The sequence below is a fragment of the Cupriavidus pauculus genome, from assembly GCF_008693385.1.
GTDB classification, from domain to species: Bacteria; Pseudomonadota; Gammaproteobacteria; order Burkholderiales; family Burkholderiaceae; genus Cupriavidus; species Cupriavidus pauculus_D.
In genome coordinates, this window is the sequence record NZ_CP044065.1 from 1,768,222 (window position 1) to 1,823,614 (window position 55,393).

Annotated in this window: 58 protein-coding genes and 1 tRNA gene; 25 read left to right on the forward strand and 34 right to left on the reverse strand. The window is 65.1% G+C overall.

The features are described 5' to 3' along the window. Window positions 1-65: 65 nt before the first annotated feature. From crcB to FOB72_RS08060, 7 genes are all read right to left on the reverse strand, one after another. Window positions 66-446 (reverse strand): fluoride efflux transporter CrcB, encoded by a 381-nt coding sequence (gene crcB, locus FOB72_RS08030; protein ID WP_150372042.1) that lies wholly within the window; start codon window positions 444-446, stop codon window positions 66-68. Window positions 447-455: 9 nt separating this feature from the next. Further along, a complete protein-coding gene (gene moaE, locus FOB72_RS08035) occupies window positions 456-932 on the reverse strand; it encodes a molybdopterin synthase catalytic subunit MoaE (protein ID WP_150372043.1) in 477 nt (158 codons plus the stop codon). 2 nt (window positions 933-934) lie between these two features. Continuing rightward, window positions 935-1,192, reverse strand: a complete 258-nt coding sequence (moaD, locus tag FOB72_RS08040) for a molybdopterin converting factor subunit 1 (protein WP_150372044.1) — start codon at window positions 1,190-1,192, stop codon at window positions 935-937. 5 nt (window positions 1,193-1,197) lie between these two features. Beyond that, on the reverse strand, window positions 1,198-2,391 hold the full coding sequence (glp, locus tag FOB72_RS08045; RefSeq protein ID WP_191002233.1) for a gephyrin-like molybdotransferase Glp: 1,194 nt from the start codon (window positions 2,389-2,391) through the stop codon (window positions 1,198-1,200). Between the two features lie 83 nt (window positions 2,392-2,474). Further along, entirely contained in the window at window positions 2,475-3,920 is a 1,446-nt protein-coding gene (gene thrC / locus FOB72_RS08050; protein WP_150372046.1) for a threonine synthase, read from the reverse strand. Window positions 3,921-3,940: 20 nt separating this feature from the next. Then, window positions 3,941-5,251, reverse strand: coding sequence for a homoserine dehydrogenase (locus tag FOB72_RS08055; RefSeq protein WP_150372047.1), 1,311 nt, complete (start codon window positions 5,249-5,251; stop codon window positions 3,941-3,943). Window positions 5,252-5,318: 67 nt separating this feature from the next. Further along, the gene (locus FOB72_RS08060; RefSeq protein ID WP_150372048.1) at window positions 5,319-6,548 is read right to left on the reverse strand and encodes a pyridoxal phosphate-dependent aminotransferase; all 1,230 of its coding nucleotides are present in this window, start codon (window positions 6,546-6,548) and stop codon (window positions 5,319-5,321) included. Between the two features lie 171 nt (window positions 6,549-6,719). Here FOB72_RS08060 and FOB72_RS08065 point away from each other — a divergent pair, with 171 nt between their 5' ends. The 5 genes from FOB72_RS08065 (at window position 6,720) to FOB72_RS08085 (ending at window position 11,075) form a co-directional block, all read left to right on the forward strand. Beyond that, window positions 6,720-7,103, forward strand: coding sequence for an Mth938-like domain-containing protein (locus FOB72_RS08065; protein WP_150372049.1), 384 nt, complete (start codon window positions 6,720-6,722; stop codon window positions 7,101-7,103). Between the two features lie 136 nt (window positions 7,104-7,239). Next, entirely contained in the window at window positions 7,240-7,701 is a 462-nt protein-coding gene (locus tag FOB72_RS08070; protein ID WP_150372050.1) for a peroxiredoxin, read from the forward strand. A gap of 310 nt (window positions 7,702-8,011) precedes the next feature. Then, window positions 8,012-9,742, forward strand: a complete 1,731-nt coding sequence (locus FOB72_RS08075; protein ID WP_150372051.1) for a PhoH family protein — start codon at window positions 8,012-8,014, stop codon at window positions 9,740-9,742. Between the two features lie 105 nt (window positions 9,743-9,847). Continuing rightward, on the forward strand, window positions 9,848-10,330 hold the full coding sequence (locus tag FOB72_RS08080; RefSeq protein ID WP_150372052.1) for a hypothetical protein: 483 nt from the start codon (window positions 9,848-9,850) through the stop codon (window positions 10,328-10,330). 130 nt (window positions 10,331-10,460) lie between these two features. Beyond that, on the forward strand, window positions 10,461-11,075 hold the full coding sequence (locus FOB72_RS08085) for a C40 family peptidase (RefSeq protein ID WP_342050017.1): 615 nt from the start codon (window positions 10,461-10,463) through the stop codon (window positions 11,073-11,075). A gap of 66 nt (window positions 11,076-11,141) precedes the next feature. Here FOB72_RS08085 and FOB72_RS08090 read toward each other — a convergent pair whose 3' ends face one another. From FOB72_RS08090 to FOB72_RS08125, 8 genes are all read right to left on the reverse strand, one after another. Beyond that, on the reverse strand, window positions 11,142-12,152 hold the full coding sequence (locus tag FOB72_RS08090) for an inorganic phosphate transporter (protein WP_150372054.1): 1,011 nt from the start codon (window positions 12,150-12,152) through the stop codon (window positions 11,142-11,144). A gap of 13 nt (window positions 12,153-12,165) precedes the next feature. Continuing rightward, a complete protein-coding gene (locus tag FOB72_RS08095) occupies window positions 12,166-12,792 on the reverse strand; it encodes a DUF47 domain-containing protein (protein WP_150372055.1) in 627 nt (208 codons plus the stop codon). A 95-nt stretch (window positions 12,793-12,887) separates the two neighbouring features. After that, window positions 12,888-14,279: a replicative DNA helicase gene (locus FOB72_RS08100; protein WP_150372056.1), complete on the reverse strand. Its 1,392-nt coding sequence runs from the start codon at window positions 14,277-14,279 to the stop codon at window positions 12,888-12,890. 126 nt (window positions 14,280-14,405) lie between these two features. After that, entirely contained in the window at window positions 14,406-14,858 is a 453-nt protein-coding gene (rplI, locus tag FOB72_RS08105) for a 50S ribosomal protein L9 (RefSeq protein WP_150372057.1), read from the reverse strand. Window positions 14,859-14,889: 31 nt separating this feature from the next. Continuing rightward, entirely contained in the window at window positions 14,890-15,168 is a 279-nt protein-coding gene (gene rpsR, locus FOB72_RS08110; protein WP_006163606.1) for a 30S ribosomal protein S18, read from the reverse strand. Between the two features lie 3 nt (window positions 15,169-15,171). Then, window positions 15,172-15,486, reverse strand: coding sequence for a primosomal replication protein N (gene priB, locus FOB72_RS08115; protein ID WP_150372058.1), 315 nt, complete (start codon window positions 15,484-15,486; stop codon window positions 15,172-15,174). Between the two features lie 35 nt (window positions 15,487-15,521). Then, window positions 15,522-15,896, reverse strand: a complete 375-nt coding sequence (gene rpsF / locus FOB72_RS08120; RefSeq protein WP_150372059.1) for a 30S ribosomal protein S6 — start codon at window positions 15,894-15,896, stop codon at window positions 15,522-15,524. Window positions 15,897-15,999: 103 nt separating this feature from the next. Continuing rightward, window positions 16,000-16,998: an asparaginase gene (locus FOB72_RS08125; protein ID WP_150372060.1), complete on the reverse strand. Its 999-nt coding sequence runs from the start codon at window positions 16,996-16,998 to the stop codon at window positions 16,000-16,002. A 196-nt stretch (window positions 16,999-17,194) separates the two neighbouring features. Between FOB72_RS08125 and lexA the strand changes: the two genes are divergently transcribed. Both lexA and FOB72_RS32155 read left to right on the forward strand, forming a co-directional pair. Further along, window positions 17,195-17,851: a transcriptional repressor LexA gene (lexA, locus tag FOB72_RS08130; protein WP_150372061.1), complete on the forward strand. Its 657-nt coding sequence runs from the start codon at window positions 17,195-17,197 to the stop codon at window positions 17,849-17,851. A gap of 117 nt (window positions 17,852-17,968) precedes the next feature. Then, complete coding sequence (locus tag FOB72_RS32155) at window positions 17,969-18,142, forward strand: hypothetical protein (RefSeq protein ID WP_191002218.1); 174 nt, start codon at window positions 17,969-17,971, stop codon at window positions 18,140-18,142. Window positions 18,143-18,398: 256 nt separating this feature from the next. On the opposite strand, the gene FOB72_RS08135 is transcribed toward FOB72_RS32155, so the two are convergent. Beyond that, the gene (locus FOB72_RS08135; RefSeq protein ID WP_223851463.1) at window positions 18,399-19,130 is read right to left on the reverse strand and encodes a hypothetical protein; all 732 of its coding nucleotides are present in this window, start codon (window positions 19,128-19,130) and stop codon (window positions 18,399-18,401) included. Window positions 19,131-19,348: 218 nt separating this feature from the next. Here FOB72_RS08135 and FOB72_RS08140 point away from each other — a divergent pair, with 218 nt between their 5' ends. Continuing rightward, on the forward strand, window positions 19,349-19,573 hold the full coding sequence (locus tag FOB72_RS08140) for a DUF2188 domain-containing protein (protein ID WP_150372062.1): 225 nt from the start codon (window positions 19,349-19,351) through the stop codon (window positions 19,571-19,573). Between the two features lie 103 nt (window positions 19,574-19,676). On the opposite strand, the gene FOB72_RS08145 is transcribed toward FOB72_RS08140, so the two are convergent. The 5 genes from FOB72_RS08145 to FOB72_RS08165 all read right to left on the reverse strand — a co-directional run bounded on the left by FOB72_RS08145 (window position 19,677) and on the right by FOB72_RS08165 (window position 23,889). Further along, a tRNA-His gene (locus tag FOB72_RS08145) sits at window positions 19,677-19,752 on the reverse strand. A gap of 120 nt (window positions 19,753-19,872) precedes the next feature. Next, complete coding sequence (locus FOB72_RS08150) at window positions 19,873-20,130, reverse strand: hypothetical protein (RefSeq protein ID WP_150372063.1); 258 nt, start codon at window positions 20,128-20,130, stop codon at window positions 19,873-19,875. A gap of 694 nt (window positions 20,131-20,824) precedes the next feature. After that, complete coding sequence (gene dusA, locus FOB72_RS08155; RefSeq protein WP_150372064.1) at window positions 20,825-21,829, reverse strand: tRNA dihydrouridine(20/20a) synthase DusA; 1,005 nt, start codon at window positions 21,827-21,829, stop codon at window positions 20,825-20,827. Between the two features lie 354 nt (window positions 21,830-22,183). Next, window positions 22,184-22,747, reverse strand: coding sequence for an NADPH-dependent FMN reductase (locus FOB72_RS08160; protein WP_150372065.1), 564 nt, complete (start codon window positions 22,745-22,747; stop codon window positions 22,184-22,186). Window positions 22,748-22,794: 47 nt separating this feature from the next. Then, the gene (locus FOB72_RS08165) at window positions 22,795-23,889 is read right to left on the reverse strand and encodes an enoyl-CoA hydratase/isomerase family protein (RefSeq protein ID WP_150372066.1); all 1,095 of its coding nucleotides are present in this window, start codon (window positions 23,887-23,889) and stop codon (window positions 22,795-22,797) included. A gap of 143 nt (window positions 23,890-24,032) precedes the next feature. Between FOB72_RS08165 and FOB72_RS08170 the strand changes: the two genes are divergently transcribed. The 4 genes from FOB72_RS08170 (at window position 24,033) to FOB72_RS08185 (ending at window position 31,010) form a co-directional block, all read left to right on the forward strand. Continuing rightward, entirely contained in the window at window positions 24,033-24,923 is an 891-nt protein-coding gene (locus tag FOB72_RS08170) for a sterol desaturase family protein (protein ID WP_150372067.1), read from the forward strand. A gap of 111 nt (window positions 24,924-25,034) precedes the next feature. Next, complete coding sequence (locus FOB72_RS08175; protein ID WP_150373803.1) at window positions 25,035-25,382, forward strand: hypothetical protein; 348 nt, start codon at window positions 25,035-25,037, stop codon at window positions 25,380-25,382. A 174-nt stretch (window positions 25,383-25,556) separates the two neighbouring features. Further along, the gene (locus FOB72_RS08180) at window positions 25,557-26,006 is read left to right on the forward strand and encodes a MarR family transcriptional regulator (RefSeq protein WP_150372068.1); all 450 of its coding nucleotides are present in this window, start codon (window positions 25,557-25,559) and stop codon (window positions 26,004-26,006) included. A 99-nt stretch (window positions 26,007-26,105) separates the two neighbouring features. Beyond that, window positions 26,106-31,010, forward strand: coding sequence for an NAD-glutamate dehydrogenase (locus FOB72_RS08185; RefSeq protein WP_150372069.1), 4,905 nt, complete (start codon window positions 26,106-26,108; stop codon window positions 31,008-31,010). Between the two features lie 25 nt (window positions 31,011-31,035). Here FOB72_RS08185 and FOB72_RS08190 read toward each other — a convergent pair whose 3' ends face one another. After that, on the reverse strand, window positions 31,036-31,419 hold the full coding sequence (locus FOB72_RS08190) for a hypothetical protein (protein WP_150372070.1): 384 nt from the start codon (window positions 31,417-31,419) through the stop codon (window positions 31,036-31,038). Window positions 31,420-31,498: 79 nt separating this feature from the next. Beyond that, on the reverse strand, window positions 31,499-31,717 hold the full coding sequence (locus tag FOB72_RS32450) for a hypothetical protein (RefSeq protein WP_150372071.1): 219 nt from the start codon (window positions 31,715-31,717) through the stop codon (window positions 31,499-31,501). Window positions 31,718-32,138: 421 nt separating this feature from the next. On the opposite strand from FOB72_RS32450, the gene FOB72_RS08205 reads away from it, so the two are divergent. Beyond that, window positions 32,139-32,633 carry a GAF domain-containing protein gene (locus tag FOB72_RS08205; RefSeq protein ID WP_150372072.1) on the forward strand — a complete coding sequence of 165 codons (495 nt, stop codon included), beginning with the start codon at window positions 32,139-32,141 and terminating at the stop codon, window positions 32,631-32,633. Here FOB72_RS08205 and FOB72_RS08210 read toward each other — a convergent pair. After that, window positions 32,622-33,563: a LysR family transcriptional regulator gene (locus FOB72_RS08210; protein ID WP_150372073.1), complete on the reverse strand. Its 942-nt coding sequence runs from the start codon at window positions 33,561-33,563 to the stop codon at window positions 32,622-32,624. The two genes, FOB72_RS08205 and FOB72_RS08210, sit on opposite strands and share 12 nt — an antisense overlap. A 46-nt stretch (window positions 33,564-33,609) precedes the next feature. Here FOB72_RS08210 and FOB72_RS08215 point away from each other — a divergent pair, with 46 nt between their 5' ends. Then, on the forward strand, window positions 33,610-35,238 hold the full coding sequence (locus tag FOB72_RS08215; protein ID WP_411859818.1) for an MFS transporter: 1,629 nt from the start codon (window positions 33,610-33,612) through the stop codon (window positions 35,236-35,238). 15 nt (window positions 35,239-35,253) lie between these two features. Here FOB72_RS08215 and FOB72_RS08220 read toward each other — a convergent pair whose 3' ends face one another. Genes FOB72_RS08220 through FOB72_RS08230 form a run of 3 tightly spaced genes read right to left on the reverse strand, consistent with a single transcriptional unit; the run spans window position 35,254 to window position 37,408 of the window. Next, window positions 35,254-36,036, reverse strand: a complete 783-nt coding sequence (locus FOB72_RS08220) for a class II aldolase/adducin family protein (RefSeq protein WP_150372075.1) — start codon at window positions 36,034-36,036, stop codon at window positions 35,254-35,256. A 23-nt stretch (window positions 36,037-36,059) separates the two neighbouring features. After that, window positions 36,060-36,428, reverse strand: a complete 369-nt coding sequence (locus FOB72_RS08225; protein ID WP_150372076.1) for a RidA family protein — start codon at window positions 36,426-36,428, stop codon at window positions 36,060-36,062. 14 nt (window positions 36,429-36,442) lie between these two features. Then, window positions 36,443-37,408 (reverse strand): NAD(P)-dependent oxidoreductase, encoded by a 966-nt coding sequence (locus tag FOB72_RS08230; RefSeq protein WP_150372077.1) that lies wholly within the window; start codon window positions 37,406-37,408, stop codon window positions 36,443-36,445. A 227-nt stretch (window positions 37,409-37,635) separates the two neighbouring features. On the opposite strand from FOB72_RS08230, the gene FOB72_RS08235 reads away from it, so the two are divergent. Together FOB72_RS08235 and FOB72_RS08240 are read left to right on the forward strand one after the other, a co-directional pair. Continuing rightward, entirely contained in the window at window positions 37,636-38,652 is a 1,017-nt protein-coding gene (locus FOB72_RS08235; RefSeq protein WP_223851465.1) for a Bug family tripartite tricarboxylate transporter substrate binding protein, read from the forward strand. Between the two features lie 103 nt (window positions 38,653-38,755). Continuing rightward, window positions 38,756-39,427, forward strand: a complete 672-nt coding sequence (locus FOB72_RS08240; RefSeq protein WP_150372078.1) for a GntR family transcriptional regulator — start codon at window positions 38,756-38,758, stop codon at window positions 39,425-39,427. 9 nt (window positions 39,428-39,436) lie between these two features. Here FOB72_RS08240 and FOB72_RS08245 read toward each other — a convergent pair whose 3' ends face one another. From FOB72_RS08245 to FOB72_RS08260, 4 genes are read right to left on the reverse strand one after another with little or no spacing between them, the layout of a single operon-like run. Further along, the gene (locus FOB72_RS08245; RefSeq protein ID WP_317889536.1) at window positions 39,437-41,437 is read right to left on the reverse strand and encodes an FUSC family protein; all 2,001 of its coding nucleotides are present in this window, start codon (window positions 41,435-41,437) and stop codon (window positions 39,437-39,439) included. 7 nt (window positions 41,438-41,444) lie between these two features. Further along, a complete protein-coding gene (locus FOB72_RS08250; RefSeq protein ID WP_150372079.1) occupies window positions 41,445-41,627 on the reverse strand; it encodes a DUF2474 domain-containing protein in 183 nt (60 codons plus the stop codon). Next, window positions 41,627-42,634, reverse strand: coding sequence for a cytochrome d ubiquinol oxidase subunit II (gene cydB / locus FOB72_RS08255; RefSeq protein WP_150372080.1), 1,008 nt, complete (start codon window positions 42,632-42,634; stop codon window positions 41,627-41,629). Before cydB ends, FOB72_RS08250 begins: the two co-directional genes overlap by 1 nt. 22 nt (window positions 42,635-42,656) lie before the next feature. Continuing rightward, complete coding sequence (locus tag FOB72_RS08260; RefSeq protein ID WP_150372081.1) at window positions 42,657-44,102, reverse strand: cytochrome ubiquinol oxidase subunit I; 1,446 nt, start codon at window positions 44,100-44,102, stop codon at window positions 42,657-42,659. Between the two features lie 349 nt (window positions 44,103-44,451). On the opposite strand from FOB72_RS08260, the gene FOB72_RS08265 reads away from it, so the two are divergent. Beyond that, window positions 44,452-44,787: a DUF4148 domain-containing protein gene (locus FOB72_RS08265; RefSeq protein ID WP_223851466.1), complete on the forward strand. Its 336-nt coding sequence runs from the start codon at window positions 44,452-44,454 to the stop codon at window positions 44,785-44,787. 147 nt (window positions 44,788-44,934) lie between these two features. On the opposite strand, the gene FOB72_RS08270 is transcribed toward FOB72_RS08265, so the two are convergent. Beyond that, on the reverse strand, window positions 44,935-46,347 hold the full coding sequence (locus FOB72_RS08270; protein WP_150372082.1) for a PLP-dependent aminotransferase family protein: 1,413 nt from the start codon (window positions 46,345-46,347) through the stop codon (window positions 44,935-44,937). A gap of 121 nt (window positions 46,348-46,468) precedes the next feature. Here FOB72_RS08270 and cyoA point away from each other — a divergent pair, with 121 nt between their 5' ends. The 5 genes from cyoA (at window position 46,469) to FOB72_RS08295 (ending at window position 52,194) form a co-directional block, all read left to right on the forward strand. After that, complete coding sequence (gene cyoA / locus FOB72_RS08275) at window positions 46,469-47,437, forward strand: ubiquinol oxidase subunit II (RefSeq protein ID WP_150372083.1); 969 nt, start codon at window positions 46,469-46,471, stop codon at window positions 47,435-47,437. A gap of 6 nt (window positions 47,438-47,443) precedes the next feature. Further along, window positions 47,444-49,420: a cytochrome o ubiquinol oxidase subunit I gene (cyoB, locus tag FOB72_RS08280; RefSeq protein WP_150372084.1), complete on the forward strand. Its 1,977-nt coding sequence runs from the start codon at window positions 47,444-47,446 to the stop codon at window positions 49,418-49,420. Window positions 49,421-49,422: 2 nt separating this feature from the next. Beyond that, a complete protein-coding gene (cyoC, locus tag FOB72_RS08285) occupies window positions 49,423-50,046 on the forward strand; it encodes a cytochrome o ubiquinol oxidase subunit III (RefSeq protein WP_150372085.1) in 624 nt (207 codons plus the stop codon). Next, window positions 50,043-50,411, forward strand: a complete 369-nt coding sequence (gene cyoD, locus FOB72_RS08290; protein WP_150372086.1) for a cytochrome o ubiquinol oxidase subunit IV — start codon at window positions 50,043-50,045, stop codon at window positions 50,409-50,411. Before cyoC ends, cyoD begins: the two co-directional genes overlap by 4 nt. A gap of 142 nt (window positions 50,412-50,553) precedes the next feature. Next, window positions 50,554-52,194, forward strand: a complete 1,641-nt coding sequence (locus FOB72_RS08295; RefSeq protein ID WP_150372087.1) for a methyl-accepting chemotaxis protein — start codon at window positions 50,554-50,556, stop codon at window positions 52,192-52,194. A gap of 24 nt (window positions 52,195-52,218) precedes the next feature. Here FOB72_RS08295 and FOB72_RS08300 read toward each other — a convergent pair whose 3' ends face one another. Next, entirely contained in the window at window positions 52,219-52,464 is a 246-nt protein-coding gene (locus FOB72_RS08300; RefSeq protein ID WP_150372088.1) for a hypothetical protein, read from the reverse strand. Window positions 52,465-52,483: 19 nt separating this feature from the next. Further along, window positions 52,484-52,624, reverse strand: coding sequence for a hypothetical protein (locus tag FOB72_RS32160; RefSeq protein ID WP_167468371.1), 141 nt, complete (start codon window positions 52,622-52,624; stop codon window positions 52,484-52,486). Between the two features lie 255 nt (window positions 52,625-52,879). Between FOB72_RS32160 and FOB72_RS08305 the strand changes: the two genes are divergently transcribed. From FOB72_RS08305 to FOB72_RS08315, 3 genes are all read left to right on the forward strand, one after another. Further along, window positions 52,880-53,425 (forward strand): hypothetical protein, encoded by a 546-nt coding sequence (locus tag FOB72_RS08305; protein WP_150372089.1) that lies wholly within the window; start codon window positions 52,880-52,882, stop codon window positions 53,423-53,425. Between the two features lie 160 nt (window positions 53,426-53,585). Then, on the forward strand, window positions 53,586-54,980 hold the full coding sequence (locus FOB72_RS08310; RefSeq protein ID WP_150372090.1) for a hypothetical protein: 1,395 nt from the start codon (window positions 53,586-53,588) through the stop codon (window positions 54,978-54,980). A 9-nt stretch (window positions 54,981-54,989) separates the two neighbouring features. Then, window positions 54,990-55,367: a hypothetical protein gene (locus FOB72_RS08315; RefSeq protein ID WP_150372091.1), complete on the forward strand. Its 378-nt coding sequence runs from the start codon at window positions 54,990-54,992 to the stop codon at window positions 55,365-55,367. The last annotated feature ends 26 nt before the right edge of the window (window positions 55,368-55,393 follow it).

The following is a 55,393-nucleotide window of genomic DNA, read 5'->3' on the forward strand; positions in this document are numbered from 1 at the left end:
GACGACACAAAAACACGCACAACACCAGATAGTAGGCGCTGGGAGCGCCGGAGCAGGATAGTGACTTACCCGAGCGCCCGGTAAGTCCAGATGCCGAGCGCGGTCAGCGCCAGCGAGCCACCGAGATGCAGCAGCAGATGGACGAGCGCCCAGCCATATTCCCCGGTGTTCAGATTGGAGACGACCTCGGCCGAGAACGTCGAAAACGTGGTCAGGCCGCCGAGAAAGCCCGTAATCGCAAACAGGCGCCATTCGGCCGGCAACGCCGCGTTCGCGTGGAAAAACGCCACGGCCACACCAATGAGGTAGCCGCCGACGAGATTCGAGGCGAGCGTGCCGTACGGCAGCGCGGGATTCAGCGCGTTCCACATGACGGAGAACCCCCAGCGCAGCCATGCGCCGAGCGCCGCGCCGAGACCCACGGCAAGGAAACCCAACGGTGTCATAGGCACCTGTCAGTCCGGATCCGCATTGAAGGATTCGATCCCCCAGCGCCGCAGTGCCGCGTCGTCGCTCACGCGCGCATCGACCCAGCGCGCACCCTCGGGCGTTGCCTCCTTCTTCCAGAACGGCGCCTCGGACTTCAGATAGTCCATGATGAATTCGCACGCGGCAAAGGATTCGCCGCGATGGGCCGAGGCCACCGCCACCAGCACGATCTGGTCGAGCGGCTGCAGCAGCCCCACGCGGTGGACGATCGTCACGCCGAGCAAGGCCCACCGCTCGCGCGCCGCCGCCTCGATGCGAGCCAGCGCCTTCTCGGTCATGCCCGGATAGTGCTCGAGCTCCATCGTGCTGACACTGCTGCCTTCGCTCACGTCGCGCACGGTGCCGATAAAGCTCGCGACCGCGCCCACGCCGGGATTGCCCGCACGCAGCGCCGCGACCTCCGCGCCGAGGTCGAAGTCCTCATGCTGGACACGCACGCTCATGGTCAGCCTCCGGTCACGGGGGGGAAGAACGCGACCTCGCAGCCGGCCGCCAGCGGCGTGTCGGCGCGTGCCACCGCATGATCGACGGCCATGCGCAACGCGCGGCCCTCGGCCAGCGCCTCTTCCCATTGACCGCCGCGCGTGCGCAGCCATGCGCGCAGCGCGCCGACCGTCGTGACCTCGGCGGGGACGCCCACGCGCTCCGCGCCGGTCCCGACCTGCTCTCTCACGCTCGCGAAGAATCGAAGCTCGATATCCATGATGTTCAGTCCAGCAGACCCTGGAAGGGAATGAACGGCACGACGTCGCCGCGCCGGATCGGATGGTCGGGCGGATTGTCGATCAGCCCTTCGCCCCATACCGTGGACGTCAGCACGCCCGAGCTCTGGTTCGGGAACAGCTCGAGTCCGCCCTCGGCATTGAGGCGCGCGCGCAGGAATTCGTTGCGGCGGTCGCCCTTCGGCAGGTCGAAGTCCGCGCGCAGCGGCAGGCGGCGCATGGCCACGTCCTGCACGCCCTGCATGCGCAGCAGGAACGGCCGCACGAACAGCAAGAACGTCACGAAGCTCGACACGGGGTTGCCCGGCAGCCCGAGGAAGAACGTCTCGCCCACGGCACCGAATGCCAGCGGCTTGCCCGGCTTGATCGCGATCTGCCAGAGGTCGAGGCGCCCTTCCGCCTGCACGGCCGGACGCACGTGGTCTTCGTCGCCGACCGACACGCCGCCGGACGTGATGATCACGTCGTGGCCGTCGGCCGCGCGGCGCAGCGTGTCGCGCGTGGCCGCGAGCGTATCGGGCACGATGCCGAAGTCGGTCACCTCGCACCCGAGGTTTTCGAGCAGGCCGCGCAGCGTGTAGCGGTTGGAGTTGTAGATCGCGCCGGGCTTCAGCGGCTCGCCCGGCATTGCGAGTTCGTCGCCGGTAAAGAACACCGCCACGCGCACGCGGCGCGTGACGTCGAGCGTCGCCTGCCCGACAGAGGCCGCCAGACCGACGGCCTGCGGCGTCAGCCGCGTGCCTGCCGGCAGGATCACGCTACCGGCCTCGATATCCTCGCCCGCGCGGCGCACCCATTCTCCCGCGCGCGGCACATGGCGAATCACGACGCCATCGCCGTCGGCCTCGCATTGCTCCTGCATGATGACGGCATCGGCGCCGGGCGGAATCAGTCCGCCGGTGAAGATACGCGCGGCGGTACCGGGTGCGAGTTCCGTACCCACGTGGCCCGCCGGAATGCGCTGCGACACGGGCAACCGGACACCGGCGGCGGTCACGTCGGCAGCGCGCACGGCGTAGCCATCCATCGCGGTATTGTCGGCCGGCGGCACACGCAGCGCGCTCGTCACGGGCGCCGCCAGCACACGGCCATTGGCCGTCAGCGTGTCGATGGTCTCGGTATCGGCAATCTGCCTCGCGCCGGCCATCAGCGCGTCGAGCGCCTGCACCAGCGTGAGCATCGGGGGACGGGGGGAAGCTTGAGTCATGGTTAGGTCTGCGAGAACGCGCGACATGCGTAGCAGACCTGATTGTAGCGACTTGCTTACAGCCCCGTATGTCCAGCGATATAAGCCTTCACCTTCGACGCATCGTTCGGCATCACCTCGAACCGCTGCGGCAGCGCCTCGATTCCCTCGAACGCGGGCGGGCGTTCCGGCTCGTGGCCCAGTGCCTCGCGGATCGTTTCCGCGAACTTGGCCGGCAGCGCCGTCTCCAGCACCACCATCGGCACCCCCGGCGCCAGATGCTCGCGCGCCACCTTCACGCCATCCGCCGTATGCGTATCGATCGTGATGCCATAGCGCTCGCTGACCCCGCGAATCGTCGCCAGACGGTCGTCGTGCGTGCTGCGCCCCGACACGAACCCGAACTCGCGAATCCGCGCGAACTCGGGCGTGCCCGACAGATCGAACCCACCCTTGGTATCCACGTCGCGGAACAGCGCCGCGAGCTTGCCCGCGTCCTGGCCGAGCAGATCGAACACGAAGCGCTCGAAGTTCGAAGCCTTCGAGATATCCATGCTCGGGCTCGACGTGTGATACGTCTCCGCCGACTTGCGCACGCGATACGTGCCCGTACGGAAGAATTCGTCCAGCACGTCGTTCTCGTTGGTCGCCACCACGAGCTTGTCGATCGGCAACCCCATCATGCGCGCGATATGCCCCGCGCATACATTGCCGAAGTTGCCCGACGGCACGGAGAACGAGACCTTCTGCCCCGGCCCCGTGGTCGCGAGCAGCCAGCCCTTGAAGTAATAGACCACCTGCGCCACGACCCGCGCCCAGTTGATCGAGTTGACCGTGCCGATACGCTGGCGCGCCTTGTAGTCGAGGTCGTTCGACACTGCCTTCACGATGTCCTGGCAATCGTCGAACACGCCTTCCACCGCGAGGTTGAAGATGTTCGGGTCCTGCAGGCTGAACATCTGCGCGGTCTGGAACGCGCTCATCTTGCGATGCGGGCTCAGCATGAACACGCGGATGCCGCGCTTGCCGCGCATCGCATACTCGGCCGCGCTGCCGGTATCGCCCGACGTCGCGCCGAGGATATTCAGTTCCTTGCCGGCCCGGCCGAGCGCGTACTCGAACAGGTTGCCCAGCAGCTGCATCGCCATGTCCTTGAACGCGAGCGTCGGCCCGTTGGACAGCCCCAGCAGCTGCAGCTTCGTGCCGCCTTCCTCGCCGAGCGTGCGCAGCGGCGTGATATCGGCGGTGTTGTCGCCCGCGCGCGCATTGCTGTACACGCTGGCGGTGTAGGTCTTGCGCGTCAGCGCGCGCAGGTCGTCTTCCGGAATGTCGTCGCAGAACTTGCGCAGCACCTCGTAGGCCAGATCGGCGTACGGCAGCTTGCGCCACGCTTCGAGTTCGTCGGCGGTGACCTGCGGATATTGCTTCGGCAGATAGAGCCCGCCGTCCGGCGCAAGGCCGCCCAGGAGGATCTCTGAGAACGTTTGCGGCACATCGTGGCCGCGCGTCGACTGATAGTTCATGTTTCGATACGGCTGGGGCGTCAGTTCAGTTCTTCCATGCGCAGGCGCGTCACCGGAGACAGCACGGTGGCCAGCGACTCGATGCGCGCGATGGCCGCATTGATCTGCTTCTCCCGCGTCAGGTGCGTAAGGATGATGATGTCGGTCTGCGGCTCGCCCACGCGCGATTCCTTCTGCAGCATGGCGTCGATCGAGATCCCCGCTTCCGCCAGGATACGCGTGATCTCGGCCAGCACGCCGGTCTCGTCGGACACGCGCATGCGCAGATAGTACGAGCTCGTGACTTCCTCGATCGGCAGCACGGGCACCGTCGACAGCTCGTCGGGCTGGAATGCGAGGTGCGGCACGCGATGATTCGGATCGGCCGTGTGCAGGCGCGTCACGTCCACGAGGTCGGCAATCACGGCCGAGGCGGTCGGCTCGGCGCCGGCACCCTTGCCGTAGTACAGCGTCGTGCCCACGGCATCGGCCTGCACGAGCACGGCGTTCATCGCGCCCTCCACGTTGGCGATCAGGCGCGAGGCCGGCACCAGCGTCGGATGCACGCGCAGCTCCACGCCCTCTTCGCGGCGGCGCGTGATACCGAGCAGCTTGATGCGGTAGCCGAGTTCCTCGGCATAGCGGATATCGACGGCCGACAGCTTCGTGATGCCTTCCACGTGCGCCTTGTCGAACTGCACGGGCATGCCGAACGCGATCGCGCTCATCAGCGTGACCTTGTGCGCGGCGTCCACGCCCTCGATGTCGAACGTCGGATCGGCTTCGGCATAGCCGAGCTGCTGCGCTTCCTTGAGCACGACGTCGAAGTCCAGGCCCTTCTCGCGCATTTCCGAGAGGATGAAGTTCGTGGTGCCGTTGATGATGCCGGCGATCCACTGGATGCGGTTGGCCGTCAGGCCCTCGCGCAGCGCCTTGATGATGGGGATACCGCCCGCCACCGCAGCCTCGAACGCAACGATCACACCCTTGCGGCGCGCGGCTTCGAAGATCTCGTTGCCATGCACGGCCAGCAGCGCCTTGTTGGCGGTGACCACGTGCTTGCCGTTCTCGATCGCCTTGAGCACGAGCTCGCGCGCGATGCCGTAACCGCCGATCAGCTCGACGACGATATCGATGTCCGGATGCGCGACCACGAGGTTCGCGTCGTTCACGACCTCCACTTCCCCACCGGTCAGCTCCTTCGCGCGCTCGGTGTTGAGGTCCGCCACCATCGCAATCTCGATGCCGCGGCCTGCGCGGCGACGAATTTCTTCCTGATTGCGCTTGAGCACGTTGAACGTGCCGCTACCGACGGTACCGATGCCGAGCAGGCCTACTTTGATGGGATTCATGGACGTCTGACTTTCGTTGCTTGATGCGGGAAATCGATGGCGCGACCGAATGCCGGAAAATTCGGACTCAGGCCGTGCCGTGGCGTTTGCGATAGTTCTCGAGGAAGCGGCCGACGCGGTTGATCGCCTCGCGCAGGTCTTCCTCGTGGGGCAGGAACACGATCCGGAAATGGTCCGGACGCTCCCAGTTGAAGCCCGTGCCCTGCACGAGCAGCACCTTGGATTCCTGCAGCAGTTCGTAGATGAACTCCTGATCGTCCTGGATCGGGTACATCTCCGGATCCAGCTTCGGGAACAGATACAGCGCGGCCTTCGGCTTGACGCAGGTCACGCCCGGAATGGCCGTGATCAGCGAATGCGCGAGATCGCGCTGCCGGCGCAGGCGGCCGCCTTCGGCCACCAGGTCGTTGATGCTCTGGTAGCCGCCGAGCGCGGTCTGGATCGCCCACTGCCCCGGCACGTTCGCGCACAGGCGCATGGACGACAGCATGTTGAGGCCCTCGATATAGTCGAGCGCCGGACGCTTGTCGCCGGACACCACCATCCAGCCGGCCCGATAGCCGCACGAGCGGTAGTTCTTCGACAGGCCGTTGAAGGTCACCGTCAGCACGTCGGTGGACAGCGAGCCGATCGACGTATGCGTCTGGCCGTCGTACAGCACCTTGTCGTAGATCTCGTCGGCGAAGATGATCAGCCCGTGCTCGCGCGCGATCACGACCACTTCCTCGAGCAATTCGTCCGAATACAGCGCGCCGGTCGGGTTGTTCGGGTTGATGATCACGATCGCCTTGGTGTTCGGCGTGATCTTGCGGCGGATGTCGTCGAGGTCAGGCATCCACTCGTTGGCCTCGTCGCACACATAGTGGACCGGCGTCCCGCCCGACAGGCTGACCGCGGCCGTCCACAACGGATAGTCGGGCGCGGGCACCAGCACCTCGTCGCCGCTGTTCAGCAGCGCGTTCATCGACATCACGATGAGTTCGGACGCGCCGTTGCCCACGTAAATGTCGTCCAGCCCCACGCCCTGGATCTTCTTTTCCTGCGTGTAGTGCATGATCGCCTTGCGCGCGGCGAAGATCCCCTTCGAATCCGAGTAGCCCGCCGAGTTCGGCAGGTTGCGCATCATGTCCTGCTGGATTTCTTCCGGCGCATCGAACCCGAACACGGCGAGGTTGCCGATGTTCAGCTTGATGATCTTGTGCCCTTCTTCTTCCATCTGCTTGGCCTTCTCGAGCACCGGACCACGGATGTCGTAGCAGACGTTCTGGAGCTTGTTCGATTTCTGGATGGGTTTCACGGCGGCGATGGGAATGTCGGCAGAGGCACCGCCGGGCGGACAGTGCGACGCGAACGTGGCAGACAGGTAGGCAAAAGCTATAATTTATCGGATTATGACAGACTTCTGTATGGATTCCTGCACTGCAACCGCCATATCGCGCGGTTGCGCGCACGATCCTGCCACGCGCCCTTGAAACTCCACGCCGACTCCCCCCAAAGCCTCAATACCGTGACCGCCTATGGCCCCGGCTATATCGAGATCAATGCGGTCCGCCACGAGCGGTCGCTGCTGGTCATGCCCGAAGGCGCGGTCGAGCCCTGGCCCGTCGATCGCTTCGAGGACCTTGCGCCCGAGCACTTCGAGGCCCTGCTCGACAAGGGCGCCGAAGTGGTGCTGCTGGGCACCGGCAACCGCCTGCGGTTTCCGCACCCGCGCCTGACCGCCGCCCTTGCGCGGCGCCGGATCGGGGTGGAAGCCATGGACATGCAGGCCGCATGCCGCACCTACAATATCCTCATGGCCGAGGGCCGCAAGGTCGCGGCAGTGCTGCTGCTGGATCCCGCTGGCGCCTGACCGCCACATTTTTTTGCCAAGTTGAGCCGGCGGCACGCTTGAAGTCCGGGGAGCCGCCCCAATCTGCACTCGCCATGGCGAGAGCCATCACCGACCTGGTGAACGCCAGACAAAGAGCCCAACAGGAGCCATCAGCATGACAGTGAGCCTCAACAAGGCCGTTCCCGACTTCCAGGCCCCCGCCACCGGCGGCGACTTCCGGCTGGCCGACCATCGCGGCAAGACCGTGGTGCTGTACTTCTACCCGAAGGACAATACGCCGGGATGCACCACGGAAGCGATGAACTTCCGCGACCAGTACGACGCCTTCGAGGCCGCCGGCGTATCCGTGTTCGGCATCTCCCGGGACAGCCTGAAGTCCCACGAGAACTTCAAGGCCAAGCTGGACCTGCCGTTCGAGCTGATCTCGGACAGCGACGAAGCCATCTGCAACACGTTCGACGTCATCAAGATGAAAAAGATGTATGGCAAGGACGTGCGCGGAATCGAGCGCAGCACTTTCATCGTCGACGGCAAGGGCGTCCTCCGCCACGAGATGCGCGGCATCAAGGTGCCGAACCACGTCGACGAGGTGCTCGACATCGTCAAGGGGATGTAAGCGCGGCACGCGCGCGACATCTCGACGATGTCATCGCGCGGGACGATTGCCAAACGGAAATCGTTCGGATACATTGGGCCGTAATGCGTTCCGATCACAGTTGCCACGCCGCTTCACCTGACTGGCCAAGGCGCCTAGCGCCAAGGGCCGGAGGCGGACCTGCCGTAACTATCCAGAGCACCATCGAAAGCATCATCACGCGTCGCCATCCGGGACACCTCGAAAGCCGCCCTACCTGTTATGCAGGCATGGCGGCTTTTTTGATGCCCTCATCATCCCCCGCCGTCGTCCCCTGAAAGGAAAGCCAAGCATGCCGCTGCCTACCATGCCCGCCAAGCCTGCCCAACTGCTGGACCCGAGCGAGTTCGCTCCGGTCACATTGCCCAAGGCCAAAGCCGCGACGCAGGGTAAAAAACCGGTGCCGGTGCTCGAGCGTGTGGCACTGCTCGAGACCGGCACAACGTCGAACGGCACTGACCCGGCAGCCGACACCGGGGCCCCCGCGACCCGTGGGCGCGCCGGCACGGCCACGCGCGCCCGCACGCCGGACGCACCGGTCGCGCCGCCCGCCACCATGGGTGCCGCACCGGTCAGCCTCGTCAAGCCGGCCGCCGGCCCGACGCGCCGCGCGCGCAAGCTGGAAGGCCCGAGCAAGCTGTTCGTGCTCGATACCAACGTGCTGATGCACGACCCCAGCTCGCTGTTCCGCTTCGAAGAGCACGACATCTATCTGCCGATGATGACGCTCGAGGAGCTGGACAACCACAAGAAGGGGATGAGCGAAGTCGCGCGTAACGCGCGGACCGTCAGCCGCACGCTCGACGCGCTGGTCGGCGGCACGGACGGCGTGCTCGACGAAGGGCTGCCGCTTGCCAAGCTTGGCAACCGCGACGCGCAGGGCAAGCTGTTCTTCCAGACCACGCTGAACGACATCAAGCTGCCCGAAGGCCTGCCGCAGGGCAAGGCCGACAACCAGATTCTCGGCGTGGTCAGCGCGCTGCAGCAGCAGCATCCCGAACGTCAGGTCGTGCTGGTGTCCAAGGACATCAACATGCGCATCAAGGCGCGTGCGCTCGGCCTGCCCGCGGAAGACTACTTCAACGACCAGGTCCTCGAAGACAAGGACCTGCTCTACGCGGGCGTCATGCAGCTGCCCAACGACTTCTGGGCGCGGCACGGCAAGGGCGTGGAGAGCTGGCAGGATCCGAAGTCGGGCGCGATGTTCTACCGCCTGACCGGCCCGCTGGTGCCGTCGTTCCTCGTCAACCAGTTCGTCTACCTCGAGCCGATGGACGGCAGCCTGCCGCTGTACGCGCAGGTCAAGGAGATCAACGGCAAGACCGCGCTGCTGCAGACCCTCAAGGACTACACGCACAACAAGAACAATGTGTGGAGCGTGACCGCGCGCAACCGCGAGCAGAACTTCGCGCTGAACCTGCTGATGAGCCCGGACATCGACTTCGTCACGCTGCTCGGCCAGGCCGGTACCGGCAAGACGCTGCTCGCGCTGGCCTCGGGCCTCGAGCAGGTGCTCGACCAGAAGCTGTACAACGAGATCATTGTCACGCGCGCGACCGTGCCCGTGGGCGAGGACATCGGCTTCCTGCCCGGCACGGAGGAAGAAAAGATGCAACCGTGGATGGGCGCGTTCGACGATAACCTCGAGGTCCTGCAGAAGAGCGACGACAGCGCCGGGGAATGGGGCCGCGCCGCCACGCAGGAACTCATCCGCTCGCGCATCAAGGTCAAGAGCATGAACTTCATGCGCGGCCGCACGTTCGTGAACAAGTTCGTGATCATCGACGAGGCGCAGAACCTGACGCCGAAGCAGATGAAGACGCTGGTCACGCGCGCGGGTCCCGGTACCAAGATCGTCTGCCTCGGCAATATCGCGCAGATCGATACCCCGTACCTGACGGAAGGGTCGTCCGGCCTGACCTACGTGGTGGATCGCTTCAAGGGATGGAGCCACAGCGGCCACGTCACGCTCGCGCGCGGCGAACGCTCGCGGCTGGCTGACCACGCGGCCGACGTGCTGTAACGCCGGGCTGTCCGGCAAACGGCGTAGGCCGTTTGCCGACAGCCAGACCGGTTCAATCCGGATAGGATGCCCAAGTGTAATCAGAAAGATTCCCGGGAGGCGTCGATGCACAAGCAAGAGCCGTTCAACCAGTATTTGCCTGGCAGCCGCACGCTGTTCTCGCGCAATGCGCGTTCGGCGCGGCGGCGCCGTATCGCCGTCGCGGCGGTGTTCGGCACCGTTGTGATATGCGCCCTGACCTGGCGTCCGGCCCGCGCGGCCGACGAAATGGTGATCCGCACGATGGGTCCGGTCAGCTACGTCTGCGGCGGCGTCGCCGAGGACGAACGCGCGAAACTGGCCGCTCAGGAGAAGAACTTCAATATGGGCATCCTGTTCACGCAGGGACCCACCGGCGAGTATCTGTCGGACGTCGACGTCAAGCTCACGATGGACGACGGCCAGCAGGTCGCCACGTTCAAGGCAGGTGGTCCACGCTGCCTCATACGTGCGCCCGAAGGCAGTTACAATATCGAGGCCAGTTACAAGGGTCAGCCCAAGACCCTGAAGATCAGTACCGGCACCCGCAACGCCCAACTGCGCTGGTAGCGCATTCGACGGCATCCGAGGCGTCGATGCGCGGCCGGCACCCGGAATGACGATGCCGCAGCGCCCGACGCCCTTTTCTTTCAGTTTCCGTCTGAGCTTCCCTCTCGGCAGCCGCCTGACCGTGCTTGGCATGGCGCTGCTGCTTGCCGCCTGCGCGGGCTCGCCGCCCAGCCGGCACGGCTCGACGCCGCCACGCGCGCCGGGCAAGCCCATGAACGACCCCAGCGTCGGCCTCGAGGAAATCTCGATCCAGGCCATGTCGCTGGTCGGCACGCCCTACCGCTACGGCGGCAACACCCCCGACTCCGGATTCGACTGCAGCGGCCTCGTGCGCTACGTGGTGCAGCGCGCGGCCAGCGTGACGCTGCCGCGCACGACCGAGCAGATGGGCACGCGCGGCACTTCACTGAACCGGAGCGAAGTCGCGTCCGGCGACCTCGTGTTCTTCAACACGACCGGCCGCGCCAATTCTCACGTGGGTATCTATGTGGGACAGAACCGCTTCGTGCACGCCCCGGCAACGGGGGGCACGGTACGGCTGGAGGATATGGGGAAGTCGTACTGGGCAACGCGCTACAACGGCGCGCGCCGTGTGGTGGCCGCGAACAGCCTCGGGGCACCGGAGCCGGCGCCGTCCTTCCAGCCAGCCCCGCCCGTACCGGCCGCGCCTTCGGTGCCGATCGAACCGGCGCCCGCCAATGACGACGGCGACGATCCGATCGCCGCATTCGCCAACAAACGCTGAGCGGCATCCGCGAGCGAATCGCGCAGGTTCAGCGGCGGGCGTATCCGGCCAGAGCGCGCAGAGCGTTCAGAGGATATGCTTGCCGACCCACCAGGCGATGGCGGCCATGAACGCCGACGCGGGAATGGTCAGCACCCACGCCCAGACGATATTGCCCGCCACGCCCCAGCGCACGGCCGACATCTTCTGCGCCGAACCGACGCCGACGATGGCGCCCGTGATGGTGTGGGTGGTGGACACCGGCACGCCCAGCGCCGAAGCGATAAACAGCGTCATCGCGCCACCGGTCTCCGCGCAGAAACCGCCGACGGGCTTCAGCTTGGTGATCTTCTGACCCATGGTCCGCACGATCCGCCAGCCGCCGAACAGCGTGCCCATGCCGATGGCCACGTAGCAGCTCACGATCACCCATGCCGGCGGCTCGCCACCGCCCGCGGCCACATGGCCGCTCGCGATCAGCAGCATCCAGATGATGCCGATGGTCTTCTGCGCGTCGTTGCCGCCATGGCCAAGGCTGTACAGCGATGCCGACACCAGCTGCAGCCGGCGGAACCAGCGGTCCACGCGCGACGGCGGCGTACGGAAGAACGTCCAGCCCACGATCACCATCATGATCGAGCCGAGCAGGAAACCCAGCAGCGGCGAGATCAGGATGAATGCCACGGTCTTCAGCAGACCGCCACCGACCAGCGCGCCCGTGCCCGACTTGGCCACCGCCGCGCCCACCAGGCCGCCGATCAGCGCGTGCGAGGACGACGAAGGAATGCCGTAGTACCAGGTAATCAGATTCCAGACGATGGCCCCGACCAGCGCGCCGAACACCACGTAATGGTCCACGACGTGGATGTCGATCGTGCCCGTGCCGACGGTGGCCGCCACCTTCAGATGGAAGATGAAGATCGCCACCACATTGCACATGGCCGCCATGGCCACCGCATGGTGCGGCTTGAGCACGCCCGTGGAGACGACCGTCGCAATCGAGTTGGCCGCGTCGTGGAAGCCGTTCATGAAGTCGAACAGCAACGCGAGCACGACCAGCAGGCCGATCACCCACAAGCTCATTTGAATGGTTTGCATGCGGTGCCGCGCCTTACGCGTTTTCCAGGACGATGCCTTCGATGATGTTGGCCACGTCCTCGCACTTGTCGGTGATCGACTCCAGCTGCTCGTAGATCGCCTTCAGCTTGATCAGGCGCTTGACGTCGGTTTCCTCGCGGAACAGCTTCGACATCGCGGAACGCATCACGCGATCGGCCTCGGACTCGAGCTGATCGATCTGCTGCGCGGTCTTGAGGATCGTGCTGGCATTGCCCATGTCCTCGAGCAGCGCCACGGCGATCTTGACCTGGTCGCAGCACTGTACGCAGATCGCCGCGAGGCGGCGCGCCTCGTCGGTGATATTGGTCACGTCGTACAGCGAGATCGTCTCGGCCACGTCTTCCATCAGGTCGAGGATGTCGTCCATCGTCGTGATGAGCTTGTGGATCTCGTCCCGGTCCAGCGGCGTGATGAACGTCTTGTGCAGCAGGTCCACGGTGTCGTGGGTGATGCGGTCCGCCTTCTTCTCGGTGGCCTGCACGCGGCGCGCATGGGCTTCGGCGTTGGGCAGGTCGTTGACCAGCGCCTCGAGCTCATGGGCTGCCGTGACGGCGCAGTCCGCGTGCTGGTTGAAGTATTCGAAGAACTTGCCCTCGGTGGGCATGAATCGACCGAACATGAAATGTCCTTGTGCGTGCGATGGCATGACAGCCGCGCGCGGGCGGCTGTCATAAAAACGCAATATTTTACAGGTTTGAGCGGATCAGGTGTCGCTCATTGATCGTTATCGAAGAACGCCGGACCGCCCGAGAAGTTGTCGAACTTCGTGAATTGCCCCAGGAACGTGAGGCGCACCGTTCCGATGGGACCGTTACGCTGCTTGCCGATAATGATCTCGGCCGTACCCTTGTCCTGCGAATCGGGGTTGTAGACCTCGTCCCGGTAAATAAACAGAATCACGTCCGCATCCTGTTCGATAGCGCCGGATTCGCGCAGGTCGGACATCACGGGACGCTTGTTCGGACGCTGTTCCAGGCTTCGGTTCAGCTGGGACAGCGCGATCACCGGACAATTCAGCTCCTTCGCGAGACCCTTGAGCGAACGCGAGATTTCCGAGATTTCGGTCGCGCGGTTCTCGCCGCCGCCCGAGCCCGACATCAGCTGGAGGTAGTCGATGATGATCAGTCCCAGCTGTCCGCACTGGCGCGCCAGCCGGCGCGAGCGCGCGCGCAACTCCATCGGGTTCAGCGCGGGCGTCTCGTCGATAAACAGCTGCGCGTCGTTCATGCGCTGGATCGCATGGGTCAGGCGCGGCCAGTCCTCGTCTAGCAGACGGCCCGTACGCAGCCGGTGCTGGTCCAGGCGGCCCACGGAACCGAGCATACGCATGGCCAGCTGCGTGCCGGCCATTTCCATCGAGAACACCGCCACCGGCAGGCCCTGCTCCACCGCCACGTGCTCGCCGATATTCAGCGAGAACGCGGTCTTGCCCATCGAGGGGCGGCCGGCCACGATGATCAGGTCGCCCGCCTGCATGCCGCTGGTCATGCGGTCCAGGTCGATGAAGCCCGTCGGCACCCCCGTCACATCGGACGTGGAATCGCGGTGATAGAGCTCGTCGATCCGCTCGACCACCTGCGTCAGCAGCGGCTGGATTTCCTGAAAACCCTGCTGCCCGCGCGAGCCCTCTTCCGCGATCGCAAAGACCTTCGACTCGGCTTCGTCGAGCAGTTCGCGGACCTCGCGCCCCTTCGGCGCGAACGCGGCGGACGCGATATCGTCGGCCACGGTCACGAGCTTGCGCAGCACCGACCGCTCGCGCACGATCTCCGCATAGCGCCGGATATTCGCGGCGCTGGGCGTGTTCTGCGCCAGCGAATTCAGATAGGCCAGGCCGCCGACTTCCTCGGCCTTGCCGGCCACCTGGAGCATCTCGTAGACCGTAATCACGTCCGCGGGCTTGGTCGCGGAGATCAGGCGCGCGATGCTCTGGAAGATGACGCGATGGTCGAAACGGTAGAAGTCGGATTCCGACAGGAAGTCCGCGATGCGGTCCCATGCGGCGTTGTCCAGCAGCAGGCCACCGAGCACCGATTGTTCGGCCTCGATCGAATGCGGAGGAACCTTGAGACTGTCGAGTTGGGGGTCTGCGGCGGGCGCGTTCATGGGGTGGGATTATAGCGGGCGAGCCCCGGGCGGGACCGGGACGCGCAAAACAAAAAAGGCAGGGGCGTGGCCCCTGCCTTTTTCATCGATCGGCCACGCGCGGGGCGCGGCCGAAAGCGACTGCGATCAGACGTGCTCGCCGAGCACCGACACGGTCACGTCCACCACCACATCGGTGTGCAGCGCGACGGTAACGGGGTGGTCGCCCACGACCTTCAGCGGGCCGTTCGGCAGACGCACTTGCGCCTTCTCGACCTTGAAGCCCTGGGTGCCCAGTGCTTCGGCGATGTCGGCGTTGGTGACCGAACCGAACAGACGGCCGTCCACACCCGACTTCTGGGTCAGTTGAACGGTCAGGCCGTTCAGCTTTTCGCCTTCGGCTTGCGCGGCGGCCAGCTTCTCGGCAGCGGCCTTTTCCAGCTCGGCGCGCTTGGCTTCGAATTCACCGATCGCGGTCTCGGTGGCGCGGCGCGCCTTCTTCGACGGGATCAGGAAGTTACGAGCGTAACCGTCCTTGACGCGAACGATGTCACCGAGGTTGCCCAGGTTGATGACTTTTTCCAGCAGAATGACTTGCATCGTGTATTTCTCCTTGCGGTCCTGGGGACGATCAGTTCTTGTGCAGATCGGTGTACGGCATCAGCGCGAGGAAACGCGCGCGCTTGATGGCCGTGTCGAGCTGACGCTGATAGTGCGCCTTGGTACCGGTCAGACGAGCCGGCGTGATCTTGCCGTTGTCGCCGATGAAGTCCTTCAGCGTGTCCAGATCCTTGTAGTCGATCTGCTCCACACCTGCCACGGTGAAGCGGCAGAAGCGCTTGCGCTTGAACAGCGGGTTCTGTTGCTGGAAGCGCTTCTTGTTCTTGTTGTCACGTTTGACGAATGCCATGATTCAATCCTTTTCGAATGCACTCTCTTCGAATGCCGTACATCCAATGATGTGAAAGACCAGCGTCTTGCTGTTGCGGTGCTTGCGCGCCAGGAACCCTTCGCAGTCGAGCAGCGTACCGAGCGCCATGCGCTCCAGTTGCCTGCCCACCGGGCCGATTCCCATCGCGGCGATCGCGAACTCCACCTGCCGCGGCGTTGCCGCTTCCACGACCTCGCCGGCATGCTGCAGGATGCAGTTGACGACGGGGACGCCGGCTGGCGTGTAGCGCAGGACGTCGCGTTCGACGAGCGTCGCGGATAACCGGATCTGGTTCACCGCGCCCGCCCTTCCGCTGGCACCGCAGTCCGCACTCAGGCGGCCTGGCCTTCCGTGGTCGTTTGCGCGGCCTTGCGGGCTTCTTCGCGCTGCACTTCCTTCATCATCGGCGAAGGAGCGGTTTCAGCCTTCTTGGTCTGCACGATCAGGTGACGCAGCACGGCGTCGTTGAACTTGAAGGCGTGCTCGAGCTCGGCCAGGGTTTCCTTGCCGCATTCGATGTTCAGGCAAACGTAATGAGCCTTGGCCAGCTTCTGGATCATGTAGGCCATCTGACGGCGGCCCCAGTCTTCCACGCGATGGATCTGGCCGTTTTGCGAAGTCACGAGCTGCTTGTAGCGCTCGATCATCGCCGGGACTTGTTCGCTCTGGTCCGGGTGGACGATAAAGACGATTTCGTAATGACGCATTGACGCTCCTTTTGGATGTAGCCACCCGGGCGTCACGTCCGGTGCGGCAAGGGTGGGTAGCCCGCGAGTATAGCCCGACCCTTGACATTCCTGCAAGGGCCACTTAATAAGCGGCCAGCCTCGCCTGGAGCCGCGCGGGATCGGCCCCAAGCGATGGATCGGCGGCCAGCAGCAACATCAACAATACGCGCGCCTTGTACGGATTGTGGTCCAGCGCCGAGGGGAACCCGCCGACGACCGCCCGCGCCGAAGCCGGCAAAGCCACGTGCCCGGCACCCGTACGCGACGCGCGCACCACGGCCACCTCTTCCATGGCGGCGTCGGCCAGTGCGCCGCCGAGCACCTCGTGCACGGAGCCATTGCCGGCCGCGGCCACCACGATGCCGCGCACGCCGGCCGCGACGAGCGCATCCACCATGAAGCGGCTCGGCGCCGCATAGCTCGCGACGATTTCCACGAGCGGCCAGTCCGACGGCACGGGCAGGTGCGCGACGGCCGGCAGCGGCGCGCGCGCGAAGCGGACATAGTCGTCCTGCACGAAGCCGAGCGGGCCGCAGGACGCGGAGACGAACGCGTTCACGGCCGAAGTGTGCGCCTTGGCCGCATCGCGCGCCGCGTGGATCTGCTGATTGATCACCACGAGCACGCCCTTCCCGCGCGCGTCCGCATGCGCGGCCACGCGCACGGCATCGAGCAGGTTGAGCGGCCCATCGGCCGACAGCGACGTCGAGGGGCGCATCGCCGCGGTCAATACCACCGGCACCGGGCAGGGCTGCGTCAGATGCAGGAACATCGCCGTCTCTTCCAGCGTGTCCGTGCCGTGCGTGATGACGATGCCGGCCACGTCGGGCTGCGCCGACCAGTGCGCGATGCGCGCCGCGAGCGTCGACCACAGCGCGAACGTCATGTCCTTGCTGTCGATCTGCGCCACCTGCTCCGCCTCCACGCGCGCGACGCGCGCAAGCGTGGGGACGGCCTGCAGCAGCGTGCCCACGGGCACGGTGGCGGCCTGGTAATGCGCGCTGCTGCCGGGATTGCCCGAGGCACCGGCGATGGTGCCGCCGGTAGCGAGGACGACGATGCGGGGGAGCGTATCGGACATGAGGGCGGAATCGCGTAGGGGAATCGAGGCCGCCGATTGTAGCGGGTGCGTGAACCCAACACTGCTGGCGTCATCCCGGAGGCGCGCGAAGATTGTGCTTGCACTTCATCCGATACTGTATAAAATCACAGCATACTGTTTAAACATACAGTGTCCAACGAAGAACACAGCGAAGAAGAAAGGACAAGGCAATCCGATGGCAACTCTGACTCCGCGGCAGCAGCAGATCTTCGACCTGATCCGCAATACGATTCGCGGCACCGGCTTTCCGCCGACGCGCGCCGAGATCGCAGCCGAGTTTGGCTTTTCGTCGCCCAATGCCGCGGAAGAGCATCTGCGCGCGCTGGCACGCAAAGGGGTCATCGAGCTGACGCCCGGCGCGTCGCGCGGCATTCGCCTCAAGGTGGCACGTAGCGACTCGGAGATGTCCGATCAGTTTTCGCTGCCAATGTCCGGTGTGCTGCAACTGACCCTGCCGCTCGTGGGACGCGTGGCCGCAGGCAGCCCGATTCTCGCGGCCGAGCATATCGATCGGCAATATCAGGTGGACGCGTCGGTGTTCGACGAACGCCCCGATTATCTGCTGCGTGTGCGCGGCCTCAGCATGCGCGATGCCGGCATTCTCGATGGGGATCTGCTCGCCGTGAAGCGTGCGAGCGAAGCGGCCAACGGCAAGATTGTCGTGGCGCGATTAGGGGAAGACGTCACCGTGAAGCGCCTGCAGCGGCGTGGCGGCACCATCGAACTGATCGCCGAGAATCCCGATTACCCGAATATCGTGGTCGAGTCCGGCCGCGAAGAGTTTTCCCTCGAGGGCATTGCCGTGGGCCTGATCCGATCTTCCGGATTCTGACCGCAGCTTCAGCGCCCTCAGTCACAGCTGTATTTGCATCGTTGTTTTGCCCTGTCGCCCCGTTCTGCCGAACGATGGGCGCGGACCCTTGCTGTCTCAAAATCACGAGGTGTAGCCATGCCGCAAATCAATACCATCGCCGCTCGTCGCCCGGTCAAGCCGGTGCCGTTTCGGCAAACCAAGGGCGTTCGCGTCTATCAGGGCGCGCAGCGTCGCACGATGGTGGGTAGCATGGCGGCCATCTGCCGAATGCTCGAGCTGGACGACCTGCCAGCCAAGCTGGCGGCCTGAAACGCGATTTCGTGCGCCGCACTGCACAATTTTTTTGTAAAAAATGCAGTTGCAGTCTCACAACGTGTAACTTAAGAAAACACTTAACACGGTGCTGGGTGTGATTTAATTCTCTGTAAGTGTGTTGCTAATGTGATGTTTAGGGCATCAAACCCAAGACGAAACCAGGCGCGCACATTCTCGCGCGGCTGCGCAGAACCGGACCTTGACGACCCCGCCGAGTGCCGGTTTTTTTTCGCCTCCGTACCGCGCGATGTCAGGTCATGCCCGTCATATTGCCCTGGAGGCGGTCCCGCAGCTTGCGCGAGAAGCGCAGCGCCTTGCTCAGGCCCATCGAGAAGCCGGGGTCGTAGTAATGAATCAGCAGCGACCGCCGCTGCCCGTCTTCCACATGCAGGTTCGCGTGCTTGAGCGCGAAGCCGTTGAACACATAGACGCTGCCCGGCTCCACGCTGATTCGCTCGCAGTTGCCGCGGCGCAGGTCGTACAGCGTCAGCTGCTTGCGAAACTCGAACGGCATGTTCCGATGGACGCCATGCCGGATCTTGCAGAACACGTTGTCGAGCGTGGACACGCGCTGCCGGGTCTTGCCGTACGTAACCAGGTCCCCGTTGAAGAACGAGTCCGGCGCGGCCAGTTGCAGGGGAACAAGCAATGTGAGCAGATGCGAGTCGAAATGGCGGCAGTGCCCGTCCCGGCTGTTGTCGCGGCTCACGCAGCGCAGTACGTGATGCGGGCGTTCTTCGATCGGCTTCTGGCTCATCTTGCGCGCGAACCGAAGCGTGGTCGCGCAGACCATCTCCTCCATCTGCCGGAACGCATCGACCTTGCGCAGTATCTCCGCCACCGAGCGCGGCTCCACGCGCGTCGGTTCGGGCCCGAACGACGCATCGATCGCGGCATTGATCTCACCCAACACGCTGGCCGGAATCACTTCCCGAAACGTTTTCAGCGATGCGTACTCCTCATACCCCATTGGTGTGTTCACGATATGTCTCGTTTGTTAGAGGGGGAAAACGCGTTTATTACAAATCTGAAATCTACGGAATCGTAGGTAAATGGGAATCCCTCCGTCGTAACGTTTGGTGTGCTGCCGCACATTGTTCGGAAACGACTGCCCTTATGCGCTGTAGGACCAAAGCCGATACCGCCCGGACCCGGGCAAGCGCGAGACTGTGGCTGTCGATAACGAACGGGAGACGCACCATGGCCGCAAACGTCCATGTGGTACCCACGGAACGCAATGGCTGGGCGGTAGAGGTAGAAGGCACGGACGGTGCGACCTCGCACTACCCGTCGCAGGAAGAGGCAATTGCCGCCGGCACCGAGAAAGCAAAACTCGACAAGGTCGAGCTATTTATTCACGACAGGAATGGCAAGATCCGCGAGCGAAATTCGTTCGGCCATGATCCGCGAGACATCAAGGGCTGACGGAACGCCTCGGGCCACGGAGACGATCTGCTCTTTGATCCGACGCGATGCAGAAACAAAAACAGCCGCTTAAATAAGCGGCTGTTTTTTTGCGGAATTCTTTTGGGGTGGCTGATGGGACTCGAACCCACGACGACAGGAATCACAATCCTGGACTCTACCAACTGAGCTACAGCCACCGTCGAACTTTGTACTGCGTTTTCTTCGCTGCTCAGCTGTTGCTCGATCAGCGAAGAACGAGATTCTACAAGGATCTTGAGGCGATGGCTAGTACTCCGCACAAAAAATTTTGAGGACCCTCAACCGCCCTGCCACTTGGCCTCGAGCAGCACGGCCTCCTTGATCGCCGCGATGGTTTCGTCTTCGGTTTCGAACAGGCCGAGCAGCCGCTTGGACTTGCCGTTGAGCACGTCCTGTTGCAATGCTTTGCCGGCGGCCTCGGACGTGCCGCGGTGCCAGCAATAGCGAGCGGTCCACTTGCCGTCCTGGAGTTGCTCCGCCACCCAAATCAGGCGGTAGCCTTCGAATACGATGCCGAACGAAAGGTCCTCGTCCATTTCCTACGCCCTTCTTGGTTTTTCATGACCTCCATCTGCCGTCTGACGCGGCATTTGCCCGGATCGTAACATGCCTGATGCACCGCACAGTGGAATTGGTCAATTCAAGCGGCGGTCTGAAAATGGCTACCGCGAATCCGCAAAATTCTAACGCCGTCGCCCCTACCAATGCAGGGTTCAAGGGAGAGTGCGACGTGCGAGATACTTCGTTCTGAGGGACATTGACCCCCCTCGACATTCCCGTCAGGCGACCTTCTCAGAAGCGTCGCCTGCTTTTTTCCCGGGAATTCCCAGCACGAATCTTCGTTCGCGGAAAAAAAAAAGAGCCCGCCGCAGCGGACTCTGAATTTAAGCGATCTCAATTGCCCTGAAGGCCTACTCAATGTAGCCGCAAGGCGCGCCCTCCACCATTCGGGTAAACGGAAAGTGCGCGTCGCCAATCGGGAAATCGTGAAAAAAAGAAGCCCGCACGCGGCGGGCCAATAATCAGTTGAAGAAAGCCCTGTATTCGAGGGCACACTCAGTTTAAGAACTTGTGACGGCCATGGCGAATTAGGGGAATCCCTTTGCTGGCGCGGCTTTGCGGCTGTTGAGACGCTCAAAGCGACGCCCGGCCTACCTTTCCAGCACGATCGTTCGAATTTAGAATCTTTCCTCGATTTCACGCGACCCATGGTTGGCCGCACGAAGAGGATCAGGCAGCTTCCAGCAGATCCGGCCGCAGGTGCGAGCGCGCTTCCTCGAACAACGCGACGACCTCCTGGCGCGTGCGCGCGGCGTTCATCCGGCGCGCATCCGACAGCACGCGCCGCCAGCCTCGCCCGCCATGAATTCCGCGATGCAGCCCGAGCATATGCCGCGTGGCGGCACCCATGTAACCGCCCCGCTCCACGATACCCACCACGTACTCCTGCATGGCCAGCTCGACGTCGAGCCGCGTCCGGACCGGGGTATCGGCGCCATAGAACCGCTGATCCATCTCGGCGAGGAAGTACGGCTGGTGATAGGCCTCGCGCCCGATCATCACGCCATCCACATGCGCGAGATGCGCCGCGACTTCGTCGTACGTGACGATGCCGCCGTTGATCAGGATCTCGAGCTGCGGAAATTCCCGCTTGAGTTCGTAGGCCACCTCGTAGCGCAATGGCGGAATCTCGCGATTCTCCTTCGGGCTCAGGCCCTTCAGGATGGCATTGCGCGCATGGACGATAAACGTCTCGCAACCGGCTTCGGCGATGGTACCGACGAAGTCCCGCACAAAGCCGTAATGCTCGATCGTGTCGATGCCGATACGATGCTTGACGGTCACGGGCACCGACACCGCATCGCGCATCGCCTTCACGCAATCGGCCACAAGCTGCGGCTCTGCCATCAGGCAGGCACCGAACGCCCCGCGCTGCACGCGCTCCGACGGACACCCGCAGTTGAGGTTGATCTCCGCATAGCCCCACTGCTCGCCGAGCTTCGCGGCCTGCGCAAGATCGGCCGGCTCGCTGCCGCCAAGCTGGAGCGCCACCGGCTGTTCGACCGCATTGAAGTCGAGATGCCGCGCCACATCGCCATGCAGCAGCGCACCCGTGGTCACCATCTCCGTATAGAGCCAGGTGTGCTGGGTCAACGCGCGGTGGAACGTGCGGCAATGGCGATCGGTCCAGTCCATCATGGGAGCGACCGAAATGCGGCGGGGATTGACTGTCATGTGCGGCGGTGTGGCGGGTTCCGCACGGCATGGCGGAAAGCCAGACAGTATAGGCCATGACGCCCCGCAAAGCAGAAAGGCGTCCCGTGCGGGACGCCTCTCCGAGTCTTCTCCACCTTGCAATGTGATCAGTGCATGAACAGCCAGATGAGCACGAGAACGAAGGCCGGAACGCCAAGCAGCCAGGCGAGGATATAAGGCATGATCTGCTCCTTTTCTGTCGTGAAGGTCATGTGAACCCGGTGACTTCACTATAGAAAGACGCATGCCTCGCGGATGTCGGGTCCCGCCCGCAACCGCATGTAGGACAGGACTGACCCGGCGTTCCAAACGGGGCCGTCACATGCCCGTGCCTCAGCGCGGCGCGGTGCGCTCGATCCAGGTGGCGAAGGTCGTCAGGTACTTCTCGAGGAAGCCACGCGTGCCTTCGTTGGCGATACCGCCCTTGTCGTCGAACAGCTTGTCCGCACCGCCGATATAGGCCTCGGGCTGCTGCAGCACGGGGATATTCAGGAACACCAGCGACTGGCGCAGGTGGTGGTTGGCGCCGAACCCGCCGATGGCGCCCGGCGACACGCTGATGACGCCGCCCGGCTTGCCGTCCCACGCGCTCTTGCCATACGGGCGCGAACCGATATCGATCGCGTTCTTGAGCACGCCCGGCACCGAGCGGTTGTATTCGGGCGTGATAAACAGCACCGCATCGCTTGCGCGAATGCGATCGCGGAACGCCTGCCATTCGGCCGGCGGCGTATCGGTGTCGTCGTCCTGGTTGTAGTGCGACAGCTGGCCGATCTCGACGATCTCGAGCTTCAGCTGCGCGGGCGCCAGCGCGGCAAGCGCGTGCGCGAGCTTACGGTTCAGTGACTCCTTGCGCAGACTACCCACCACTACGGCAACTTTACGCGGATTGCTCATTGCGATTCCTCTCTTGGTTAAGGACGGGACGGGGGTGACAAACGAAATCAGCGCCCGAGTGCGGCCAGCGGATGATCCTCGCGGCGCCACGGACTGTCGAAGAACGCGCGCACGCGCGCGGCGGACACGTCGTCGAGTCGCGACGGGTTCCAGCGCGGCTGGTGATCCTTGTCGATGGCGAGCGCGCGGATACCTTCCACGCCGTCGCCCCTTGCAAAGACCTCATGCATCATGCCGAGCTCCATGCGCAGTTCGTCCTCGAGCGACATGTCGCGCGCGCGGCGAATCTGCTCGAGCGTCACGCAGAGCATGAGCGGCGAACGGCTGCGCAGCATCGCGGCCGTCTGCGCGGCCCAGTCGGCCGGCACATCCTTCGGCGCATCGCTCACGGCCTGGACGATCGCCTCGACCGTGGCGCCCGCGAACAATCGATCGATGGGATCGTACAGCTTCGCCAGCTGGCTGTCGCGCGGCTGGCATGCATCGGCGTGCGAAAGCGCAAAGGCGTCGACATGGGCCAGCACCGCGTCGCCGGACGCGAACGTGGTGTTGTGAAGCGAGGCCACGAGCTCGGCCAGCGCATTGGCCGGCAGATACAGATCGGCGAGGCCCGCATAGAGCGCGTCGGCCGCGTGGATCACGACGCCGGTCAGCCCGAGGTACTCGCCGAGCCGGCCCGGCGTGCGCGCGAGGAACCAGCCGCCGCCCACGTCGGGGAACAGGCCGATATTGGTCTCGGGCATCGCCATCTTCGTGCGATCGGTCACGATGCGCCGGCGCGCGCCCTGCGAGATCCCCATGCCGCCGCCCATCACCACGCCATCCATCAGGGCGATATAGGGCTTCGGGTACCGGTGGATCCGGTAGTTGAGCGCGTACTCCTCGACGAAGAACTGCTGCAGCAGCGGATCGCCCTCGTGATAGGCACGATGGAACCAGCGGATATCGCCGCCCGCGCTGAAGGCCTTGCCGCCGGCACCGGCGACGACCACGGCCGCCACGGCGGGATCGGCCGCCCATCGGTCCAGCGCATCGGTCACCGCGCGAATCATTTCCAGCGACAGCGCATTGAGGGCCTGAGGCCGTTGCAATGTCAGGTATCCGACACCGCCCTGCACCGTCGTGGTCACAAACTCCGTCATCTGTCTCTGCTCCTTTTGCTCTCTTTCGTATGTCCCGCAGATTCTACGCCAGCCCTCGTATGGAGGACTTCCTCCACGCCATGGGCGGCCAATGCGTGCACACTGGCGGCCACCGGCCATCGTTCCTGCAAGACAGCGCACCCATGCAGCCTGCTCCCGCCCCCGCCGCCGCCTTCGACCCGGGCCTGATCCTGATGGCCTTTGCCCCGGTGTTCCTGCTGACCATCGGCTGGGAAGCCTGGTACTGGGCACGCCGCGACCGCACCGTCTACAGCTGGCGCGACACACTCTCCAACGCCTCGCTCGCGCTCATGCATCAGGCGTCCGACGCCTTCTTCCTGTGGCTGATGATCCGGACCGTCTACAGCTGGTGCTACGCGCACGGCCTGCGCGCGATGCCGGAGACCTGGTGGTCGTTTGCGCTGCTGCTGTTGCTGCAGGACTTTCTCTACTACTGGTTCCATCGCGCGAGCCATCGCGTGCGCTGGCTGTGGGCGTCGCATGTCACGCACCACTCGTCGGAGGGCATGAACTTCTCGACGGCATTCCGTCAGAGTCTGACGTATCCGCTCTCGGGCATGTGGCTGTTCTGGATTCCGCTCGCGCTTGTCGGATTCTCGCCGGACTGGGTGATTCTGGCCGTCGGCCTGAACCTCGCGTTCCAGTTCTTCGTGCATACGCGGCTCGGCGCGCGCTGGCCGCGCGTCGAGGCGGTCTTCAACACGCCATCGGTGCATCGCGTCCATCATGCGAAGAACCCCGACTATATCGACCGCAACTATGCGGGCGTGCTGACGATCTGGGACCGGATGTTCGGCACGTTCGTGCCCGAGCGGGACACTCCCGTGTATGGCATTACGCGCCAGGTGCGCACGCACAATCCGCTGACGCTGACGTTCCACGAGTGGCGCGACATGTTCGGCGATGCGTGGCGCGAGCGCGATCCGCGGTATCTGTGGAAGCCACCGGAATGGCGAGGCCCGGGGCGCGGCGCCGGCGATTGGAAGGAGTCCTCGAAAACGCTGATTCGGTGACATCTGTTACGGATTCTCACTATTCGCGCCCGTCGGCTGGGGGTAGAGTGGTTCTCGGGCATTTACCTTCTGGCGATGCCCGCCCGCATCGCCGCCATTGTGAGGATGAAGATGTTCAAGAAGACCGTTCCGACCCTGATCGCCGTCGCCGCCATTGCCGCTACCGCGGCTCTTGGCACCGCGTCGCTTGCGCAAGCGCAGACCAAGAACTACACCGAGGGTGGCGATCTCTACAGCGGCTCGCACACCAAGACCAACCCGAACGCCAACACGGCGAAGTCCGGGAAGTTCGATCCGTACACCGACGGCGCGAAGAAGTCGACGCGCTCGAATCTTGCCCCGGGCAAGAAGGCCGATCCGTACACCGATGGTGCCAAGACCGGCAAGGCGGATCCGTACACCGACGGTGCGAAGACGGGCAAGGCAGACCCGTATACCGACGGCGCCAAGAAGCCGTAATCCGCGCGTGACCGCATTCCCCTCTCCCTCGGGAGAGGGCGCGCAAGCGCTGCCCGAAGCGCCTACGCCAAAAGAATGACTAGGATTTACCCGTGCCTTCACGCAAATGTAAGGACATTACTGCTACTGTGGCGGCCATCGGGAAACGAAATCCGATTCGGGAGACTCAAGCCAATGCAGCCCAAAGCACTCGAAACGAATGAGCCAGTCGTTCTTGCCCTTGTCGATGCGGTCACCGCATGGCAGGCGGCCCTCGAGCAAACCCTGTCCGTATCCGGACTGACCTATTCCAAATGGCTGCTATTGCGTGCGATCGGGCAGGAACGCCTGGCGCGCGCCCAACCTTTCCATGGCGCCGTGTTCATGGACATCGCGCGGACGGAAGCGCTGCTGTCAGAACTGCATGACGACGGCTGGATCGAATTCGCCGAGACCGGCAATGCGTGCATCGCACCCGCTGCCCGCGCGCGCTTCGATCGCGCCGCGCAGGCGGTCAAGGCCCTGCATTCGGTCTCGGTCGGACATCTCAACAGCGAAGAGCGCGCGGCGCTCGGCGGCTTGCTGCAGCGCATGACCGGCACGCTGCACGATCACGCCGAACGACGAAGCCGGCTCGCGGCCTGAGCAGCCATCGCACGCACGCGAGCCGGAATATTTTGTCAGCCGGCGCGGCCAATCTTTCCTAAAGTGTGAGCATGCGTCGGCACATGCCGAGGGGATGCCATGCCACCGGAAAACGAAGAAAAAACCGCACTCCTGCTGGATGAACTGCTTGCGTTCGCGCAAGAACGATTGCCGGCCCAGACGTTCGGCATCGTCTCGCCGCTCCTGCGGCATTACTACGATCTGGCCGACGCCGAAGACCTGCTCGCGCGCGAGGTCGCGGATCTGTATGGCGCCGTGATGGCGCACTGGCAGACCGCGCAGAAGTTCAAGCCGGGCACCGTGGCGCGGCTGCGCGTCTACAACCCGAACCTCGAGGAGCACGGCTGGCATTCGGACCATACGATCGTCGAGATCGTGAACGACGACATGCCGTTCCTCGTGGACTCGGTGACGATGGAGGTCAATCGCGCCGGGCTTACGCTCCATTCGGCGATCCACCCGGTGTTCCGCGTCTGCCGCGACGCGCGCGGCGCCATCGAGAGCATCGGCCTGGGCGGCCCCGGGGCAGACGATAGCCCGAGCGGCGGCGCGTGCCAGCTGGAGTCGTTTATTCACTTCGAGGTCGACCGCACCGGCGATCCCGCGCAGCTCGAAGCGTTGCGCGACGGTATCGCGCGCATTCTGGGCGACGTGCGCGCGGCCGTGGAGGACTGGCCCGCGATGCAGAGCACCGCGCGCGAGACGGTCCAGCGCATGGCGAACACACCGGGCGCCAATACGCCCGCCGCCGTGGAGGCGCGCGCGTTCCTCCAGTGGATGATCGACGACCATTTCACGTTCCTCGGCCACCGCGATTACGAACTCGTGGCAAAGGACGGCCAGTTCTGGCTGCGCGGCGTGCAGGGTTCCGGCGCCGGCATCCTGCGCGAAAGCCTGCGCGCGCCCGGCGACGACGCGCTGACGCCGCTGCCGGCCGCCGCGCGCGGCATCATCGAAGGCGAATCGCCGATCTTTCTGACGAAGGCCAACTCGCGTGCCACTGTGCACCGGCCCGGCTATCTGGACTATGTGGGCATCAAGCTCGTCGATGCGAACGGCAAGCTGTTCGGCGAACGGCGTTTCGTCGGGCTCTACACGTCGACGGCCTATATGGTGCCAAGCAGCGAGATCCCGCTCGTTCGCCGCAAATGCGCGAACATTCTCGCGCGTGCTGGGTTTCTGACCAGGGGGCACCTGTACAAGTCGCTGGTCACGATTCTCGAGCAATATCCGCGCGACGACCTGTTCCAGGTGGATGAAGACGAGCTCTACGACACGGCGCTCGGCATCCTGCGCCTGCAGGAACACCAGCGCACGCGGCTGTTCGTGCGGCGCGACCGGTTCGATCGCTATGTCTCGTGCCTCGTGTTCGTGCCCCGCGACAAGTACAACACGGACCTGCGCCAGCGCATCCAGAAACTGCTCGTGCAGGCATTCAACGGCACGAGCTGCGAATTCACGCCGCTGCTGTCGGAGTCTCCGCTCGCGCGCATCCAGCTGACCGTGCGCGGGCAGCCCGGCACGATGCCCGAGGTCGATACGCGCGAACTCGAGGAGCGCATCGTCCAGGCCACGCGCCGATGGCAGGACGACCTTGCCGGCGCGCTGCACGAAAGCCGCGGCGAGGAACTCGGCAACCGCCTGCTGCGCCGCTATGGCGATTCGTTTCCGGCCGGCTATCGCGAGGACTACGCCGCGCGCACGGCCGTGCGCGATATCGAGCTCATGGAACAGGCGCGCCAGCACGCGAACGGGCTTGCCATGAACCTGTACCGGCCCATCGAGGCCGCGGCGGGCGCGTTCCGCTTCAAGGTGTTCCGCGCGGGCGAGCCCATCGCGCTCTCGCACAGCCTGCCGATGCTCGAGCATCTGGGCGTGCGCGTCGACGAGGAACGCCCCTATCTGATCGAACCCGACGCGGGCGCGCCCGTATGGATCCACGACTTCGGGCTCGAGATCGCGAACGATCATGACGGCACCCCGCTCGATGTGGAGATCGAGCGGATCAAGCCGCTGTTCGAGGATGCGTTCGGCCGCGCGTGGAATGGCGAGATCGAGAACGACGACCTCAACCGGCTGGTCCTGCGCGCGGGACTCGGCGCGCGCGACGTGACCATCCTCCGCGCGTACGCCAAGTACCTGCGGCAGGTCGGCTCGACGTTCAGCAACGCCTATATCGAACGCGCGCTGACGAGCAATCCGCGCATCGCGGCCATGCTGGTCGCACTGTTCATCGCGCGCTTCGACCCCGCGGTCGCCTGCGGGCTTCCGGACGCCAACGCTGGCGCCGCCCCCGATGCGCGCTGCCAGAAATTGCTCGACGATATCGGCGCCGCGCTGGATCAGGTGCCCAATCTCGACGAGGACCGCATCCTGCGGCTGTTCCTCAACGTGATGATGGCCACCGTGCGCACCAACTACTTCCTGCGCGATGCGCACGGCGCGCACCGCCCTTACCTTTCGTTCAAGCTCAATCCGGCGCTCGTGCAGGGCTTGCCGGAGCCGCGGCCGATGTTCGAGATCTGGGTGTACTCGCCACGCGTGGAAGGCGTGCACCTGCGCGGCGGGCGTGTCGCGCGCGGCGGGCTGCGCTGGTCGGACCGCCGGGAAGACTTCCGGACCGAGGTGCTGGGGCTGATGAAGGCCCAGATGGTGAAGAACACCGTGATCGTGCCGGTCGGGTCCAAGGGCGGCTTCGTGGTCAAGCGTCCGCCGCCGATGACGGACCGCGACGCGTTTCTCGCCGAAGGCGTGGCTTGCTATCAGACCTTCCTGCGCGGGCTGCTCGACCTGACCGACAACCTCGTCGCTGGCGAGCTGATTCCGCCGCCGAACGTGGTGCGCCACGACGAATCGGATCCGTATCTGGTCGTGGCCGCCGACAAGGGCACGGCCACGTTCTCCGATTACGCCAACGCGATTTCGGCCGAGTACAAGTTCTGGCTCGACGATGCGTTCGCCTCGGGCGGGTCGGTCGGCTACGACCACAAGAAGATGGCCATCACCGCGCGCGGCGCGTGGGAATCCGTCAAGCGCCATTTCCGCGAGATGGGCGTCGATATCCAGCGCACGCCATTCACCGTGGTCGGCATCGGCGACATGTCGGGCGACGTGTTCGGCAACGGCATGCTGCTGTCGCCGTGCATCCGGCTGCTGGCCGCGTTCGACCATCGCCATATCTTCCTGGACCCGGATCCCGATCCGGCGCGCACGCTGGCCGAGCGCGCGCGCATGTTCGCGCTGCCGCGGTCGAGCTGGGCCGACTACGACACGAAGCTCATCTCCGAAGGCGGCGGCATCTATCCGCGCACGGCCAAGTCCATCGCGCTGACGCCCCAGGTGCGCGCGGCGCTCGGCATCGAGGCCACGTCGCTGTCCCCGGCGGACCTGATCCACGCGATCCTGATGGCGCCGGTCGATCTGCTCTACAACGGCGGCATCGGCACCTATGTGAAGTCGGCCGGGGAGACGCACCAGCAGGTGGGCGACCGCGCCAACGACGCAGTGCGCGTGAACGGCAGCGAGTTGCGCTGCAAGGTCGTCGGCGAAGGCGGCAACCTGGGCTTCACGCAGCTGGGGCGGATCGAGTTCGCGCGCAATGGCGGACGCATCAACACCGATGCGATCGACAATTCCGCCGGCGTCGATTGTTCGGACCACGAAGTCAATATCAAGATCCTGCTCGGGATTGTCGTGCGCGATGGCGAGATGACCGAAAAGCAGCGCAACACATTGTTGGCGGAAATGACCGACGAAGTGGGCCTGCTCGTGCTGCAGGACAATTACTACCAGACGCAGGCGCTGTCCGTGGCCGGGCGCGAGTCGGCCACGCTGATCGATGCCGAGGCACGGCTGATCCGCTGGCTCGAACGCGCGGGCCGGCTCAACCGTCCGCTCGAATTCCTGCCGTCGGAGGAAGGCATCGCCGAACGCAAGGCCGACGGCGCGGGCCTCACCTCGCCCGAACGCGCGGTGCTGCTGGCCTACAGCAAGATGTGGCTGTACGACGAACTGCTCGTCTCCGACCTGCCCGACGATCCGCTCGTCGCCTACCTGCTGCCCGACTATTTTCCGAAGCCGCTGCGCGAACGCTATGCGGGCGCGATGGAGCGGCATCCGCTGCGCCGCGAGATCCTGGCCACGCATCTGACCAATATGCTCGTGAACCGCATCGGGGCGACGTTCGTCCATCATCTGATGGAAGAGACGGACGCGCGCCCGGCCGACATCGTGCGCGCGTGCATGCTGGCGCGCGACGTGTTCGGGCTGACCGCGCTGTGGCAGCAGATCGATGCACTGGACAACCGCGTGGACGATGCCGTGCAGGCGCAGATGTTCGGCGCGCTGGGCCGGCTGCTGGAGCGCGCGACGCTCTGGTTCGTCCGTTACCTGCGTGGCGGCGGCGCGGTGGAGGCCGGCGCCGCGCGCTTCGTCGACGCGGCGCGCTGGCTGACGCCACAGCTGCCGCAGTTGCTACCGGAGGACACCGCGGCCGCGCTCGATGCGCGCGTGCGCGAGCTGACCGAAGCCGGCGTCGAGCCGTCGCTGGCCATGGCCGTGGCCGCGAGCGACAACGCCGCCGCCGCGCTCGATATCGCGGAGGTCGCGGCCAATTGCGATCGCAGTCTCGACGCGGTGGCCGGCGTCTACTTCGCGCTCGACACGCATCTGAACTTCGGCTGGCTGCGCGAGCGCGCGCTGGCGCTGCCCGCCGACACGCACTGGGATCTGCTGGCGCGCACCACGACGCTGGAAGACCTCGGACGACTCAAACGCGCGTTAGCCACGAGCGTGCTATCGAGCGCGCCCGCGGTGGACGATGCCGCCACGCTGATCGATGCATGGCGCGCGGGCCGTCAGCCCGCGCTCGATCGCTATGCGCAGATGCTGGCGGACCAGCGCGCGTCGGGAGCGCCCGCGACGGCGGGTCTGTCGATGTTGTCGGTGGCGGTGCGCGAGATAGGGCTGCTCGATCGAGGGTGAAGTGAGGGTGAGGGGTGAGGGGCGATCAGTCGTCGATCGCATCCTCGTCGTCGATATCGCGCAGCGGCTCGAGGTCTTCCCCGAGCGCATCGCTGTCGTCGCCATCCGCGCCGCGCGCGCGAAACTCGATGCCCAGCCGGATGAACAGGTCGAACGCATCCGCGAGCATATGTTTTTGCCGCGGCAGCAGGCTGGCGTAGGGCATGTCGTAGATCGACTGATGCGTGCCGCGCGCGCCCTTGAGGCCACGATCGCGCGCGATGTCCGAAAGCAGCGCGGCGAACCCGGACAGGTCCTGCGCGGCAAGCGCGGCGTTCAACACCCTCGCGATGACCTGGGGGGTTGCGCCCGACCAGCCGATGACCTCGGCGTTCGAAGCGGAGTCGTGGGAAAGATCGCTAATGTCCATAATGTTCTTAACGGTCCCGTCTCCGCCGTCTTGAGGAAATCTGGCGCCGTCACGCCATTTTTTCCTTCAAGTTTCGGGGTCAGTGCCGTCGTCCGCGTGGGCGTTCGGGCTCGGCCGAGGGTGATTCCCGCCGAGATTGCCTGTATTCGATGGTGCCATCTCGCTTCTGCCTGGCTTGCACGGGATTGCGTGCGCCACACATCGGGCATCGGAACAAGAATCCCTGGCCCTCATTTTTGATCGTCACCTCTGACGGTTGCCACTGGGCACCGCAGGGTTGGTTCTGGCAGACAAACATATAGACTCCAAATACGCCGGGCATCGTAACATGGGTGTTGCGTCGGTCACATGCTACACAAGCAGAATTGTCCCCCTACCTTGGCGGGGGGCCGCCCATGCGCCACATGTTGGGCGGCTCGCCCAACGCGGTGCTCTGGTACATCCATGCGCCACATCCCGCGCAACGCCAGCGGCTGTCCACCTTGCATCGATTGGGCATGGCGCCGATGCCCGACGCCTGCAGATTCTCGTGTGGCGGCACACTTGCCGGCTCGCCCACCAGCAAATGGCAAAGGTCACAGGCCTGCATCGTGGCTCCTCGAATGATCCTTACTCAGCTTAGTCACAAAGCGGGGCCGACCCCAATGCGATCAAGGACTTCGGTGGCTCGCTAGAATGGCGGCATTTCGCCTTCCGCGTCTTCCCGACGCCCCCCAATCATGTTTACGCTTTCCGCCGACGCCACGCCTCTCTCCAAGACCGAGCACTATGCGGAGCTCGTGGAACTGGCGCGCGGCCTGCTCGGCGACGAACGCGACGTCGTCGCCAACGCGGCCAACTTCTCCTCGCTCGTCTTTCACTCGCTGCGCGATCTCAACTGGGCCGGCTTCTATTTCTACGACGGCACCGAGCTCGTCGTGGGGCCGTTCCAGGGCAAGCCCGCATGCGTGCGCATTGCCCTCGGCAAGGGGGTGTGCGGCACGGCCGCGCAGACGCGCGTCACGCAGGTCGTGCCCGATGTGCACGCGTTTCCGGGCCATATCGCATGCGACGCGGCCTCGCGTTCGGAGATCGTCGTGCCCCTCTTCGCCGAAGACGGCACGCTGATCGGCGTCTGGGACGTGGACAGCCCGGTGCCCGGCCGCTTCGACGACGAGGATGCGCGCGGCATGGAAGCGCTCTGCCGGGTCTTTATCGCGACCCTACCTCGCTGACTCTCGCGCGGAGTCTCGCACCGAACCTCCCGCTGAACCCCGCGCCCCGCCGATCGCATGGCGCACCGCATGCTGGACGAACGCGCGCACCGTCGCCGACGCTTCGCTGGCGCGATAGGCGAGCGCGACTTCGGACACGATGGGCTTGCCGGCGATCGGCCGGTACACCACGCCCGGTAACGCCACACAGGCCGCCAGCGAGCCGGGTACCACCGACACGCTGTTGCCGAGCGCGACGCGCGCGAGCACCGCGGCCAGCGTGCCGCCCCGCGGACCGATCGCGGCCGAGAAGCGGCCGCGGCGCGCCACCTCGACCGTGCCCGCCTCCTGCTCCGGCACCACGAACGTCGCCTCGCGCAATTGCGCGGGGTGGATCTCCAGTTCCCGCGCGAGCGGCGAGTCGGAGGGAATCGCGAGCAGGAACGCGTCGCGGTGCACCGTCTGCGTGCGCACGCCGTCGGGCAGTGCCATCGGCGGACGACAGTAGGCGACGTCGATCTCCCCCGCCTCCAGCATCGGGCCGATGCGGTCCATGACCACCTCGTCGATCCGGATATCGACGAGCGGATGCGTGTCCCGGAAGCCGCGGATGTTCTGCTGCAGCACGCCGGCGTACGCGGCCGACCCCACGTACCCCACTTCGATGCGCCCCACTTCGCCGCGTTCGGCACGCGCGGCCACGTCGATGCCGCGCGACAGATGCTCGAGCACGGCGAGCGCCTCCGGCAGGAATGCCTGCCCGGCGGCCGTGAGTTCGACGGAGCGGCGCGTGCGGTGGAACAGGCGGGCGCCCAGCAGGCGCTCGGCCTCCTGGATCCGTCGGGTGAGCATCGGCGGCGCGAGGTCGAGGGCCTCCGCCGCGTGGCCGAAATGCAGATGGCGCGCGACTTCCGCGACGGCGCGCAGGTGGGCGATATCGAGTGTCTTCATGGTTCTGTATTGACTCAATCGTCAATGAAGTTGTCACTGTATAGCAATGACAGGCAATACGGGGGTCGCTACCATGCAATCCTCGCTGGAACCCTGCCCCCGCACACCGATGTCCGCCCCCGCCTCTTCGCAACCGTTCTCGCGCCCCGACGCGCCACCCGATGCGCCCGGCCGCGGCAGCAAGGCCTTTGTCCTCGCCACCGCGTCGGCCACCTGCTCGCTGATCGTGCTCGACACGAATGTGGTGGCGGTCTCCCTGCCCGCGATCGCACGCACGTTCCAGGCGAGCTTCGCCGATGTGGAATGGGTGGTCAGCGCCTATATGGTCGCGTTTGCGTCGTGCCTGCTGCCCGCCGGCGGCCTGGCGGACCGGCTCGGGCGCAAGCGCATGATGGTGCTGGGGCTGGCGGTCTTCATCCTTGCGTCGGTCGGATGCGGGCTGGCGTCGACGGCGACCTTTCTCAATGTCGCGCGCGCGGTCAAGGGCGTCGGCGCGGCGATGCTGCTCACGGCCGCGCTGGCCATCATCGCCAATACCTTCCACGAAGGCGCCGAGCGTACGCGCGCCTGGGCCGTGTGGGGGACGTGCATGGGAATCACCACGACGATCGCACCGCTGGTCGGCGGCGTGATCACGCAGTGGGCCGGCTGGCGCTGGATCTTCCTGATCAATGTGCCCATCTGCCTGGTGCTCGTGGGCTGCGTGCGATATGCGGTGACCGAATCGCGCAATCCGGCGGCCTCCCGCATCGATGCACTGGGCAGTGCGCTGTTCGGCGTGGCGCTGATGCTGGGCATCTGGGCACTGATCGATATGCCCGCGCATGGGTGGACGTCGCTGGCCACGTGGTCGCGTTTCGGCGGCGCGGCGCTGCTGCTGGCCCTCTTCGTCGTGCACGAGCGTGCCACGGCGCATGCGATGATCGACCTCTCGCTATTCCGGCAACCGCGCTTTGTCGGCGCGGTGCTGGGGATGTTCGGCTATGCGGCCTGCGCGCAGGTGATGATGACGTTCCTGCCGCTGTATCTGCAGAACGCGTTCGAGATGTCGGCCGTGCAGGCGGGGGTGGGCATGCTGCCGTTCGCGCTGGCGATGATCGTCGGGCCCTATCTCGGCGCGCGGCTGTCGGCGCGCTTCGATGGCAGCCGCAGCGTGCTGGTGGCGGGCCTGCTGCTGATCGGCACGGGCAACGTGCTCGTCGCGGCGGTTGCCACGCATGCGCACTACGGCCTCGTGGCCGCAGGCATGGTCGTGACCGGCCTCGGTGCCGGGGTGATGAACGGCGATACGCAGAAGGCGATCATGGCCTGCGTGCCCGTGCACCGGACGGGGATGGCCTCCGGCATCAGCACCACGACGCGTTTCTCGGCGATCGTGACGGCGGTGGGCGTGCTCGGCGCGGTGCTGGCGTCGCGGACGCAGCTGGCGTTCGAGGATGCATTGCCCGCCGGGTTCGCGTGGCGCGATGCGCTGGGCGCGGACTTCCTGGCACGCGTGCTCGCGGGCGACATCGCGCAGGCCATCGCGCCGCTCGACGGGACGGCGCGGGCCTCCGTGGGGACACTGGCGAGTCAGGCGTTTGCGAGTGGCTTTGGCGCGGCGTTGATGGTGGCCGGCGTGGTGGCGCTGGTGCTGAGCGCCACCGTATGGTCGCTGTACCGTGCCGCGCGCTAAGGCGCGGCAACCGCATCAGCAGCGATAGTCCCCGCCGTCGCGGTCCAGCAGGCGCAGTAGCGCGGTCCACTCTCGGTCCAGGTGGACCGTGTCGAGGTACGCGTAGTCGTCGTGCTGTTTGGCCGCGTGCTCGCACACTTCCGGCGACGGGATCGTGACCTTCTGGCCCATCGACAGCGTCTTCACCTGGATCTCGCACGCGCGGTTCAGGTAGAACATGCGCGTGAACGCCTCCGCCACCGAGCGGCCCGTGGTCAGCAGGCCGTGGTTGCGCAGGATCAGGTAGTTGGCGTCTTTCATCGACGCGACGATGCGCGAGCGCTCGTCGAGGTCGAGCGAAATGCCTTCGTAATCGTGATAGTTCACGCGGTTGTAGAACTGCATGCTGATCTGGTTCAGCGGCAGCAGCCCGCATTCGAGCGCGGCCACGGCCATGCCCGCGTCGGTGTGCAGGTGGACCACGCACTCCACGTCATGGCGGCTCTGATGCAGCGCGCTGTGGATCGTGAAGCCGGCCGCGTTGACCTCGAAGCGGTTATCGCCGATGGGGCGCCCTTCGGTGTCGATCTTCACGAGGCACGACGCGGTAATCTCGTCGAAGAACCAGCCGTGCGGATTGATCAGGAACTGGTCGTTCGTGCCCGGCACGCGCACGGAAATATGCGTGTAGATGAGGTCGGTCAGGTTGAACTTGGCGGCCAGCCGGTATGCGGCGGCCAGTTGCACGCGCACCGCCCACTCTTCCTCGCTGATATTGAGCGGCTTGCGGTTGCGATGCGGATCGGTCGTGGAAATCATGGGTTTCCTTTCGAGATGTGAATTCAGACCAGCGCGGACATGACGATCTCCACGCGGTACGCGGGATCGGCCAGTTCCACCTTGCCGCAGCAGCGCGTCGGCGTCTCGCCCGGCGCCACCCACGCATCCCATACCGCGTTGAATGCATCGAAGTCTGCCATATCGGCGAGCCAGATCTGCGCGGTCAGCGCGCGGCGCTTGTCGGTGCCGGCTTCGGCCAGCAGCGCATCGACCTTGGCCAGCGCCTCGCGCGCCTGCGCGGCAATGTCGCCAGCCTTGTCGTCGGCCACCTGCCCGGCAAGGAACACCATGCCGTTGGCGACGACCGCGCGGCTGCGGCGGTGATTCTGGTCCAGACGGACGATCGGAGGGTTGGAAGTGCTGGCGGTCATGTCGAAAGTCCGGTTCAGGCGTTGGTCGTGACGATACGGCGGCAGTGGTCGAGTGCCGCGCCGATCAGGTTGTTGTTGGCCTCGGGCGTGCGGAACGCCGAGTGCGCGGACAGCGTGACGTTGGGCAGCGTCGTCAGCACGTGCCCCGCCGGCATCGGCTCCACGGTGAACACGTCGAGCCCCGCGTGCGAGATCTTGCCGCTGCGCAGCGCGGCGATCATCGCGTCTTCATCCACGAGCGCGCCGCGCGCGGTGTTGATCAGGATGGCGCCATCGCGCATGCGCGCCATGCGCTCGGCGGTGATCATGCCGCGCGTCTCGTCGGTCAGCAGCAGGTGCAGCGACACCACATCGCTCTGCGCGAGCAGCGTGTCGAGGTCCACGAACTCCACGCCTTCGTGCGTCTTCGGCGTACGGTTCCAGGCCAGCACGCGCATCCCCATGCCGCGCGCCAGTCGCGCGAGCTCCGCCGCGATGCCGCCGAAACCGATCAGGCCGATGGTCTTGCCCGTGAGCTGCACGGCGTCCGAACGCAGCCAGTTGCCCGCGCGCATCTCGCGATCCATCCGCGCGAAGTTGCGCGCCGACGCCCACATCAGCGCGAACGCGCACTCGGCCACGGCCGTGTCGCCATACCCCTTGATCGTATGCACGGTGATGCCGAGTTCGGCCAGTTCCTCGGGATTCATATAGCTGCGCGCGCCCGTGCCCAGGAACACCACGTGTTTGAGCCCCTTGCACTGCCGCGCGATGTCGGTCGGCAGATGCGTGTGGTCGATGATCGCGATCGGCGCGCCGGCGAGCGCGGCCGGCAGCTGTTCCGACTTGATATCGGGCTGCTGGTTGATCTCGAGCGGCAGGTCGTCGGCGCGGCGCAGGCGCAAAGACACTTCCGACAGTGTGGGATTGGCATCGACGAAGACGGCGCGCCATGCACCAGTATCGGACGTTTGGTTTGCGGAAGAGGTGGTCGAAATCATCGTGGTGGCTCTGCGATTAAAGGGATGGAGCGGTGGTTAGCAGGCTTGCGCCATTACAGTGCCGACCGAACCAAAACAGGGAAGATGCAGCGGCACTGCAGTGATCGCAGCATAACGCTTTACAGAATACAGATCAATAATTAAAGTCTGTATACAGGACGGAGTGCAGCGCTGGCCCAGCCGGCAAGTGCCCGTCGCCCTGTAACCCTGCTTAAGGAGCGTCCCCCATGACGATGCGCCCGGTTGTGCCATACAAAGCCCTGCTTTCCGCCACCCTGCTGGCTTCCACGCTGATGGCGTTCAGCGGCACCGCCGCCGCCCAGGACACGAAAGCGTGGCCGAACAGCACGATTTCGATCGTCAGCGGCTTTCCGGGCGGTGCCGCCACCGACATCTATGCGCGCAAGCTGGGCGTGGAACTGAACAAGGAGTTCGGCGTCTCGTTTATCTCCGATAATCGCCCCGGCGCGGGCGGCAATATCGCTTCCGCGCTGGTAGCGCAGGCCAAGCCGGATGGTTATACGTTCCTGCTGGGCACGGCCGGTACGCACGCGATTAATCCCGCGCTATATTCGAAACTGCAATTCGACGTGGTGAATGATTTCTCGCGGATCGCATTATTGGGAACGCTGCCGAATATCCTGCTGATCAACCCGGAGAAGCACCCCGAGATCAAGACCTGCGCGGATCTGCTCGCGGCCGCGCGCAAGGCGCCGGGCACGCTCAACTACGCGTCCACGGGCAATGGCGCGTCGGGCCATCTGGCCGGCACGCAGTTCGCCACGGCCTCGAAGACCAGCTATGTGCATATCCCGTACAAGGGCCAGGGTCCGGCCATGACGGCGCTGCTGTCGGGCGAGGTCGATTTCTTCTTCAACCAGAGCTCGCCGAGCCTGGGCCCGATCCAGTCCGGCAAGGTCCGCGCGCTCGCCGTCACGTCCCCGCAGCGCGTCAGCGTGCTGCCCGATGTGCCGACCGTCGCCGAGGCTTGCAACCTGCCGGGCTTCGAAAGCACGACGTGGTACGGCCTGTTCGGTCCGGCCGCCCTGCCCGCCGATATCCAGAACCGCATGTCGAAGGCCGTGCTCAAGGCCATCAACACCGACGAGTTCAAGGGATGGCTCGTCAGCCAGGCCATCCAGCCGATCAAGGACGGCGGCCCGGACGCATTTAAACGCGTGCAGCAGGCCGATATGAAGACCTGGGCGAAGATCGTCAAGGATTCTGGCGCGCACGTGGACTGATGCATGACCGCACGGGTGTATACACACCCGTGCACAGCATCGAATTCAGGTATATTCCTGCCTTCGCTTCGTTCAGACAGCCAGAATAGACAGGACCGACACCGTGGCAACAGCAGCAAGTGACAGCATCGTCGAGCAGGTCTACGACAAGCTCAAGGCCATGAGCGTCGGTTACGACTTCAAGCCCGGCGAACGCCTCAATGAAGGCGTGCTGGCGAGCGCGCTCGGCGTCAGCCGCACGCCGCTGCGCGAGGCGCTGACGCGCCTGACCACCGAAGGCCTGCTGCGCTTTTCGCCGGGCAAGGGCTTTTTCTGCCGGGACCTCGATGCGCAGGAAGTGTTCTCGCTCTACGAGATGCGCAAGATCGTGGAAGTGGAGGCGCTGCGCCTCTCGCTGGAACGCGCAAAGGACGAGGATATCGAGGCGTTGCTGACGTTCCTCGAGAACACGGGTCCCGAACCCGGCAACCGTTCGGTCGAGGAACTCGTCCGGCTCGACGAGACCTTTCACGAAAGCCTGATGGCGATGTCGGGCAACCTCGAGATGCTGCGCGTGCTGCGCAATATCAACGCGCGCATCCGCTTCGTGCGCTGGATCGATATGGAGCGCTGCGACCGCCGCGTCAGCCAGAACGACCACCGCGAGATCCTGCTGGGCCTGAAGGCGCGCGATGCCGATCGGTGCATCCCGATCCTGGCGCGCCATATCGACCGCCGCCACGACCAGATCGCCACCGCGCTCAAGGAAGGCCTCGCGCAGATCTACATGGGCTGATGCGCGCCTTTACCCCTGTTTCTCGGGGAACAGCGACAGCCTGATGTTCGTCAGCGCGGACACCGTTTCGCGCGACGCGCTGCCCGCGCCGTGCGCGATCGCGGCCAGCGCATTGTCGATCCGCGCGGCCAGCCGCGGCGGCGGCGCCAGCGCGGCACCCTCCCGCACCCTTCTCAGGTAGTGATACTCGAGCGAGCGCAGCACGCGCGCAAGCCGGCTCCGCGCGACGGGCGGCAACATGTCGAAATCGCGCTGGAGCGCCAGCGTGCCGAACCCCACCTGCAGTTCCGTAAAGCCCTTGTTCGACGTCTTGTCGCTGCTGGCCGCGAGCAGCGGCACGAGCCGCTGCAGCTGGTCCAGCATGCGGCCGCGCAACTGGGGATGCTCCTCCAGTTCACGGCGATCGGCACCGAGCGCGATGTCCTTCCAGCTTGCATGCACGAGCCGCCGCAGCACCGCGTGCGCGCCGAACGGCCGCACCATCACGACCCAGAGCGGCGCGAAGATCATCGCCGCGAAGGTTGCGATCGTGCCGTTGAACAGGTTGCCGAAGTTCGCGTCGTACAGCATCTGCACATTCGCGAACGACGCGGCATTGACCGATAGCAGCACCGCGAACAGATTGAAACCGGGCCGCGCGATCAGCGCGCCGATGATCAGGTACGGCACCGCGAGCAAACCCGCCAGTCCCGCGAAGTCATGCGCGAACGGCAGCACCACGAAGATGTAGAACCACGACACGACCAGGCACACCATGGCCCAGCGCACGAAGCGCCAGGCCGTGCGGCGCGGCTCGTCGATGGTCGCGTAGATGCAGGTGGTCAGCGCGGCCAGCGCAACCGGTGCGCCCCCTTCGATCCATCCCGACAGGATCCATGCGAGTCCCGCCACGAATGTCGCGCAGCCCGCCGTGAGCGCGTAGACGAGCAGCATCGCGTGATCGTGGTGATAGGCGCGCTCCCCGGGCTGGTCCGCATAGCGCAGCTCCGGCATGACCTGCTCGGTCGACCGGTCGCTGATGCGCTGCTGGAGCACGAGGCAGTCGTGCCAGAGATCGGACAGCGTGGCAAGGTGATGCTCGGCCGTGGCCACGAGGTCCGAGTGCCAGCCCGGCTCCGGCGCGCTCGCCGCCACCGTCGCCGGGTCGGGCAGGACGACCGTGCGGGCCTCGCCACGCATCCAGGCGGCCACGCCCGCCATGCGCTGTCCCAGTGCCTCGGGCACGCCCGCCGGATGCGCGTGCAAGGCGCTCAGCACGCTGGCCAGGCCGGACAGCTCGGGCAGCAGCATCGTCATGCGCGCATGCAGGCAGCGCGCGCAGCGGACCGCCATCGCCGTGTCGGCATCGAACTGCAGATGCGTGATCAGCGTGTCCAGCTGGCGGATGTCGGCGGCGAGCTTGTAGCGGCTGTCGTGCTGCTGCATGTCCCCCGGCGCGCCCGTCAGCATCGCCGACGCCCAGCGCGCGGCATCGGCCAGCCATACCGTGGTCTGCGCATGGAGCGCGGACGCCACGCGCGCGGGGAATACGAGCGACCCGATGACGCTGGCGCAGACGATGCCGATGCAGATCTCCTCCACGCGCGCGACCGCGAGGTCGAAGATCTGCAGCGGATCGTTGACCGCCGGCAGCGCGACGATCGGCAGCGTGTAGGCCGCCAGCAGGAACACGTAGCTGCGTGGCGAGCGTTCCATCAGCGAGAGGTACAGCAGCGTGCCGACCCAGAATGCGATGGCGCCCATCAGCAGCGGCGGCGAATCGACGAGCGGCGGCACCAGGGCCACGGCCGCGATGGCGCCGAGCAGCGTGCCGACCACGCGGTACGCCCCCTTCGAGCGCGTGGCGCCCGTCAGCGGATGGGACACGAGATACACGGTCGCCATCGCCCAGTAGGGGCGCGGCAACGCGAAGGCCAGCGCGATATACAGCGCGAGCATCGCGGCCGCGAACACCTTGGCTGAAAACACCCAGTCGCGTGCGCTGGGGAAGCCGATCATGCGAGCGAACATGGTGCGATCAGGCGACGAGGCCGCCGAGCCGCATGAGCAGGCGCATCAGCATCGCGAACACGAACACCGTGCCCACGCCGCCGAGCCACAGCAATGCCATCCATCCGAGCCGGAGACCGAGACCGGCCTCCGTGGCCCCGGTCGTCCCGGCGGCCTGCCGGGGCGCGTTGTCGAGATGTCGATCGTTCATTAGTGATACCCCTCCCCTGCCTTGACCTTGCCGCGGAACACGTAGTACGACCACGACGAATACGTGAGGATGATCGGCACGATGAACAGCGCGCCCACGAGCGCGAAGCCCTGGCTCTGCGGCGGCGACGAAGCCTGCCAGATCGAGACGTCCGGCGGAATGATGTTGGGCCACACGCTGATGGCCAGCCCCGTGTAGCCGAGGAACACCATCAGCAGCGCGAGCAGGAACGGCGACGCATTCGGCCGGCTGCCCAGCACGCGGATGATGCCGAACGCGGCGGCGAGCACGAGCACGGGTACCGGCGCGAACCAGAACACGTTCGGCAGCGAGAACCAGCGATGCGCGATCTCCGGATGCGTGAGCGGCGTCCATACGCTGGTGATGGCAATGAAGATCAGCATCATCGCGGTCAGCGGCGTGGCCGCCGCGATCATGCGGCCCTGCAGGCGGCCTTCGGTCTTCATGATCAGCCACGTGCAGCCGAGGAACGCATAGGCCACGACGACGCCGAGGCCCGTGAACAGCGGAAACGGCGCGAACCAGTCGAACGCCCCGCCCACATAGTCATGCCCGTTCACCGCGATGCCGTTGATATACGCGCCCAGCGCCACGCCCTGGAAGAAGCCCGCCAGCGCGGAGCCGCCGATAAACGCCTTGTCCCACAGATGGCGCGTGCGGTCGCTCGCCTTGAAGCGGAATTCGAATGCGACGCCGCGGAAGATCAGCGCCAGCAGCATGAGCATCAGCGGCACGTACAGCGCGCTCAGCACCACGCCGTACGCGAGCGGAAACGCGCCGAACAGCGCCGCGCCGCCCAGCACGAGCCACGTCTCGTTGCCGTCCCAGACCGGCGCGACGGTGTTCATCATCACGTCGCGGTCCACACGGTCGCTCACGAATGGAAACATGATGCCGATGCCCAGATCGAAGCCATCCATGACCACGTACATCATCACGCCGAAGTAGATCAGCGCGACCCAGATGAGGGGGAGATCGATTCCCATGACAGTTTGCCTCGTTAGCCGATTAATGGTTGCTGAACTGCGCAGCGGCGGTACCGGGGACGGTTCCGGATGCGCTGCCACCCATCGGCACCGCCTGCGGCGGCACCGGGATATGGCTGGGGCCCACGTCGCCGTGCGCGCCGCCATCGGGCCCCTTGTTCACGAGCTTGAGCATGTAGCGGATACCGGCGCCGAACAGCAGGAAGTAGACGACCACGAACGCCGCCAGGGAGCCCGCGATCGGACCCACGTCATGGCGCGACACCGCTTCGCTGGTGCGTAGCAGGCCATAGACCACCCACGGCTGGCGGCCGATCTCGGTGGTCAGCCAGCCGGCCAGCAGCGCGATCAGCCCGGTCGGGCCCATCGCCACCGCGAAACGCTGGAACAGGCGGTTGTGGAACAGCGCGCCGTTGCGGCGCAGGACGAGTCCCAGCAGGCCGAACAGGATCATCAGCACGCCGAGGGCGACCATCGCGCGGAACGTAAAGAAGATGACGGTCGAGTTCGGCCGGTCGGCCTTGGGGAAGTCCTTGAGCCCGCGGATCTGGCCGTCGAGGCTGTGCGTCAGGATCAGGCTGCCGAGGCGCGGAATCTCGATCGCGTATTTCGTGACTTCCTTGTCCATGTCAGGAATGCCGAACACGATCAGCGGAAAGCCGCTCGTATCGCCCTTGGGCGCGGTATCCCAGTGGCCTTCCATCGCGGCGATCTTGGCCGGCTGGTACTTGAGCGTGTTCAGGCCGTGCGCGTCGCCGACGAACGCCTGCACCGGCGCGATGATCAGCACCATCCACATCGCCATCGACAGCATCTTGCGCGACGCGGCCTCGGCCTTGCCATGCAGCAGCAGCCAGGCGCCCGCCGCCGCGACGAACAGCGCCGTGGACAGATAGGCGGCGATGCTCATATGGGCAAGGCGGTACGGGAACGACGGGTTGAAGATGACCGCGAGCCAGTCGGTGGGCACCACGCGGCCGTTCAGGATCTCGTAGCCCTGCGGCGTCTGCATCCAGCTGTTGGACGCCAGGATCCACGTCGTGGAGATCAGCGTGCCGACGGCGACCATGATCGTCGCCAGGAAATGCAGGCCCGGGCCGACGCGATTCCAGCCGAACAGCATCACGCCGAGAAAGCCCGCTTCGAGGAAGAACGCGGTCAGCACTTCATACGTGAGCAGCGGTCCGGTCACGCCACCGGCGAACTCCGAAAAGAAGCTCCAGTTGGTGCCGAACTGGTAGGCCATGACGAGGCCCGACACCACTCCCATACCAAAGTTGATGGCGAAAATCTTGACCCAGAAATGGAACAGGGTCTTGTAGACAGGGTCTTTGGTGCGCAGCCAGCATCCTTCGAGAACCGCGAGATAACTGGCGAGGCCAATCGTGATCGCGGGAAAGATGATGTGGAAGGAAACTGTGAATCCAAACTGGATACGCGCAAGTTCTAGTGCGGTTATTCCGTGCATCGCTGGGCTCTCTTCGGTGGACAGCGGCATCCGTTCGTGCCGTGTTGCGAAGATTAAGAGAGCCTCGGTAAAAGCGACGGATACAGTTGCGACGGTTGCGGCGAAGCTCAGCGCCAGCGTCGTGCGGACAGGAAATCATGCGCGGGAATGCGCGAAAACGCGCGTACGGCGCGTGCGAACTGTCGTGAAAACCCGTCGCGGGAACTGTCGTGCGAACTGTGTTGCACAGCCGTGTCGCGCACTGTATCCGTCGATATCGGCACGGTGCCACTACCATGGTTCCATGGCTCGACGCCAAGCACTCAACGTCTCAACGTCCCAACGTCCCAACGTCCACGGAGAACGCATCATGCCAGCACGCACCGCACGTACGGAAAGCCTCAACCGCCTGAACCTGACCACGGCATTGCAGGCCATGATCCTCGCCGCGAGCGCCTTCGTGGCCCTGCACGTGCAGAGCGCGCATGCGGAGACCGCCGCGCAGCGGCAGACGCTTGCCGCGCTGAAGGCCAGCAAGCCGCAGCCGTGCAACGCGCCCGTCACGCATGCGAGCCTCGAGCGCGAGCTCGCGAACCTCGAAGCCGCGGGGTTCAACCCTGCCGGTAACGACAACGACTACCCGCAGAACCTGGAGCGCGCGGAACGCATCGTCGCCGCGCACACGCCGGCCTGCACCATGGGCTGATTTTCCGAGGTCGCGGCGTGGAGGCCGTCATGAAGCAAGACCCTCCTCCTCCTCGTCTTGCGCTCCCCTCTTGCGGGTACCCCTCACCAGCCCGCACGGCCTGCCGCGACTTTTTTTTATTCTGTTTTTGCTGCGCGCTTTTCTGGTCTATACGACGATTTCGCGAATGCCGTCCGGCCTGCGCGCCAGCAGGTCGGCCAGGCGGCGTAATCCGCTCGCCAGCAGCAGCCGATCCGCCGCGCCGCCCAGCGAGATGCGAATCGCATTCGCGCGCTGCGATCCCACTTCAAATGCTTCCGACGGCGTGACACGCAGTTCCTCCGCGCGCGCCGCGTTGGCGAGCGCCTGCGACGTCCAGTAGCTCGGCAGCGTGTACCAGAGGTGAATGCCGCTCGGCGGTGCCTGTCCCACGCTCGATAGCAACTGCCGCGCGATGGTCTGCCGCGCGGCCGCTTCGCGCCGGATGCCGCCGAGCAAGGTCTCGGCCGCGCCGTCGTGGATCCATTGCGTGGTCACCGCCGTCGTCAATGGCGCGGACATCAGCGCGAACGCGCGCAGCGCGGCGAGGACCGCTTCTTCGGCCACGCTCTCGGGCAGCACCACGAAGGCGGTGCGCAGCCCGGGGCTCAGGCACTTCGACATCGTGGAAACGTAGCAGACACGATCGGGCGCGATGCGCGCGAGCGGCGGCGGTGCGTCCGGCGTCAGCAGCCAGTACGGATCGTCCTCGACGATCAGCAGGTCGTTGCGCGCGGCGGCCGCGACGATTTCATGCCGGCGCGACTCGGGCATCGTCCAGGTGGTCGGGTTCTGCGTGGTCGGATTGAGGTAGACGAGCCGCGCGCGCGGCCCTTCCGCGCGATCGCGGCAGGCCTGCTCGAGCGCGTCGGGCCGCATGCCATCGGCATCCACGTCCACCGCGATGACGCTGCGCCCCAGTTGCTCGGCCGCGAGCCGGACACCCGGGTAGGCCAGCGGCTCCGTCAGAATCGCCTCGCCGGGCTGCGTCTGCGCCAGAATCAGCGCCGCGAGCGCGGACTGCGCGCCGGGGCACACCATCAGCCGATCCGGCTCCACGGCGCCGAGCATCGGCGCGAGCCACATCACGCCGGCCGCGCGGTCGCTATGGCTGCCGCCGCCGAGCTGATACGTCATCAGCAGGCTCGCATCGGCGCGCAGCAGCACCTGCGACACGCCACGGCGCATCAGGTCGTCGAAGTCCACGCCGTCTGGCGGCGGCGGCACATTCATGCTGAGGTCCACGCGCTGCGCGAGCTCCACGCGCGGCGCGGCGACGAACGTCCCGAGCGCGCCGCGCGCGTCGATCAGATGCCGGCGGCGCGCCTCCGTGAGCGCGCGCGTGACCGTGGTCAGGTCCACGCCGAGGAGTGCGGCAATTCGCCGCTGGGGTGGCAAACGGTCGCCGGGCACGAGCGCGCCGTCGGCAATCGCCTGCTCGATACGTCCCACGATCTGCAGGTAGCGCGCCCCGCCGCCCGCACTGAAGCCAGTCAGCCAGGCAGTGGCGCCGTCATCTTGTATGGAAGTTTTCTCTCGCATGGGGCCAGGGCAAATCTGTTGCTTGTTGGTGGATTCCGGACGATTTGGTCGCTTGTATGGGCGTTGTCTTACCTTATCTTCCGCCGCGACATCCCGTATTTCCATACATTAAAACCCTCGTATGCGTACTTGTCCATCCCCGTCTGGCTCCGGCTGGCGGCGTGCCGCGGGCCTCGCGCTCGCTGCCGGCACCGTGTTGCTGCTCTCCGGCTGCACCATCGAGTTGCTCTCCCCCAAAGGCGATATCGGGCATCAGGCGAAAGACCTGATTCTCGTCTCGCTATTCCTGATGCTGCTGGTGGTCGTCCCCGTGATCATGCTCACGCTGATCTTCGCGTGGCGATACCGCGACTCCAACACGAAGGCAACGTACGCGCCGAAGTGGGCGCACTCGACGAAGATCGAAATCGTCGTCTGGACCATCCCGTGCGTGATCGTGGCGTTCCTGGGCTTCCTGATCTGGACCTCCACGCACAAGCTCGACCCGTACCGCCCGCTGGACTCGCAGGTGGAGCCCGTGGAAGTCGAGGTCATCGCGCTGAACTGGAAATGGCTGTTCATCTACCCGCAGTACGGCGTCGCCTCGCTGAACCAGCTTGCGATTCCCGTCGATACGCCGATCAATTTCAAGATCACGTCCGAGTCGATGATGAACTCGTTCTTCATCCCGCAGCTCGGCAGCATGGTCTACGCGATGGCGGGCATGCAGACCCAGCTGCATCTGATCGCCGATACGCCGGGCGTCTACCTCGGCCAGTCGGCCGCGTATAGCGGCGAAGGCTTCTCCGACATGCACTTCAAGACCTACGCCACCTCGCGCGCGGACTTCGATGCATGGGTCGCCGAAGCCAGGCGCTCGTCCACGCCGCTGACCGAGTCGGTCTACCGCGCGCTGGAAAAGCCCAGCACCAGGGACCCCGTCACGATGTATTCGACCGTGGCGCCCGCGCTGTTCGCCGGGACCGTCGACAAGTACATGAAGGATGCCGACCCTGTCTGCCGCACCGACAGCACGGCTTCGCTGCAGGCCTTCAATGCCATTACCAATCCTGTCCCCCGCGCGGCCGCGACCGGCAGCGTGACGGAGTAACCAGCCATGTTGGGCAAACTCAATCTAGAAGCCATTCCGTACCACGAGCCGATCATCATGGTCACGCTCGCCGTGGTGCTGCTCGGCGGCGCCACGCTGCTCGGCGCGGTCACGTACTTCGGCAAGTGGAAATACCTCTGGACCGAGTGGATCACCTCGGTCGATCACAAGAAGATCGGCGTGATGTACATCATCCTCGCGCTGGTCATGCTGCTGCGCGGCTTTGCCGACGCGATCATGATGCGCCTGCAGCAGGCCATGGCCTATGGTGAAAACCTTGGCTACCTGCCGCCGCACCACTACGACCAGATCTTCACGGCCCACGGCGTGATCATGATCTTCTTCGTGGCGACGCCGCTGATCCTGGGCCTGATGAACGTCATCGTGCCGCTGCAGATCGGCGCGCGTGACGTGGCGTTCCCGTTCGTGAACTCGCTGAGCTTCTGGCTCTCCGCCATGGGCGCCGTGCTCGTGATGATGTCGATGTTCGTCGGCGACTTCGCGGCCACGGGCTGGGTCGCGTACCCGCCGTTGTCCGAGCTTGGCTACAGTCCAACGGTCGGGGTGGACTACTACATCTGGTCGCTACAGATATCGGGGCTGGGGACCACGCTGACCGGCATCAACTTCATCGTGACGATCCTGCGCATGCGCGCGCCGGGTCTCAACCTGATGAAGATGCCCGTGTTCACGTGGACCGCGCTCATCACCAACATCCTGATCGTCGCGGTGTTCCCGGTGCTGACGGCCACGCTCGCGCTGCTGACCGCGGACCGCTACCTCGACATGCATTTCTTCACCAACGAGCTTGGTGGCAATGCCATGATGTACGTGAACCTGATCTGGGTCTGGGGCCACCCCGAGGTCTACATCCTGATCCTCCCGTGCTTTGGCGCGTTCTCGGAAATCATCTCGACGTTCTCGCGCAAGCCGCTGTTCGGCTACTCCTCGATGGTCTACGCGACGTCATCGATCGGCGTGCTGTCGTTCTTCGTCTGGCTGCACCACTTCTTCACGATGGGCTCGGGCGCCAACGTCAACGCGTTCTTCGGGATCATGACGTCGATCATCTCGATTCCGACCGGGGTCAAGCTGTTCAACTGGCTGTTCACGATGTACCGCGGCCGCATCCGCTACCACTCGTCCACGCTCTGGACCATCGGCTTCATGGTCACGTTCGCGGTGGGCGGCATGACCGGCGTGCTGCTGGCCGTGCCGGGCGCCGACTTCGTGCTGCATAACAGCCTGTTCCTGATCGCCCACTTCCACAACGTGATCATCGGCGGCGTGCTGTTCGGCTGCCTGGCGGCCATCAGCTTCTGGTTCCCGAAGGTGTTCGGCTTCACGCTCAACGAGCGCTGGGGCAAGATCTCGTTCTGGTGCTGGATGGTCGGTTTCTACCTCGCGTTCATGCCGCTGTACGTGCTCGGCTTCAAGGGCATGACGCGTCGAATGAACCATTACGCCAACGTCGACTGGCATCCGTACCTCGTGGTCGCGCTGATCGGTGCCTTCGTCATCGCGGCCGGCATCCTCGCGTTCCTGATCCAGCTGTACGTCAGCGTGCGCGACCGCAAGCAGAACCTCGACCTCACGGGCGACCCGTGGGATGGCCGCAGCCTCGAATGGGCGACCGCCTCGCCCGCGCCGTTCTACAACTTCGCCGTGGTGCCCAACATCACCTCGCTCGAGCAGCACTGGGACGACAAGGAAGCGGGCCGTGCCTGGAAGCAGCCCGCGCGTTACGAGCCGATTCATATGCCGAAGAACACCGGCGACGGCTTCATCGTCTCGATGTTCGGCCTGCTGCTGTGCTTCGCGCTGGTCTGGCATATGTGGGCCGTGGCGATCGGCGGCCTGATCGGCGTCATCGGCACGTTCATCCTGCGCAGCTATAACCGCGACGTCGATTACTACGTGCCCGCGGAAGAAGTGGCCCGCATCGAGAACGCCCGCTTTGCCCAACTGAAGGAAGCCGCCTGATCATGAGCCAAGTCCTCTCCGTTACCGCCCATGGTCACGCCGATGACCATCATCACGACCATGGCCACGACAGCGGCACCACGCTGACGCTCGGCTTCTGGCTCTACCTGATGAGCGACTGCCTGATCTTCGCGACGCTGTTCGCGACGTTCGGCGTGCTCGTCAACAACACGGCCGGCGGCCCGACCGGGCAGCAGCTGTTCGAACTGCCGTTCGTGCTCGGCGAAACCATGCTGCTGCTGCTCAGCAGCTTCACGTTCGGCGTGGCGATGCTGAACCTGTACGCGGGCCGCACGCAACGCACGATCGCCTGGCTCGCCATCACGTTCCTCTTCGGCGCGGGCTTTATCGCGATGGAGATCCACGAGTTCGCGGAACTCGTGCACCGGGGCGCGGGCCCCAACGTGAGCGCTTCGCTGTCGGCCTACTTCGCGCTGGTCGGCACGCACGGGCTGCACGTGAGCGCCGGCCTGCTGTGGCTGCTCGTGATGATGCACCAGCTGAAGACCTACGGCCTGGACGCCGTGACGCGCCGGCGCATGGCCTGCCTCAGCCTGTTCTGGCACTTTCTGGATCTGATCTGGATCTGCGTGTTCACCTTCGTCTATCTGCGGGAGTTCGTATGAGCACTCACACGCTTCACCCTGCCGGGCACGATTCGCATGGCAGTCTCACCGGTTATGTCATCGGCTTCCTGCTCTGCCTGCTGCTCACGTTCGCGTCGTTCGGCGCGGTGATGTACGACGTGGTGCCCAAGGGCATGGGCCTCGCGGCCATCGTCGTGCTGTGCGTTGCACAGTTGCTCGTGCAGCTGGTGTTCTTCCTGCATCTGGGGGGCCGCCCGGGGCAGCGCTTCAACACCGGTATCTTCCTGTGCACGATGTTCGCCATCGTGATCGTGGTCGCGGGCTCGCTCTGGGTCATGCACAACGCGACGGTCAACATGATGCCGACGCACATGACGATCGAGCGGGCCAAGGCGAAGGACTGACGGAGCTGAGCGGACGGGAACGGGGCGGTCTCCCCGCTCCCTCCTCTCCGTGCAAACCCTCTCTTCAGGAATCGTCTTCCCCATCCGTTGACCGCCTAGGGGCTCCTCAACACAGAGGCGCCACCGCAAAAGGAGGAAGACAATGTGGAAGCACCTCACGATCCGCGGCCAGCTGAGCCTCATGATCGCGTTCTTCGGGCTCGCGCTGGTCGTCGGCGCGGCCGCCGGCCTGCTGTCCATGCGCGCCGGGAATGAATCCCTCAAACAGATGTACACCGTGGATACGCCCGCCGTGGCGGATCTCGAAGGCAGCGCCGGGCAACTGCTGCGGCTGCGCCTGGCACTGGCCACCTATGCCTCGCTGACGGAACTGAACGACCAGGACGCCGCCAACGCGGTGCTCAAGCGGTTCGACCAGTACCTGAAGAACGCCAACGAGCGGCTCGAGCACTATGCCGGTCTGGCCAGCCCGGACGCCGAGGAGCAGCAACTGGTCAAGGACATGCAGGGCAAGCGCGACAAGTTCCTGTCCGAAGGCGTGAACCCGGCCCTGGCCGCGCTCAAGAACGGCGACCGGCAGGCCTTCCTGCAATTGCAGGCCCACAAGCTTCCCCCGCTCTACAGCGCGTTCGAGAAGGCCATGCTGACCCTCGAAAAGCGGCAACTCGATCGCGGCGCGCAACGCTACGAGGAGGCGCAGGCGCGCTTCAGACTCGTCAGCTGGGCGGTCGCGATCGGCCTCGTCGGCGCCCTGCTGCTGGCGTGGATCGGCCGCGCGCTGATGATGCGCGCGATCGTGGTGCCCGTGAACGCGGCCATCGACCAGTTCCAGCGCATTGCGGCCGGCGACCTGACCGGCCGCGTCGAGGTGGTCAGCCGGAACGAGATGGGCCGCCTGAGCGCGGCACTGCAGACGATGCAGGCATCGCTGATCGACACGGTCGGTACCGTGCGCCATGGCGCCGAGTCCATCAACGTCGGCGTGCGCGAGATCTCGACGGGCAATACCGATCTGTCTCAGCGCACCGAGGAACAGGCGGCATCGCTCGAGGAAACCGCGGCGAGCATGGAAGAGCTGACCTCCACGGTCAAGCAGACCGCCGAGAACGCGCGTCAGGCCAGCGAGCTTGCGCAGGGGGCGTCGGGCCTCGCGGCGCAGGGCGGCGCGCTGACGAAGGAGGTGGTCGGCACGATGAACCATATCGTCAGCGACTCGCGCAAGATCGGCGAGATCGTGGGTGTGATCGAGAGCATCGCGTTCCAGACCAATATCCTCGCGCTCAACGCGGCGGTGGAGGCGGCGCGTGCCGGCGAACAGGGACGCGGTTTCGCGGTGGTGGCGTCCGAGGTCCGCTCGCTCGCGCAGCGCAGCGCGGGGGCGGCCAAGGAAATCAAGGGGCTGATCGATGCGTCCACGTCGCGCGTGGAATCGGGCGCCGACCTCGTGTCGCGCTCGGGCACGACCATGGACGAGATCGTCGGCGCCATCGCGCGCGTGAGCGACATCATGAACGAGATCGCCGCTGCCGCCGCGGAACAGAGCAGCGGGATCGATCAGGTCAACGTGGCCGTGACGCAGATGGACGAGGTAACGCAGCAGAACGCGGCGCTCGTGGAAGAAGCGGCGGCGGCGGCCGGCGCGCTGGAAGAGCAGGCGCACCGGCTCTCGGCCGCGGTGGCGGTGTTCCGGATCGAGGGCGGTGGGGAGGCGGGCCCGGACGCGGGACCACGCCATGCCGGTCGCGCGCGCGTTGGCGCATCCCTGCGCGCGTTGCCTGCCTGATGGGGGGGCTGCCCGCCTGCGCCGCTAGTCCGCCAGCGGCGGCCCGAACACGTCGCACTCGAGATCGCGTTCGAATGCAACGATCCACGGCGCGCCGCCGGCCTCTGTCGGATAAGCGCGCAAATCTCCGCCAGCCACGGGCGCGACGCTGACGACGCCCCCCTCCTCCGCGACCTCGAAGTCCTCCCAGACAAACCCGTGCCGCGCGCAGGCGTCCGCAAACGCCTCGCGCGCGGCCAGCGGCATGTCATGCAGGCGCTGTCGGGCCATGTCTGACAACGGCGGGCGCTCAGCCCCCGCTCTGCGTAATGCGCTTCGGATTGACCGCGTAGTACGCGAGGATGAACGACGCCGCGAGCGCGAGCCCGGCCACCGCGAATGCGATGCACGTCGTGCCGGCGATACCGATACCGCTGTCCTTGTCAGACATGAAACCCTCCGATGGCTGGAATGGAATCTTTATCGTAGCAACGTACGGTGGAGGATTCAAACCGACCGGAGATTTTCCGCTGGCCCGGATCGCGTGCCCGAAGCGCCGGCCCAGCGGCCCGCTACGGGATTGCCTCGACTTCCGACTCAAGGGGGGATTCTTATCGGAAAGTGACAACTTTGCGATAATATCGACCCCTTTCGGGAACGCGAGAGACACGTGATTAGTTGGCGAAGTACTGTCGTCTGCCTGCTGGTGCTGCTCGGCCTGGCCCTGGCCGGGGCGAATATCCTTTCCTACCGGGACAAATTCGCGGCCAAGGAAGCGGCGGCAAAGCTCGTGGGCGCCTCGATCCAGTCGCCGCCGGCCGATGACGACATCGTGGACGGCAAGGCCGGCCTCGCCGAACGCTCGCGCCTGTATCGATTCCTCACGGACCTGGGCCGCGAGAAAGACCTGCACAACGGCACGCCGTACGGTGTCGTCATTCTCGACCCCGATTTCTATCGCGGCGTCTATATCAACAAACCGACTGACACCGTGCTGCCCGCCTGCGCGATCCAGCCCTTCGTGGTGCCCGCGCTCACAGGCATGCCGCTGCTAAGCCCGTTCTCTCCAGAGAGCGGCCAGTGCAAGTATGAATCGTATGGCTACCAGTACCTCGCGCCCCGGCAGCCGATGAGGGGCGACGCATCGGAAGCTCCCTGCAAGCTCGCGCTCGCGCGCGGGTTCTCGCATGTTGTCGTGATCAAAAAAGCGGATCACGCATTTCAGTCGAAGAGGATGGATTGTGCGACGTAGCAGTCTGGTATGGTCGGAGTCCGGAGCGAGCGCCAGTACCTTCGCAAAAAGCGGTTATATCGGATGCTCGGTCGCAACGTTCAGTTTTGCGATCGCGCTGTATCTCGCCCTCCGCGCGCCGGAGTTCGTGACGGGGCGGAATCCCGAAATCATCGACGCCGTGCTGGCGGGGACGGCCGCAAGCCTCTGCGCCGTCGCGCTGGCCTTCGAGTGGTATGAGCGGGGCCGGATGCAGAGATCCGACTGGAGCACCCTGCTGCTTGCAATGTGCGGGCTGCCCTGCCTCGTCTGGATTTTCGCCGGGCACAGCACGCTTGCATGGATCGCCATCGGTGCCGTCGCCATCCGCAATGCCGTCATGATCTGGAAGGCCAGAAGCCTGAACACGCTGGTCGCGCTAGTCGCCAGCGCGCTGGTCGGCTATTGGGCGTTCCTCCTGACCTACGTGGACGGGTACAAGACGCCGTGGATCCATGAAGGCGTGCTATCGGGTACCGCCCACGTGGACATGATGTTCCACGCCGCCATCGTCAACATGCTGACTGGTTTTGCGTCTGCATCGCTGGGCATCGACGGCGTCGCGCCGTTCCCCTACCACTTTGCCAGCCATCATCTGGTCGGGCTGCTATCCCAATTTCTGGGCGTCGGCGCACTGGACTTCTACGCGGTCATTTTCCCGTTGCTGTTCGTGCCGCTGTTTCTTCTCGCGATGTTCGTCTTCGCAATGGCGTTCCGCAACTACCTTGCACGAATCGGTGTCATGGATACCCGCGACGATGCCGATCAGGAAGGTTTCGGTCCGTTCTGGATTGCACTGCTCGTTGCGTTCATCGGACTGATTTCCGCCGGCTACCGCCGGGAGCTCGGCGTGTGGGACAACGTGTTCCATAGCGAATCTTTCGGCGTGGCCGTGCTCGTGGCCTATCTCGCCGGCGTCTGGCTGCTCGATCAGCTTGGCCGCAATCGTCCGCTTCGATTGAAGTGGTATGCATTCCCCGCGATCGCGATCTACCTGATCGTGCTGTGCTCGCTCAAGATCAGCGTTGGCGCGGTCGTCGGCTGTCTTCTCGCCTACGCCGTCCTGCGGCTGCCGATGACGTGGATGCAGCGCGTACTGGCCTGGCTGGCCATGTCGTGCGCGCTCGTCTACGGCTATGTTGCCACCCAGGTAGCCACGCAGAGCGCGGAGGCCGGCCCCGGCCTCCTGCACATGCTCAAGCCGTTTGCCTTCATTCGGGACGTCCTTCCCGAGGACCGCTGGGTAGCATCGTTCTTCGCCTTCTTCGGTCCGGCGCTCCTGTTCGTCGCGGTCAGGATATGCCTGTCGTTCTGCGGCAAGCACCGCCCGGCGCTGCGAGACGCGTTCAGGGCGCTCGGCGATCTGGAAATGATCGCCGTCCTCATCGTCATTTCCGTCACGCCTGGGCTGATGCTGTCGATCCCGCAAGGCGCCACCAACTTCTTCGCGGAAGTTTCCTACTGGTGGGTGCAGCCCATGCTGGCGGTAGTATTGTCCTCCACCATATTTACGGCCGTGCGGCCAAGGAAGTCTTAGGATAAGAGCATGTCGCGACTATCTGGCCACATTTATATCTTTCTCATGCTGGCGTTTACCGCCTACAGCCAGCTCGTCATGCGCTGGCAAGTCGGTGAGGCGGGCCCGCTACCGGCCACCACGACCGGCAAGGCACTCTATGTCATGCATCTGCTGCTGACCCCATGGGTGTTGTCGTCTATTCTTGCGACATTCCTGGCCGGTGTGAGCTGGATGCTGACGCTGACGCAATTGCAGATCAGTTACGCCTATCCGTTCGTGAGCCTGACCTATATCGTTGTGCTCATGGGCGGCGTATTTATCTTCGGCGATTCGCTCAACGCCTATCGCATCGTCGGCACACTCATCGTCCTGAGCGGCATTGTCGTGATCGCCAAGGGCGGCTAATACCATCAACTTTTGCGAGCCTAACG

Bases quoted from the DNA above. Each gene is read 5' to 3' on its own strand.
- lexA (WP_150372061.1), top strand. From the start codon at position 17,195: ATGGCAACTCTGACTCCGCGGCAGCAGCAGATCTTCGACCTGATCCGC.
- FOB72_RS08215 (WP_411859818.1), top strand. From the start codon at position 33,610: ATGACAGGCAATACGGGGGTCGCTACCATGCAATCCTCGCTGGAACCC.
- FOB72_RS08100 (WP_150372056.1), bottom strand. From the start codon at position 14,279: ATGAACGCGCCCGCCGCAGACCCCCAACTCGACAGTCTCAAGGTTCCT.
- glp (WP_191002233.1), bottom strand. From the start codon at position 2,391: ATGCTCACGCTGGTGCAGGCGCTCGACGCGCTGATGGCCGGCGCGAGG.
- FOB72_RS08185 (WP_150372069.1), top strand. From the start codon at position 26,106: ATGCCACCGGAAAACGAAGAAAAAACCGCACTCCTGCTGGATGAACTG.
- FOB72_RS08230 (WP_150372077.1), bottom strand. From the start codon at position 37,408: ATGATTTCGACCACCTCTTCCGCAAACCAAACGTCCGATACTGGTGCA.
- thrC (WP_150372046.1), bottom strand. From the start codon at position 3,920: ATGAACTATCAGTCGACGCGCGGCCACGATGTGCCGCAAACGTTCTCA.
- FOB72_RS08150 (WP_150372063.1), bottom strand. From the start codon at position 20,130: ATGGACGAGGACCTTTCGTTCGGCATCGTATTCGAAGGCTACCGCCTG.
- dusA (WP_150372064.1), bottom strand. From the start codon at position 21,829: ATGACAGTCAATCCCCGCCGCATTTCGGTCGCTCCCATGATGGACTGG.
- cyoD (WP_150372086.1), top strand. From the start codon at position 50,043: ATGAGCACTCACACGCTTCACCCTGCCGGGCACGATTCGCATGGCAGT.
- FOB72_RS08300 (WP_150372088.1), bottom strand. From the start codon at position 52,464: ATGGCCCGACAGCGCCTGCATGACATGCCGCTGGCCGCGCGCGAGGCG.
- FOB72_RS08250 (WP_150372079.1), bottom strand. From the start codon at position 41,627: ATGAACGATCGACATCTCGACAACGCGCCCCGGCAGGCCGCCGGGACG.
- FOB72_RS08070 (WP_150372050.1), top strand. From the start codon at position 7,240: ATGACAGTGAGCCTCAACAAGGCCGTTCCCGACTTCCAGGCCCCCGCC.
- FOB72_RS08055 (WP_150372047.1), bottom strand. From the start codon at position 5,251: ATGAATCCCATCAAAGTAGGCCTGCTCGGCATCGGTACCGTCGGTAGC.
- FOB72_RS32450 (WP_150372071.1), bottom strand. From the start codon at position 31,717: ATGTTTGTCTGCCAGAACCAACCCTGCGGTGCCCAGTGGCAACCGTCA.
- cydB (WP_150372080.1), bottom strand. From the start codon at position 42,634: ATGGGAATCGATCTCCCCCTCATCTGGGTCGCGCTGATCTACTTCGGC.
- rpsF (WP_150372059.1), bottom strand. From the start codon at position 15,896: ATGCGTCATTACGAAATCGTCTTTATCGTCCACCCGGACCAGAGCGAA.
- FOB72_RS08085 (WP_342050017.1), top strand. From the start codon at position 10,461: ATGGCGCTGCTGCTTGCCGCCTGCGCGGGCTCGCCGCCCAGCCGGCAC.
- FOB72_RS08090 (WP_150372054.1), bottom strand. From the start codon at position 12,152: ATGCAAACCATTCAAATGAGCTTGTGGGTGATCGGCCTGCTGGTCGTG.
- FOB72_RS08235 (WP_223851465.1), top strand. From the start codon at position 37,636: ATGACGATGCGCCCGGTTGTGCCATACAAAGCCCTGCTTTCCGCCACC.
- crcB (WP_150372042.1), bottom strand. From the start codon at position 446: ATGACACCGTTGGGTTTCCTTGCCGTGGGTCTCGGCGCGGCGCTCGGC.
- FOB72_RS08170 (WP_150372067.1), top strand. From the start codon at position 24,033: ATGCAGCCTGCTCCCGCCCCCGCCGCCGCCTTCGACCCGGGCCTGATC.
- moaD (WP_150372044.1), bottom strand. From the start codon at position 1,192: ATGGATATCGAGCTTCGATTCTTCGCGAGCGTGAGAGAGCAGGTCGGG.
- FOB72_RS08075 (WP_150372051.1), top strand. From the start codon at position 8,012: ATGCCGCTGCCTACCATGCCCGCCAAGCCTGCCCAACTGCTGGACCCG.
- cyoC (WP_150372085.1), top strand. From the start codon at position 49,423: ATGAGCCAAGTCCTCTCCGTTACCGCCCATGGTCACGCCGATGACCAT.
- FOB72_RS08160 (WP_150372065.1), bottom strand. From the start codon at position 22,747: ATGAGCAATCCGCGTAAAGTTGCCGTAGTGGTGGGTAGTCTGCGCAAG.
- FOB72_RS08190 (WP_150372070.1), bottom strand. From the start codon at position 31,419: ATGGACATTAGCGATCTTTCCCACGACTCCGCTTCGAACGCCGAGGTC.
- FOB72_RS08125 (WP_150372060.1), bottom strand. From the start codon at position 16,998: ATGTCCGATACGCTCCCCCGCATCGTCGTCCTCGCTACCGGCGGCACC.
- FOB72_RS08205 (WP_150372072.1), top strand. From the start codon at position 32,139: ATGTTTACGCTTTCCGCCGACGCCACGCCTCTCTCCAAGACCGAGCAC.
- moaE (WP_150372043.1), bottom strand. From the start codon at position 932: ATGAGCGTGCGTGTCCAGCATGAGGACTTCGACCTCGGCGCGGAGGTC.
- cyoB (WP_150372084.1), top strand. From the start codon at position 47,444: ATGTTGGGCAAACTCAATCTAGAAGCCATTCCGTACCACGAGCCGATC.
- FOB72_RS08265 (WP_223851466.1), top strand. From the start codon at position 44,452: ATGCCAGCACGCACCGCACGTACGGAAAGCCTCAACCGCCTGAACCTG.
- FOB72_RS08165 (WP_150372066.1), bottom strand. From the start codon at position 23,889: ATGACGGAGTTTGTGACCACGACGGTGCAGGGCGGTGTCGGATACCTG.
- FOB72_RS08095 (WP_150372055.1), bottom strand. From the start codon at position 12,792: ATGTTCGGTCGATTCATGCCCACCGAGGGCAAGTTCTTCGAATACTTC.
- FOB72_RS08210 (WP_150372073.1), bottom strand. From the start codon at position 33,563: ATGAAGACACTCGATATCGCCCACCTGCGCGCCGTCGCGGAAGTCGCG.
- rplI (WP_150372057.1), bottom strand. From the start codon at position 14,858: ATGCAAGTCATTCTGCTGGAAAAAGTCATCAACCTGGGCAACCTCGGT.
- FOB72_RS08220 (WP_150372075.1), bottom strand. From the start codon at position 36,036: ATGATTTCCACGACCGATCCGCATCGCAACCGCAAGCCGCTCAATATC.
- FOB72_RS08245 (WP_317889536.1), bottom strand. From the start codon at position 41,437: ATGTTCGCTCGCATGATCGGCTTCCCCAGCGCACGCGACTGGGTGTTT.
- FOB72_RS32160 (WP_167468371.1), bottom strand. From the start codon at position 52,624: ATGTCTGACAAGGACAGCGGTATCGGTATCGCCGGCACGACGTGCATC.
- FOB72_RS08260 (WP_150372081.1), bottom strand. From the start codon at position 44,102: ATGCACGGAATAACCGCACTAGAACTTGCGCGTATCCAGTTTGGATTC.
- FOB72_RS08180 (WP_150372068.1), top strand. From the start codon at position 25,557: ATGCAGCCCAAAGCACTCGAAACGAATGAGCCAGTCGTTCTTGCCCTT.
- FOB72_RS32155 (WP_191002218.1), top strand. From the start codon at position 17,969: ATGCCGCAAATCAATACCATCGCCGCTCGTCGCCCGGTCAAGCCGGTG.
- cyoA (WP_150372083.1), top strand. From the start codon at position 46,469: ATGCGTACTTGTCCATCCCCGTCTGGCTCCGGCTGGCGGCGTGCCGCG.
- FOB72_RS08175 (WP_150373803.1), top strand. From the start codon at position 25,035: ATGTTCAAGAAGACCGTTCCGACCCTGATCGCCGTCGCCGCCATTGCC.
- FOB72_RS08140 (WP_150372062.1), top strand. From the start codon at position 19,349: ATGGCCGCAAACGTCCATGTGGTACCCACGGAACGCAATGGCTGGGCG.
- FOB72_RS08225 (WP_150372076.1), bottom strand. From the start codon at position 36,428: ATGACCGCCAGCACTTCCAACCCTCCGATCGTCCGTCTGGACCAGAAT.
- FOB72_RS08295 (WP_150372087.1), top strand. From the start codon at position 50,554: ATGTGGAAGCACCTCACGATCCGCGGCCAGCTGAGCCTCATGATCGCG.
- FOB72_RS08270 (WP_150372082.1), bottom strand. From the start codon at position 46,347: ATGCGAGAGAAAACTTCCATACAAGATGACGGCGCCACTGCCTGGCTG.
- FOB72_RS08315 (WP_150372091.1), top strand. From the start codon at position 54,990: ATGTCGCGACTATCTGGCCACATTTATATCTTTCTCATGCTGGCGTTT.
- rpsR (WP_006163606.1), bottom strand. From the start codon at position 15,168: ATGGCATTCGTCAAACGTGACAACAAGAACAAGAAGCGCTTCCAGCAA.
- FOB72_RS08080 (WP_150372052.1), top strand. From the start codon at position 9,848: ATGCACAAGCAAGAGCCGTTCAACCAGTATTTGCCTGGCAGCCGCACG.